This window comes from Candidatus Merdisoma sp. HCP28S3_D10, assembly GCF_052065835.1.
Classification (GTDB): domain Bacteria; phylum Bacillota; class Clostridia; order Lachnospirales; family Lachnospiraceae; genus Laedolimicola.
Map to the genome: position 1 here is coordinate 173,015 of NZ_JBQHTG010000001.1, position 57,671 is coordinate 230,685.

Below are 57,671 nucleotides of genomic sequence, written 5' to 3' on the forward strand. Positions count from 1 at the left end.
CAGCCGCCGGATCTCTTCCTCATAAGGATTCTTCTCCCGCTTCCCCTCCCAGTGGAAAAACGCGCTGTAATCCTTATCACCGTGAAGCAGGGAAATGTTGCCCGGAATCTGCAACATCCGCCAGATCTCTCCGGTAGACGTATCCGCTTCCTCCACATGCTTCCAGATCTCCGAAAGCAGCTCCGGCGTCATGCTGCCCGTTCCTATCATCTTCAGGATCAGAAGCAGCGATCCGGTATCCTTTTTCTCTCTCCGCTCCAGAAGCTTCCGGTATCTCTCATAGCCCTCCAGATTGCCGCCGATACATTCCAGCATGGCTCCCGCCATAATCAGACGCGGATATTCCAACATATCCGGCAAAGGCCCGCTCAGACAGTAGTCCTCCAGAGAAAGGAAGGTCTCATAGCTGATGGGCCGGGACAAAATCCGATCCAGGAGCTCCGCCATCTTATCATAAAGCTTCAGAAGATCGGCGAAGCGCAGGGCCGCCGTATAATCCTGCTTTTCCTCATAAAAATACATTGCCCTCTGATACAGTCTCTCCAGCTGCTCCGGCGTCACGTACTTATACATCATGCGGGCCAGGAACTGACGGAACAGCCCTACAAATCTCCAGCGGCCTCCTCCTAAGTCCTCCAGAATACTTCCTTTCTTCCGGAACCGCTGTACCAGAGCTCTGGCCTCGCTCACCGATATATCCAGAATCGTCCACACCAGCTCCTCCGTCAGCTCTTCAAAGCAGGCCAGGCTTAAAAGGGCGTTCTGTTCCTCCACCTTCAGCGTCCGGAAAAACTTGATATCAATCCACAGGAATACGTCCTCCAGACACTGCTCTCTTTCCTGCCGTCCATAGCCGTGGACACTGTCCCGCAGCGGTTCCTCCAGCATATAGATACACAGGGGCATATTGTCAAAATCCTTTTCTATATGAAGGTAGTCTTCCCGGTAAAGACGGAAGCCCTTTTTCTCCAGATAAGCGCTTACGTCCCGGTTCTCCGGCCGGATATCGGGAACTCCATATATCCGGAGACGTCCGGCCACCCGGAAGGGCATCAGTTCCTCCGGAAGCGGCGCTGTGGAGGTGAAAATCCATCGTTCCTCCCGTCCTCTTTCCCCAACCCTTGCCCAGAGCTTTTCCAATCCGGGCTGCTCCAGCAGACGTTCCAGTCCCGGAACAATCCGTACTCCGCCCTTCGTTTCCGGTATCTGATCCGGATCGGTCACAATGCAGGCGTCAAATTCCGGGTGGTGGGCCGCAAAATCCAGAACCAGCCTGTCCTTTTCCCAGCCTATGGGCGCATGAAAATAAAGAACGCCGTAATTATTTAAATCCTCGCACATTCTCTGCTCCAGTTCCGGGTGTTCGATATGCAGTTCGTCCATTTCGGTTGTCTGCGTCTTTTTCATAGCTATATTATAGCACAAGGATTTTGATTTTAGGGCACGTCGTGCGTATTTCACTTTTTTTTATGAAAATATAACTTGCTTCTTGTAGAATTTTAGGTTTTGGTGTATGATAGGAAACGATTTTATATCCGACTTTGGTATGAGACAAGAGAGGAGTTCTATTATGAAGATTATCAAACAAGTTGGAATTATTTTCTCCATCTGCGCCCTCAGCGTATTGATCGAGCAATTTCTGCCCTTTGCCCTTCCGGCCAGCGTCATCGGTATGATTTTACTCTTTCTGCTTCTGCTGAGCGGCCTTCTGAAAATTGACCATATCCGGGAGAAATCAGACTTTCTGCTGGCCAATATGGCATTTTTCTTTATTCCGGCAGGCGTGAATGTCATCAATTATCTGGACATTCTGAAGGCCAACTGGCTTCCCCTGCTGCTGATTTGTGTACTGACTACCATCATTACTTTTGCGGCCACAACCTACAGCGTGCGCTTCACCATGTATCTGCTTTCCCGCAGGAAAGGAGGCTGCCATGCGTGAATTATGGACTTCCCCTTACTTCGGCATTGCCGTAAGCGTCCTGGCCTTCTGGGCCGGGGAAAAGCTTCAGAAGAAGCTGAAATCGCCCTTCTGCAATCCGCTGCTCTTCGCTATCCTGGCTATCGTGCTTGTCCTGCTGGCCTTCGATATTCCTTATGAGAGCTACAACAACGGCGGCGCGGTCATCAATATGTTTCTGGCCCCGGCTACCGCCTGTCTGGCTGTATCCATCTACACCCGGATTCAGATTCTGAAGGAGAACGCCATTCCGATTCTGGTGGGCTGCACCGTAGGCTCCCTGTCCTCCATGGGCAGCGTCTATGTGCTCTGCCGGCTCTTTGGTCTGGACAAGGCCATGACTGCCTCCCTTCTGCCCAAATCCATCACCACGCCGATTGCGGTGGAGGTCTGCCAGAGCCACGGCGGTATCGTACCGGTGACCGTCATCGCTGTCATCTTCACCGGAATCCTGGGCAGCATCCTGGCTCCCTACCTGATCCGCATTTTCCGGGTGAAGAATCCCATTACCGCAGGTCTGGCCATCGGAGCCTGCAGCCATGCCGTCGGTACCTCCAAGGCCCTTGAGCTTGGAGAAACAGAGGGCGCTATGAGCGGACTGGCCATCGGCGTCTGCGGAATCCTGACCGTTGTCTTTTCTATGGTGCTGTTATAATGTTGGACTAAAAAAAGAATCCCGCCTGGGATTCTTTTTTTACATTATATTCCGGAAATCATTGAGCATTATCACCAGCATCAGGGCCATCAGAAGCATCAGGCCCACAAAATGAACCATGCCTTCCTTCTCTGGATCGATCCGCTTGCCCCGGCGCAGTACTTCCAGCAGGAGAAATACCAGCCGTCCGCCGTCCAGGGCCGGAATCGGCAGCAGATTCATCACACCCAGGTTGGCTGACAGGAGAATCGAAATATTCAGCATATTCAGCCATACGTAAAAGCCGCCGTCCTCCCGGCTGGCCTCATAGGTATTTCCAATGGTATTCACGATACCCACCGGGCCTGAGATATCGTCGGCGCTGACCTGTCCGCCAAACATCATTTCCAGGCTCTTCAGGGTAGTGCCGATCCAGTACTTCACCTCATAGGCGCTGTAATATACAGTCTGGAAAATATTTCCTTTTGTCCGGACGCCGGATCCCTGGAAGCCCAGCAGATAAGTGCCGTTTTCGCTCTGCTTCGGCTCCAGCGTCACCGCATGGCGCTCGCCCTCCCGCTCATAGACAAGGTTCACCGTCTCGCCCTGATGGGTCTGTACATAGAAGCTGACCTCCCGGTATACGTGGATACGCGTCCGGTTCATCTGCACAATCCGATCCCCCGGCTGCATACCGGCTTCCGCCGCCGGATAGCCTTCCATGACCTTCACCACGTCCGGCGCGTCGTAGCCGATACTCCCCACGATAAACAGCGCCATAAAAAAGGCCAGGATAAAATTGAAAATGGGTCCTGCCGCCACCACGGAAATCCGAGTCCAGACGGATTTGCTGCCAAAGGAATTATCTTCGTCACTCTCCCCGTCCTCTCCCACCATCATGCAGGAGCCGCCAAAGGGCAGAAGCTTCACCGAATAACGGGTCTCGCCGATCTGCTTGCTGAATAGCCTGGGGCCCATACCCAGGGAAAATTCCGTAACACCGATCCCGCCCCGCTTGGCCAGCAGGAAATGACCGAACTCATGGAACAGCACGATCAGGCTGAATATCAGAAGCGCAAGTATGATTTTCAACTTACCACCTGCTTTCGATAAATTCGTACACCGCCTGCTCCGTGGCGAGAATTTCCTCCACCGACGGATTGGCCTTTACCTTATGCTGCTCCATACAGGTTCCGATGATCTCCGGAATCTGCAGATACGCGATTTTACGGTCCAGGAATTTGGCTACCGCCCGCTCGTTGGCCGCATTGTATACCGTAGGCATGGAGCCGCCCGCAGCCGCCGCGTCGAAAGCAAGCCGAAGTCCCGCGAAGGTCTCCATATCCGGTTTTTCAAAGGTAATCTCTGTCAATTTCCAGAAATCCAGCCGCTCGCCCGGAAGGCAGCGCCGCTCCGGATAATAGAGCGCGTACTGAATCGGCAGCTTCATATCCGGTGTGCCCAGCTGCGCAATCACCGCGCCGTCCACGAATTCCACCATGGAATGAATGATACTTTTGGGCTGCACCACAATCTGGATATTCTCCGGCTCCACGCCGAACAGCCATTTTGCCTCCATCATCTCCAGTCCCTTGTTGACCAGGGTAGAGGAATCGATGGTGATTTTCCGGCCCATGGCCCAGTTGGGATGCTTCAGGGCGTCTTCCACCTGGATATTCTTCAAATCCTCCAGCTTCCTGCCCCGGAAAGGTCCGCCGGAAGCAGTCAGAAGAATTTTCTTCAGCTGGCTGCGGTTTTCTCCGTTCAGGCACTGGAAAATAGCACTATGCTCGCTATCCACCGGAAGAATTTTCACGCCGGTCTCCTGTGCCAGTGGTATAATAATATGCCCGGCCGTCACCAATGTTTCCTTATTGGCCAGAGCGATGTCTTTTCCTGCTTTCATGGCCGCAATTGTAGGAACAATTCCTATCATTCCCACGATAGCCGTCACCACAATCTCTGCTTCCGGGTGTGTGCAGACCTCAATGAGGCCGTCCATGCCGGATACTACTTTTACGTCCAGATCCTTTACCGCAGCCCGCAGCTCCTTTGCTTTCTCCTCTGTCCAGACTGCCGCCAGCCGGGGACGGAACTCCCGGATCTGCTCCTCCAGCTTCTTTATGTTGCTGCCTGCCGCCAGCGCTACAATCTCCAGATCTCCATTATTTCTCGCTACCTCCAGCGTCTGGGTTCCGATGGAACCTGTGGAGCCGAGAATCGCTATCTTCTTCATTCTTTTCTCCTTACTGCCCGCTCCGCTTCTACCGGCTGAACACCAGAAGGGTCAGCACGTAGATAATCGGCGCGGTAAAAATCACACTGTCAAACCGATCCAGGATCCCGCCATGGCCCGGAATCAGGTGTCCGTAGTCCTTGATCTCATGATTGCGCTTAATGGCTGAGGCCGCCAGATCTCCTATCTGGGAAACCACAGCGCCCGCCGCGCATAAAATCACGCAGCCCTGCCAGTCCAGATGGAACACCAGGCCGTAGGCAGCGCCCAGAAGAGCTGCTCCCACGATACCGCCGATACCGCCCTCCACGGACTTCTTCGGGCTTAACACCGGAGCCATCTTGTGCTTTCCAAACAGAATCCCCACCGCGTAGGCGCAGGTATCACAGCCCCAGGAGCAGATAAAAATCAGGAAATACACAATCGGCGTATTTCTTCCCTCAATGGGAATCATGCGGGTCTGATACAGGAAAGACAGCATTACCGCCACATACACCAGCCCGAAAAAGGGCGCGGTAATCTCATCGGTCCTGAATTTGGGAAACGTAAACACATAGATGGCCATCAGCACCATCAGAAAGCCCACCAGAAGCAGCGGCCCAGCCATGTTGAAGGCGTCCCCCAGATAGACGGTTCCGTAATAAAGCACCGCGAAAACCAGACCGAATACGCCCGGAAGCTTCTTCTCCAGTCCGAACACCTTCAGGAATTCCCAGTATCCAATCAGGGAAATCAAAAAGGTAAAGCCAAACAGCACCGGACCGCCCACGATACCCGTGGATATAATAATTGCAAGCAGCACAATGCCACTTATCAGTCTCGTCAGAAATGACTTCATCTTATTCCTCCCTCACGCCGCCGTAGCGTCTGTCACGTTTATTGTATGCCAGAACAGCCTTTTCCAGCTCTGCCTTTGAAAAATCCGGCCAGTGAATATCTGTAAAATAAAACTCCGAATAAGCAAGCTGCCAGAGAAGATAATTAGACAGCCTCTGCTCGCCGCTGGTCCGGATCAGAAGATCCGGATCCGGGATCCCGGCCGTATCCAGATACTTTTCGAAGGTGGCCTCGCTGATCTCCTCTGCCTTCAGCTTTCCGGCGTCCCGGTCAGCCGCCATCTTCTTCATGGCCCGCACCATCTCGTCCCGGCTGCCGTAGTTGATGGCAATCTGGAAATTCAGGCCGTCATTGTCCTTCGAGGCCTCTTCCAGCTCCGCCACGCTTTTCTGGATATCCTCTGCCAGCGCGGTCTTGTCGCCGATGACCCGGACCCGCATATGATTTTTCTCCGCCGTCTTCAGGCAGTTCTTCATATAATTCCGCAGAAGCTTCATCAGAGCGTCTACTTCCTCCTGGGGCCGCTTCCAGTTTTCTGTGGAAAAGGCGTAAACCGTCAGGTATTTAATGCCCATATTCCAGGCCTCCCGGCAGATGGTTTCCACTGTTTTGGCTCCCTGGGCGTGTCCATAATTCCGGGGCATTCCCTTTGCCTTGGCCCAGCGTCCGTTGCCATCCAGAATGATGGCCACATGCTGTGGGATCTTGATATCTTTTTCCATATTTTTACTTCCTCCATGGTTCTCTCCAGACACTTACGCTTATCTGTCTGAATCGCACAATGGGACGGGCAGCACAAAGATACCACCCGTCCCCTCGTATTTTTCTGCAGACCTTATACGGTCATAATCTCCTTGGACTTCTCGTCCACAGCCTTGTCGATGTCCGCAATGTACTTATCGGTCATCTTCTGGGTCTTGGTTTCCAGATCCTTCATATCGTCCTCGGAAATCTCATTGGCCTTGTTCTGCTTCTTGAAAACCTCGTTGGCGTCACGGCGGATATTGCGGATCGCTACCTTGGCAGCCTCGCCCTTCTTCTTGATATCCTTTACCAGATCCTTTCTGCGCTCCTCGGTCAGCTCCGGGAATACCAGACGGATGACTGTACCGTCGTTGGACGGGGTAATGCCCAGATCCGAAGTCAGAATCGCCTTCTCGATGGCCTTAATCAGGCTCTTCTCCCAGGGCTGAATCTGCAGCATTCTGGGCTCCGGTACGGAAATATTGCCCACCTGCTGAATCGGTGTGGGAGTTCCGTAGTAATCTACCTTCAGCTTGTCCAGCACGTGCGGATTGGCGCGGCCTGCGCGGATCGCTGTAAACTCGCGAATCATTGCGTCATAAGACTTGGTCATTTTTTCCTCATATACTTTCAATCTCTCATCCATATTCAAATCCTCCGATTCATTTATTCCGACTATACGGTAATTCTGGTTCCGTTAAATTTCCCTCTTACGGTATCCACGATGCTGTTCTCGCCCTCCAGGCCGAATACCAGCATGGGCATCTTATTCTCCATGCACATGATGGAAGCGGTCAGATCCATGACAGCCAGACGCTTGTCTACCACCTCGGCAATGGAAATCTCATCGTACTTCTTCGCCTCCGGGTTCACCTTGGGATCGCTGTCATATACGCCGTCGATGGCCTTGGCCAGCAGGATCACGTCTGCCTCAATCTCAATGGCACGAAGGGTGGTACCCGTATCTGTGGAGAAATAGGGGTGTCCGGTTCCGCCTGCGAAGAACGCCACGCCGCCTTCCTCCAGGAAAGCTACTGCCTCGTCCTTGGTAAACAGCTTTGCGAAGCCGCCGCATACGAAGGGTGTAAACACCTGTGTCTTCATTCCGATGGAACGGAAAATGTCTGAAGTATAGATACAGTTCATAACCGTAGCCAGCATACCAATCTGGTCCGCCTTGGTACGCTCCATATTCTCACTGGTGCGGCCTCTCCAGAAGTTTCCGCCGCCAATGACGATACCCACCTGAATGCCGTCGTCCACCAGGGTCTTTACCTGCTTTGCCACGCCCAGAACAGTAGCCTCGTCAAAGCCTGTGTGCTTCTCACCCGCGAGAGCCTCACCGCTTAATTTCAATAATACTCGTTTCATGCTCGAATCTCCTTTTGATCTGCAGTGCGCCCACTGCTCAATACTAGATTCAGTATAGCACACCTGTCCCCTCTATTTCAATCAAAATATCCATTTACCCCTTCGGTCAGTCCGTCTGCCAGCCGGGATAAGGCTTCGTCACTGTGATCCGAGCAGGCATTGCCAAGCTCCATATCCACGGAAGGGATGGTGCTGTAGGAGGTCTGTGTCAGATCAATGCTCATCTGTCCATTCTTGTAAATGGCTGCGCCCTGATTCTGAAGGCCTGCAATCAGAGCCGCGCCCAGGGCGTCGTGCTGCTGCCAGTGAGACGCCACCGGCTCCATTTCCTTCAGGGCGTCCGGCACGGAGATATAAAAGCAGCCCTTATCATAACTAAGGCCGTCCCCGTCCCAGTGGAGAGCGATATGGCAGTCAGCCACGTTATTGCAGATGACCGTCCGGGCCACATTGTCCAGCTGCACATCGTCGCCGTCCCGCAGCATTAGCACATCGTACCCCGCCGCCAGCAGCCTATCCCGGAAAATCTGCGCCATTCTAAGGGTCACGCTCTTCTCCGGCGTGCCGTCCTGAAAGGTCATGCCGCCGGATACCGCCGCTGCCCTGGTGGCTCCCGCCCCTGTGCTTCCTCCCGTGGTCTTGGCCGATCCGTCCGGATGGCAGAGGGTTTTGACACTGCTGCCTCCCGAGGTTCCATGTCCTGCGTTGACGCCAATGATGATGTCTTTCCGGTTCTCTGCCGCCCGGTACAGAACTGCGGCGCCGGTGTGAATGGCGGAGTGATCCGCGTACTGCCAGGTATCGTCCAGGGAAATGAGCTGACCGTTCTCGTAATTTACGACAGGCGTGGAGTTCTCTGATTCGCTGTCGTCCGCCGCAGCTGTCTCTTCTGTATCTGATGCATCCTCTGCGGCTTCGGTAGCTTCTTCCACAGAATCTGTATCTGCCTTCTGAGCGTCAGTTTCGTCAGCATCATCGGCAGTCTCTCTTTCGTTCTCCGGCTCTTCTTCTGATACAGCCGCGCTCTCCTGCTGTACTGCTTCTTCCGCCTTCTCTTTGCCGCAGCCCCACAGACCTGCCGCCAGAAGGCCTGCGCACAGACATACCCTTACTTTTTGCTTCACCTTTTTCCCTCCCCGGCCTTTTCCCGCTATCTGATAACGTCAAAACAGCATCCCATCTATCTTCAGGATGCTGTTTTGACATTTTATATTTTATTATACAGGAGTTCCCACAGAAAGTAAATTTTTATTTCTTTCCATACTTTTTACTGATTCCCGCAACCACGCCGCTTAAGGCAAAGAGCGCCATGGCGTTCGGGATCACCATCAGGCCGTTGAAGAAGTCCGCCAGCTCCCACACCAGATCCACCTTCAGGGTAGAACCTACGATAATAAAGGCTACTACAATCATGGAGTATACCTTTACGGCCTTCTTGCCGAACAGATACTGCACATTGATCTGTCCGAAGAAATGCCAGCTTAAAACCGTGGAAAAGGCAAAGAACAGAAGGCAGATGGCTACAAAGATATCTCCGAAGCTTCCGAAGCCCCGCATAAACGCCTCCTGGGTCAGGGCGATACCGCCCTTGCCGGAATCCATGGCTCCGGTGGTCAGCACAGAAAATACCGTCAGGTTCAGTACGATAAAGGTATCAATGAACACGCTGATCATAGCCGTCAGTCCCTGCTCATGGGGATTCTTCGCTGCAGCTCTCGCATGGGCGTGGGGTGTGGATCCCATACCGGCCTCATTGGAGAACAGGCCCCGGGCCACGCCGTAACGGATAGCTTCCCGGACCGTAATACCGGCAGCGCCGCCGACCACTGCGGTCGGATGAAAGGCTCCTACGAAAATCATCCGGAAAGCCTCCGGAAGCGCCGTGATATTCATGCCAATCAGAACCAGACTTCCCACAATATAGATTCCTGCCATAAACGGCACAATTTTTTCTACCACTGCCGCCAGTCTGGTGGTTCCGCCCACAAAGATAAAGGCTGCGACCACTGCCAGCAGGATTCCCACCGCTACCGGCGGGATATTGATATTCCGGGATTCAAAGACGCCGGAAAATGCGGCGCCGATGGAATTGGACTGCACCATATTTCCCATAAAGCCAAGGGCCAGAACAATAAATACCGCAAAAATCACGGCCAGAACCCGTCCGAAGGTTCCCTGAAAGGCCTGGTGGATATAGTAGACCGGGCCTCCGGTCACTTCCCCCTCCTTCTTTGTCTTATATTCCTGGGCCAGAGTGGCCTCGCCGTAGATCGTTGCCATTCCAAAGAAGGCGCTGACCCACATCCAGAAGATCGCGCCCGGGCCTCCGGCTATCAGCGCCGTAGCCGCGCCGGTCAGGTTGCCGGTACCTACCTGGGCCGCTATGGCCGTAGCCAGAGACTGGAAGGGCGTCATTTCTCCCTCTTTCCGCTCCCCGCCGGCTGCTTTAAAATGTCCGAAAACCAGGCGGCAGCCCTCTCCGAACTTCCGTACCTGAATAAACCGCAGACGAATCGTAAAAAAGATTCCCGTACCGCACAGGATGACGAGCAAAATCAAGCCCCACATCCATTCATTTACTGCTTTCACAAATTCCAACATCGCTTTTTCCCTCTCTTTTATGCGTTTTGGCGCAGCGAGATAAAATACGCTTCGCGAATTTTATCTCGCTATCGCGGCAGTCGTCAAGGTCTCGTGCAAGCACGGACTTTGACTCGTTGCTCGCGAAAAAAATAAGAGCTGATTTTTCAATCAGCCCTCCAAAGAGTAGAACATTCGCTTTTGTAAGCCCTGTCCTTTTGCCTGAGAGATAGGCAGACGGTTTTCCTTTTCCATCTGCGTTACACCTTCGGCGCTCATTTTCTGAGACTCTCCAGAGTTCATCGACTTGTGTTTTTCGATAGTACGTACTATAGCATACTTTTGTCCGTCTGACAAGGACTCTCTGGAAATTTTTATATATTTTTTATATCAGCCACAATTTTTTTGCTGCTGTCTTCGCCTCCAGGCGCCGGCTGACGCCCAGCTTGCCCAGAATATGGCTCACATGGGTTTTCACGGTACTCAGCTTGATGTTCATGATTTCTCCGATTTCCGCATTGCTTTTATCCGCGCAGATCAGGCGCAGAATCTGAAGCTCCGTACCCGTCAGCGCAGCGGAAAGGGAACGTTCCGGCTGCAGAAATAAAGGATAAAGGGAAGCCTGCGCCCTTACATCCCGCAAAAGCTTCTGCCGCCATTTTTCGCTGCCGCCGGTATAGCCAAGCTCCTCCAGGAGCGGCAGCACAGCCGCCCCATATCCGCTGACTGTACGGATAAAGCCGTATTTTGCCGCCGTATCCAGGGCCTTCGTCAGGATCTCCTTCCATACAGCGTCCTTTTTCCGGTAATAGGCCAGCGCCTGCAGGATATGCAGATGAATTCCGTCTATCTGCCGACTGCAGGCCTGACAATAGGTTTCCATCGGGGCAAGCGTCAAAAGGACCGCATCCGGCCGATCCTGGGCCAGCTCTACCATCGCCTGGGTCAGATAGCGATACCGCTTCATCACATGGAAGCACAACGGAGCGCGCGGCGCGCCAATCCGGTACCAGTCGTCTGCCTCGTCCATTGCTCCCCGGTACAGCGCAATCCGGCAAAGCAGTCCATTGATATTGGCACGGAAGCGTGTCTCTCCGTTGTCCAGAAACCGCTTTTTCAGATCCTCTACCGTTCTTTTCGCTTCCTCTGCCTGACCTGCTGCCAGCTGACTGCGGGCCAGCAGCCCGGTAAGGGCAAATTCTATATCCGGCGTACCGTTGCGCTGAATTTCCCCTATCCGGGATATCAGGGACAACAGCCGACGGCTGATATCCTCCCCCTTTTCAAATTTGCTCTCGGCAATGGCGCAGTCTGCCAATCCGACCCCGTCCCGGCCCAGGATCGTTTCCACCGGCAGCCGCATGGTCCGGTACAGCAGATCGTCTTTTTTGCTCCATTCTGAAAAATCCTTACCGCCATTCATGATACTGGGCAACGTACTGGTCACGGAAAAGGGCGTCAGGGTAATCTCTTTTTCCGTAAGCAGACGGAAAACGGCCGGAATCGTCTCCAGCATTCCCTCTGTCCCCCTCTGCGGCAGCGCGATATCCAGCCATGCCATACGGCTTCGCGCCTGACGGCCCGCGCCGTCCCGGCGATCGCAGTTTTCCGCAAACTGTTTCAGCTCCCCATACCAGCGTTCCGATTTCTCGTAATCCCCCTCCAGCGCACAAAGCATACTCATTCCCTGCATGAGAGATGGGGAGGCGAGAATCTCCTTCTCCGGAAGGCTGTGGTAGTATTTTTTCATCTTACTGTAATGTCCCATGCCCGGATGCAGCTCCGCTCCGCGGATCAGAAGCTCCGACACCCTGGAATGATCCCCGCTCCTGGTATAGCATTCCAGTGCGTGGGAATAATCTTCCTTCCATTCGTAATACATTCCGCCCCTGCTGTAGACGGAACGACACTTTTCCTCTGTATATTCCCGCTCCATCTCCCACAACAGAAACTTTCGGAACTGGGGCCAGAAACGGAACCTGGAGATGCCGTCATAGCGCAGCATGGTCGTATGGCTCTGCAGCCAGCCCAGCACCTCTCCCACGTGGGGATCGCCGCTGATCATACGAGCCATCTCTATATCAAAGCGCTCAAAGGGCGCCATTTCCAACAGGAAACGGCGTACAGGCAGATCAAAGGGGCGGTATACAGCCGCTTCGAAATAGCGGAAGACCTCCCGGTAAGCCTGTGTCACCAGGCCGGGACCATAGGGCCGTCCTCCAGCCATCAGCCTAACTGTCAGCTCCACACCCAGAGGATAACCGATGGATTTTTTCAGGATATCGCTGACCTCCGAGTCCGTCGCCTCCACCCTCCGCCTTCGGAACAGCTCCCGGATATCCTCCCGGTCGAACAGAAGAGCGTCTGCATCCACCACGGTCATCAGTCCCGTATAGCCAAAGGCCATCAGACAGTCCGGCGGCACGCCTCTGGATAACAGCACAAAACGCCGTTCCATGTTTTCTCTGATCTTTTCGCACAGCTTTTTCTGATTCTCCTCCAGCATCAGATGAAAATCATCTATCAGAAGAATTTCCCAGTTTTTGTCATTTTCTATTGCTTCAAACTCCGGCTTTTCCGCCTGCATCCGACGGACCTTCCGGTTTTTCAGCAGCTCCTCTGCCACCGCCGTCTTTCCGAAACCACAGGGCGCGCTGAAGAAAAAGATTCTTCCCTGTTTCATGCTGTTTTCAAACTGCAGCGCCACGGTCGGCTTTATGATAATCCGTCCTTCTCCCATCCCAATCACCCTCTCTGTGAATCTCTTCTGTCTAAATAATACCAATTTCCCCGACTTCTGTAAATCATACCGGAGTATGAATTTTAATTTCTCCCGCTTTTGCTTACTTTTTTTCCCTGTACTTGTTTACTTTTCTCCGAAAATATATTAGAATCGTAACGAACTATTATTTTTACCACTATATATAAAGGAGATTTTTGTTATGGAAATTTCAGCTTTACAGAAAGCCAGATATGAGTACGCTCCGAAGCTTCCGGGTATGCTCAGAAACGGCATCGCAGATATTTGCGTAAAAGAAGGCGAAGCTACACAGAGCGTTGCGGATCAGGATAAGATCCAGGCTCTTTTCCCGAACACCTATGGCGAGAAGGAAATCACCTTCGAGAAAGGCCAGAATACCTCTGCTCCCAAGAAGCAGGTAGTAGGCGTTATCCTTTCCGGCGGACAGGCTCCGGGCGGACACAACGTTATCTGCGGTCTCTACGACGCACTGAAGGCTACCAACAAGGAGAACGTACTGTACGGCTTCAAGGGCGGCCCCAGCGGACTGATCAATGACGATTATGTAGAGTTCGATGATGAGTTCATCAATGCATACCGGAATACCGGCGGCTTTGATATCATCGGTTCCGGCCGTACCAAGCTGGAAACTGAGGAGCAGTTCGCTATCGTTTCCGAGGTTTGCAAGAAGCACGGCGTAACCGCAGTGGTTATCATCGGCGGTGACGACTCCAATACCAACGCTGCCGTACTGGCTGAGTACTTCGCGGCACACAACACTGGCGTACAGGTCATCGGCTGCCCGAAGACCATCGACGGAGACCTGAAGAACGAGGACATCGAGTGCTCCTTCGGTTTCGATACTGCTACCAAGACCTACAGCGAGATCATCGGCAACATCGAGCGTGACGCAAATTCCGCTAAGAAGTACTGGCATTTCGTAAAGGTTATGGGAAGAAGCGCTTCTCACGTAGCTCTGGAGTGCGCGCTGCAGACTCAGCCGAACATCTGCCTGATTTCCGAGGAAGTTGCAGAGAAAAAGATGTCCCTGTCCCAGATCGCTGACTACATCGCTGATTCCGTAGCAAATAGAGCTGCCAAGGGCATGAACTTTGGTGTGGCTATCATCCCGGAGGGCGTGGTTGAGTTCGTTCCGGAGTTCTCCGTACTGATTCAGGAGATCAACGAGCTTCTGGCTGGCAGCAAGGCTGACGAGTTCAACGCTCTGGCTACCTGGGCTGACAAGTATGCCTTTATCGAAAAGGGTCTGACCAAGGAGTCCATGGAAGTATTCGCCATCCTTCCGCAGGCTATCCAGCAGCAGCTGTTCATGGAGAGAGATCCCCACGGCAACGTACAGGTATCCCTGATCGAGTCCGAGAAGCTGTTCTCCTCTCTGGTAGCTGCAAAGCTTGCTGAGAGAAAGGCTGCCGGCACCTACAACGGCAAGTTCAGTGCCCTGCATCATTTCCTGGGATACGAAGGAAGATGCGCATTCCCGTCCAACTTCGATTCCGACTACTGCTACTCTCTGGGTTACAACGCATTCATGCTGATCCAGTACGGCTACAACGGATACCTGTCCAAGGTTTCCAACCTGTCCAAGCCGGCAAATGAGTGGGTTGCAGGCGGTATGCCCATCACCAAGATGATGAACATCGAGAGAAGACACGGCGAGGATAAGCCGGTTATCAAGAAGGCTCTGGTTGAGCTTGACGGAGCTCCCTTCAAGTTCTTCGAGGCTCATCGCGCACAGTGGGCAGAGGAAACCTGCTTCGTATATCCGGGCGCTATTCAGTACTACGGACCGACCGAGGTTTGCGACGCTACCACCAAGACACTGGCTCTTGAGCAGGCAAAATAAATCTGAGTATAGGAATGTCCTATTACACCAAAAGGATCGCGCATAAGCGCGATCCTTTTTTTTAGAATAAGATTTCCATATTTTTCCTATACTCTTCCGGTTACTGTCAGCACACTCACACCCGGATTGGACACCCAAGCTCCGGTAGTGCTTTCCTGGGTAAAGGCTGCCGCCGGAACGGTAATCCGTCCGGCCGTGGTGATAAATTCCCCCGTCGTCTCGTTGTAGGTGTAATCTGCCCCTTCCGTCCAGGCGGTTCCGTTCAGGGCCACGGACACCTCTGAGAGAACCGGGTTAAAGATATCTGTCACTACCACATTGTCTCCGGCCTCCGCCGCCGTATTGCCTCCGTTCTGAATCAGGAAGGTATAGGTCAGAATTCCGTTTTCTGCTACCGGTACCGGGCTTACAGACTTGGTAATGCACAGCTCCGGCGCGCTCTGGGCTCCCACTGTCTCGGTGACTGTGATGGGCGTAATTCCGCCTCCTCTCAGAACCGCCTGATTGGAAATGCTGCTTTCCCGGGTCGGCGGCGCGTACTGGTTGGTTCTCGCTTCATAAATCAGCGTGGCGTTCCCGCCGGCCGGTACGGTAATTCCGGATATCACAAGGGGCGGTCCCGCTGTCACCGCAGGCGCTGTCTGCCGGACTCCACCCACGTAATACTGCAGGGTTCCCGGCACATATTCCAGAGGCGTCAGCGTAAGGGTACTTTCCGTGTACGCTCCCAGATTATCCGAGATATTCAGTCCCGTAAACGCCAGAGTTCCGCTGTTTACGATGTTGATCACATAGGTAACCGTATCATTCTGTCCGTACGCATTCTCCACTGCGGTCTTCGTCGCCGAAAGTACCTCCAGAATCTCCCCCACCGCAATATTGGAATTCTTCACTGCATTGTTATATGACAACTGAGCCTGATTCGTAAATTGAGCCATCCTCAAAACCTCTCTTTCCCCTATTACGGCCCGCTTTACTGCTGCAGGCCTGTTATATCTTATGTAACGGGGAAGGAGAGTGTGTTCATTCTTATTCGCCCAGGTACGCTTTCTTAACCTGATCGTTGTCCAGCAGCATCTTTGCGTCGCCCTCCAGCACAATCTTTCCGGTTTCCAGAACATAGCCTCTGTCTGCGATTGACAGAGCCTTCTTTGCGTTCTGCTCTACCAGCAGGACAGTAGTGCCGCTCTTGCTGACCTCCTGAATGATATCAAAAATCTCATTTACAAAAATGGGGGACAGACCCATGGAGGGCTCATCCATCAGAATAATCTTCGGGTGGGACATGAGGGCCCGGCCCATGGCCAGCATCTGCTGCTCGCCTCCGGACAGGGTTCCCGCCATCTGGTTTTTCCGTTCTTCCAGTCTCGGGAACCGCTTGTATACACGAAGCAGCGTCTCCTCGATCTCTGCTTTATCCTTTCTGGTAAAGGCGCCCAGCTTCAGATTGTCCAGCACGCTCAGCTGCGCGAATACACGGCGTCCCTCCGGCACATGGGCCATTCCCATGGACACGATCCGATGGGCCGGAACTTTCGTGATATCCTGTCCCTCAAACAGGATCTCTCCATGTTTCGGGGAAATCAGGCCTGTGATGGTCTGCAGGGTTGTGGTCTTGCCTGCGCCATTGGCACCAATCAGGGCGATAACCTCCCCCTCGTTTACCTCGAAGGAGATTCCCTTGATGGCCTGGATCATGCCATAATAAACCTCTATATCTTTTACTTCCAGCATTGCCATATTTCCGTTCCTCCTATTCTCCCAGGTAAGCTGTGATTACCTTCGGGTCCTTCAGCACATCGGCGGTATCGCCCTCTGCAAGCACCTGACCGAAATTCAGAACGGTCAGCTTTTCGCAGATACCGGATACCAGCTTCATATCATGCTCAATCAGAAGAATCGTCATATGGAACTCATCCCGTACAAATCGGATGGTTTTCATCAGTTCCATGGTCTCGTTGGGGTTCATGCCCGCTGCCGGCTCATCCAGAAGCAGAAGCTTCGGATCGGTAGCCAGGGCTCTTGCAATCTCCAGCTTTCTCTGCTTACCATAGGGCAGGTTGGAGGCCTTATAGTCTGCTTCCTTGTCCAGATCGAAAACCTTCAGAAGCTCCATGGCCCGCTCGTTCATCTCCTTCTCCACCTTATAGTACTTCGGCAGGCGAAGAATGCCGGTCAGGGTAGAATATCTGTGATGATTGTGCAAACCAACCTTTACGTTATCCAGAACCGTCAGGTCGCTGAACAGACGGATATTCTGGAAAGTACGGGCAATGCCGTGTTTATTGATTTCAATCGTTTTCTTACCTGTAATATTTTCACCGTCCAGCATAATATAACCATCATTGGGCTGGTACACACCGGTCAGCAGGTTAAATACCGTGGTTTTTCCTGCGCCGTTTGGCCCAATCAGACCATAAAGCTGTCCCTGTTCTATCTCCATGTGGAAATCGTCTACAGCGCGAAGTCCGCCAAAGGAGATTCCAAGATTCTTTACTTCCAGTAATGCCATCTTATTTTACCTCCTTTGTCTTTTTGCCGCGCTTACACGCGTTCTTGATCCGTTCCTGAATCTCCTGTCCGCCCTGGCTGGAGGTAAAGATCATGGTTGCGATCAGAACCACTGCGTAAATCAGCATACGGTAGTCGTTCAGAGAACGGAGAAGCTCCGGAAGCAGGGTCAGCACCACTGCCGCAATGATGGAGCCGCGGATATTGCCGATACCGCCCAGAACTACAAAGACCAGAATCATAATGGACATGTTATAACCGAAGTTCTTCGGCAGCGCAATCAGGGTAGACAGGTTATGGGCGTACAGCACGCCTGCAGTTCCTGCCAGAGCCGCGGACACGGTAAAGGCCAGCAGCTTATACTTGGTAATATCGATTCCTACAGACTCGGCTGCGATACGGTTATCGCGGATAGCCATGATCGCGCGGCCGGTGCGGGAATGGATCAGGTTGGTAACGATAAACAGCGTCACCAGAATCAGAATAATTCCAATCAGGAAGGTGGAATCATTGGGGGTTCCGGTAATACCCTGGGGTCCCTTGATCAACACCTGTCCGCCGGGCTCCAGTCCCAGGGACATACTGTCCTTAGTGGATACGTGGAAGCCTGCGCTGTCCCGGCCAAGGAAAATAACGTTGATTACATTTTTAATGATCTCACCGAAGGCCAGGGTTACAATCGCCAGGTAATCGCCCTTCAGACGAAGTACCGGGATACCAATCAGGAAGCCGAACAGCGCAGCCGCCGCGGTTCCAATCACCAGTGCCAGGAAAAAGCGCAGCCCGGAAATCTGGATGGTATCTGCCATAATCTTGGAAAACAGCGCGCCCGCAAAGGCTCCTGCGCACATGAAGCCCGCATGGCCCAGACTCAGCTCTCCTAAGATACCTACGGTCAGGTTCAGGGAGATGGCCAGAATCACATAGACACAAAGGGGAACCAGAAGTCCCTGCAGCAGACTGGAAATCATGCCGGCCTGTAAACCAACGGTTACCAGAATATAAGCTACAATCACAATTCCGTATGTAATCAGATTGCTTTGAAGCTGTTTGCTCATTTTCTTCATCTTCCTCACCTACACTTTCTCCTGAATCTGCTTACCCAGAAGTCCGGTAGGCTTCACAAGCAGTACTACAATCAATACGGCGAACACAATCGCGTCTGCCAGCTGAGAGGAAATATAAGCCTTGCTCAGGATCTCAATCACACCCAGAAGGATGCCTCCGATAAAAGCGCCCGGAATGGAACCGATACCGCCGAATACGGCAGCTACAAAGGCCTTGATACCAGGCATGGAGCCTGTATAGGGAGTCAGCGCCGGGTAGGAGGAGCACATCAGCACGCCTGCGATGGCCGCCAGGGCAGAACCGATCGCGAAGGTCAGGGCAATGGTCGCGTTGACATTGACGCCCATCAGCTGCGCGGCGCCGCTGTCCTCGGATACTGCCAGCATGGCGCGTCCGGATTTGGAATACTTCATAAAGGTCATCAGACCGGCCATGATAATCAGGCAGGCCAGAACCGTTACGATGGTTTCTCCGGAGATCACCAGCTTGCCGTCCATCAGCTTCAGCGCCGGAATGGTCACAACGGAAGTGAAGGACTTGGTGTTGGCCCCGTAAATCAGAAGTGCTACGTTCTGCAGGAAATAGCTGACTCCAATGGCGGTAATCAGCACTGCCAGCTTGGAAGCCTTCCGCAAGGGCTTGTAGGCAATCCGCTCAATCAGCACACCCAGAACTGTGCATGCCACAACCGAAAGCAGAACGCCCAGTACCGGCGGCAGTCCCATACCGCTGACGGCGGTAAAAGCCACGTAAGCGCCGATCATAATTACATCTCCATGCGCGAAGTTCAGCATCTTCGCAATACCGTATACCATAGTGTAGCCCAGCGCAATCAGCGCATATACGCTTCCCAGGCTGATTCCGTTCACCAGGTAGGATATGAATCCTATCATACATAACACCTCTTCTTTTTCTCTGTTTACGAGTTTTGCGTATTATTATAGCACACCGCTTTCCCCCGTTCAACACTTTATTGCGTTGATACAGTATATTTCCGAAATCTTTTCTGTATCAAAAGGGGAGGACCCTGTGAAGGATCCTCCCCTCGTTGGGTTGGTTGTTTATCAAAGATTAAAGCTCTGTGTACTCTCCGTCTACAACTTTGACTACCAGCGGAGCCTTGTTGGGCTCACCCTCAGTTCCCCATGTGATGTCCTTTCCGGTAACACCGCTGTAGGTGATAGTGGTCATAGCGCCCTTTATAGCGTCGCACAGATCGGATACGCTCATATCCGGAGTAGCTCCTGCTGCCTCAATGGCTGCCTTTACTACGTATACACAGTCATACGCGTCTGCCGCGAACTGGTTCGGAGTCTCGCCGTATGCTTCCTCATACTTGGATACAAAGTTCTGTACCTGCTCGTCCTCGGACTTTGCTACGAAGGGAGCCAGGAAGGTCAGACCCTCTGCCAGGGAAGTATCGAAGTTCTCTACGCCCAGGATACCGTCCATACCGTCACATCCGAAGAAGGTCGGCTCGTATCCCTGCTTGCTGCACTCTGCCAGTACCAGAGAAGCCTCGGTGTAGTAGAAGGGCATGAACAGCAGATCCGCGCCTGCGTCCTTGGACTTCTGAACCTGTACGGAGAAATCTGTCTTAGCGTCAGCTGTGAAAGCCTCTACAGACACGATCTCGAACGGCTGATTTGCGGCTTCTGCAGCAAACGCCTCATAGATACCGGTAGAATATACGTCAGAGCTGTCGTAGATTACAGCAACCTTCTTTGCCATTCCGTTCTCACCGATATACTTTGCGGACTCGGTACCCTGTGTCGGGTCAGAGAAGCACATACGGAACGCATTGTCATACTGTACGCACTCTACGGCTGTTCCGGACGGTGTAATCTGGAACATGTTGTCTGCGTGAGTCTTCTCAACTACTGCGATACACGGAGCGCTTGTGGTGGTTCCGATAAGAACCTGCATGCCCCAGTCCTTCAGGTTGTTGTATGCATTGACTGCTTTCTCGGCGTCATGCTCGTCATCCTGGAAATTGTAGGCGATCTGGTATCCGCCTATACCGCCTGCCGCGTTGATCTCGTCAACCGCAACCTGGATGCCGTTCTTTACTGCATTTCCATAGATAGCAGCGCCGCCGGTAATCGGGCCTGTCGCGCCAATCTTAAATGTGTCGCTTCCTGCCTCAGAAGAAGCAGAAGCACTGTCTGTGTTGGTTGTGTCTGCTGCGGTATCCTTGGATCCACCGCATGCTGCCAGTGAAAAAACCATGGAACCAGCCAGAAGTAAGCTTAATACCTTTTTCATAATAGTTTCCTCCTTTTGAATTACTTGCCATCTATCTTACTCCCGGCTTTTTCTATTTGTCAAGCACTTTCCCAAAAAGTTTAGGAAGTTTCTATAGAACTTTCAGAAAATTCTTCTGCTACGCTTCCAGTACCAGTACGGACCGGGGACCCAGATACAGAGAATTGCCCCTTGCTTCCTTTCCCCGGGGATAAATGGCCCCTGTGGGACCGTCGCAGGTACAGACCTTCAGGCTCCAGCTTTTTTCCTCCGGCAGTCCCGGCAGTGCCACCCGGATGCCTTCCCACCAGGGATTGATGGCCAGATAAACCAGATCGTCCCGGTTCTTTTCCTCGTCCCGGCCCGCATACAGGACGCCAAAGGCACGGGTATCGGAAGTCAGGGCGCCGTCCCAGGCCCGTTCCGTGTGAAAGCTGATCCCCGGAAATCCGCAGGCGGCCTTGGGAAGCTCCCGCCGGACGGCCGGATGCTTTTTCCGGAATTCTATCATATATTTAAAAAATGAGAATAATTCCTGATTTTTCTCCAGCAGGCTCCAGTCCAGCCAGGATATCTCATTATCCTGGCAGTAGGCGTTATTGTTGCCATACTGGGTATTGCCGAATTCATCGCCTGCCAGAAACATGGGCGTGCCCCGGCTGCACAGCAGCACTGCCGCCGCGTTCTTCATCAGCCGCAGGCGGAGCTTCTGCACTTCCGGATCTTTTGTCTCCCCTTCCGCGCCGCAGTTCCAGCTCCGGTTGTCGTCGGCCCCGTCCGTGTTATTCCAGCCGTTGGCCTCATTGTGCTTGCCATTGTAGCTGTACAGATCCCGCAGGGTAAAGCCGTCATGACAGGTCAGGAAATTCACCGAGGATTTGGATCCGCTGTAGCCGGTCCGGTTCTCCGCGTAGAGATCGCCGGATCCCGTTATCCGGTTGGCCGCCTCCGGCGCAAACCAGTAATCCCCCTTCAAAAAGCTCCTTAAGGTATCCCGGTAGCGCCCGTTCCACTCCGCCCAGCGTTTCCAGGCCGGGAAGCTGCCCACCTGATACAGACCGCCCGCATCCCAGGCCTCGGCTATCAGCTTGGTATTGCCCAGCAGCGGATCAAAGGCCAGCCGTTTCAGAAGGGGCGGATTGCTCATGGGCGATCCGTCCTCGCTGCGTCCCAGAATACTGGCCAGGTCAAAGCGGAAGCCGTCCACCCGGTACTGGCTGACCCAGTAACGCAGAGCTTCCACAATCAGCTCCTGCACCACCGGGTGATTGCAGTTCAGGGTATTGCCGCAGCCGCTGAAATTGTAATACTTTCCGTCCGGGGTCAGCATATAGTAAATCTGGTTATCAAAGCCCTTGAAGGAAATGAAGGGACCGAGCTCATTTCCCTCTGCCGTATGATTGAACACCACATCGAGGATCACCTCGATTCCGGCGCTGTGGAGATCCCGGATCAGCTCCTTTAGCTCCATGCCCTCCCGGTTGTATTCCTCCGCTGCCGTATAGCTGGTGTTGGGCGCAAAGAAGCTGACCGTATTGTAGCCCCAGTAATCCAGCAGAGTCCGGCCGTCTACCTCCCGTTTTCCCATGGTTTCATCAAACTCAAAGATGGGCATCAGCTCCACCGCATTGACGCCCAGCTCCTTCAGATAGGGAATCTTCTCCCGCAGGCCCGCAAAGGTACCCGGATGGGCTACGCCCGAGGAGCTGTCCCGGGTAAAGCCCCGTACGTGGAGCTCATAGATAATCAGATCGCTCATATCGTAGAGGGGATCCGGATCTGCGCCCCAGTCAAAATTATTCCGCACCACCCGGGCGTGGTAGAGCCCCTCCTTCTCCTGGTGCTCTCCCCAGACGCTCTGTCCGGTAACGGCCCTGGCGTAAGGATCCAAAAGCACATGCTTCCGGTCAAAAAGCAGTCCCTTTTCCGGGTTCCAGGGGCCGTCCAGCCGATAGGCATACTCAAACTCCTCGATATCCAGCCCGTAGACGATCATGGAATAGACCTTTCCGATATGGCAGTGCTCCGGAAAGGGCAGCACCGCAAAGGGCTCTGTCTCCTTCCGGTGATACAGAAGCAGCTCACAGGAGGTGGCTCCCTGGGAATGAATCGTAAAATTCACGCCCTCCTCCAGCGCCGTAGCTCCATACAGCTCATACATACCCGGACGCACCGGAAAACCGGCCACCGTGTCCAGGGGCTTCAATGCTTTATACATTTCCATTATTTTTTCTCCCACAGACTCACTGTATTGCCACTGACCGAAAGGGACCGGATGCTCCGAAGGAAGCTGGACAGACGGCTGTAGCCATAATCCTTGATGTCAAAGGAGCTGTGCTTCTTGTGTATTTCCTCATAAATCAGGGACAGGTTATCCACCTGGCCGCCATTCTTCTGGATAAAGACCTGAATCTCCCGCTCCAGCTTCTCTCTGTCCAGCTGCTCATGGAGCCCTACCGCCCAGGCTGAATCCTGCTGGTAGAGACTTAAGCGCGGGCAGGTATCCTGCAGAAATACCATCAGCTTGGTATAGCCGTAATTTCGCACGTCAAAATCCGTAAACCGATCATTCAGGCGACTGCCCAGCTCTCCCAGATAAGTCGCCTTCCCCTTATTTTCATTATCATTGATGATGGAAATGATCGCGTCCTCAATCTGGATAAGAGGCGTTACCGCACTTCCGTGCTCCTCCTCAGCCGATATCTTTCCGCTCTTCTTCTGTCCGCTTGTCGCGGACATTGTCTCCGTGTCACCGACCTGCTTATTGATCAGATTCAGATGGATAAATTTGTTGCAGGCCTTGGTCAGGGCCATAGGGGTCTTGGATTCCCCCATACCGATGACGTACATATTCTCCTCTCTGAGCCGCATGGCCAGTCGGGTGAAATCACTGTCGCTGGTCACCAGGCAGAAGCCGTCCACCTTTCCGGAGTACAGGATATCCATGGCGTCAATGACCATGGCCATATCCGTGGAATTCTTCCCGATTGTATAGGAAAACTGCTGGACCGGCGTGATGGAATTCTCCAGCAGCACCTGCTCCTTCCAGCCGTTGGATTTTCCGGACCAGTTGCCGTAAATTCGTCTAAAGGACGCGTATCCGTAGTTTTCAATCTCATTAAAAATGCTGCCTGCGTACTTTGCGCTGATGTTGTCTGAATCAATCAGCACCGCAAATTGTTTCTTGTCTTCAATCTGTTCCATAGCCTTCTCCCTCTATTTTCCCTTCGGTTCTCCCGGCGTCCAGTTATCGGACGGGGACATATTGAAGGTGATATTTTGTCCGTCTGACACGGCCACGACCGTACCCTGATCATCGGTCCGGAAGATCTGGATTCCCATTTCCCGGAACCGATTCAGCACCTCCGCATGGGGGTGTCCGTAGGTGTTGCCCTCACCGCAGCTGATGACTGCATAGGAAGGCTGCACCGCCTGTAAGAATTCCTCCGTGCTGGCTGTACGGCTGCCATGGTGGGCCGCCTTGTAAACGTCTGCCTGCAGCACTTCGCCGCTCTCCACCATATCCTCTTCGGAATGCTCCTCCGCGTCGCCGGTAAATAAGAAGCTATTCTCACCAAACTGCACCTGCACTCCCACGGAATAATCGTTGGCGTTGCTTCCGTAATCGTCCTTCACCGGACACACAACCGTAACCTGCGCTTCCCCCAGCGCATAGACAGTACCCGCCACCGGATACGTAATGCTGTAATCCTTCTCCCTGACAGCCTGTATCACGTCCTCGTAGGTTCTGGTATCCTTGCTGTAATCCGGCATGAGAATGGTATCACAGTCGAATTTGTAAAGGATCACATCCAGTCCGCCGATGTGATCCGCATCCGGATGGGTGCCAATCACATAATCCAGATGGTCTATCCCCTGGTGCTCCAGATACGCCTGTACCTGGGTTCCCTTGCTGTTATTGCCTGCGTCAATGAGCATGGCGTGCTCGCCGTTTCGTATCAGCGTACAGTCGCCCTGACCGATGTCCAGGTAATGAACCTCCAGCGTGGAACCGTCCGATACCACCGTGCCGCCTGTTTCTTTTGTGAGCTGCTCCTGCACCGGATAAACAGCCGCCAGTACCAGCGCAATTACCGCCAGCAGGAACTTCTTTGCCTGTTTTTTTGTTTTTTTTCTGCCTCGTGCCATAGTGTCTGTCTTACTCCCTGTTTTTAGTCCATATGATTTCAGCTTTTTCTATTATAACACAAAACAGGCGTTCGGACAGCCTTTATTTTCTGTCCGGACGCCTGACGTGTCTCTTCCTATTTATACAGTCCTTGTGATATCCTGTTACTGCCTGTCTGCCACAGTCTCCTCTTTCCGGTTCAGAATCTCCATAAATTCTTCCCCGGTAATCGTCTCCTTCTCGTACAGGAATTTCGCAATCTCATGAAGCTTGGGCATATTCTCGCACAGCAGCTTTCTGGCCTTCTCATGCTCACGCTTAACCACTTCCACTACCTTTTTGTCAATCAGTGCGGCTGTCTCCGCCGAGCAGGCCAGGGAGGTATCGCCGCCCAGATACTGGTTATTGACCGTCTCCATGGCTACCATATCAAACTCCTCTGTCATACCGAAGCGGGTAATCATAGCCCGGGCCAGCTTGGTAGCCTGCTCGATATCATTGGAGGCTCCTGTGGTAATGGAGTGGAATATCAGCTCCTCTGCCACACGGCCGCCGGTAAAGGTGGCAATCTTATTCTCGATCTCCTCCTTGCTCATCAGGTTATGCTCGCCGGACTCCACCTGCATGGTATAGCCCAGCGCCCCGGAGGTACGGGGAATAATGGTAATCTTGTGAACCGGGGCAGAATGGGTCTGCAGAGCCGCCACCAGGGCGTGTCCCACCTCGTGGTAGGCTACAATCAGCTTCTCCTTATCGGAGAGCACCTTATTCTTCTTCTGATAGCCTGCGATTACCACCTCTACGCTCTCCTCCAGATCACTCTGGGTCACGTATTTGCGATTCTGACGCACTGCCCGCAGAGCGCCCTCGTTGATGATATTAGCCAGCTCCGCGCCGGACGCGCCTGCGGCAGCCCGGGCAATGGCGTTGAAATCAATATCGTCGCCCATGTGTACCTTCCGGGCATGAACCTTCAGGATATCCTCCCGTCCCTTCAGGTCCGGCAGCTCTACCGGCACTCTCCGGTCAAAACGACCAGGACGCAGCAAAGCAGGATCCAGGGATTCCGGACGGTTGGTTGCCGCCAGAATCATAACACCCTTACGGCCGTCAAAGCCGTCCATCTCCGTCAGAAGCTGGTTCAGGGTCTGCTCCCGCTCGTCATTTCCGCCCATTCCGCCGCCGTCACGCTTCTTTCCGATGGTATCAATCTCATCGATGAACACGATACAGGGCGCCTTTTCATTGGCTTGCTGAAACAAATCCCGCACCTTGGCCGCACCCATGCCCACGAACATTTCCACAAATTCCGAACCGGAGATGGAGAAGAAGGGTACATTGGCCTCGCCGGCCACTGCCTTGGCAAGCAGGGTTTTACCGGTTCCCGGAGGGCCTACCAGAAGCGCGCCCTTGGGCATGGTGGCTCCGATCTCCGTATACTTGGCCGGATTGTGCAGGAAATCCACAATCTCTGTCAGCACCTCTTTTGCCTCGTCCTCGCCGGCCACATCCGAAAATTTAATGCCGGTGGTGGATTCCACATAGATCTTGGCGTTGCTTTTTCCGAAGGTCATGGCGTTGCCGCCCATCATTCCGCCCATTTTCTTATTCATGTTGCGAATCAGTATCTGACCGAGGACAATCATGATAATGAAGGGCACCAGAGACATCAGCATAGAACTCCAGATAGACGGCTCCTCTACGATCTCCGTACCGAACTCGACCCCCGCGGTCGTCAGACGGTTGACCAGCTCCGGGTCGTTGAAAACGCCGGTTTTATAATATTTGACCGGATCCGACTTATCCGAAAAGATAATCTGGTTGTCCTCCACCTGAACCTGCTTGATCTCCTCCTTGTCCAGCATGGTCAGGAAGGTGTCATAGCCTACCTCCTTCACCGCCGGAGTAAGCACTCTCGGAAAGACGAACATATTCAGCAGAATCATGATGACAATCACGAGAGTATAATAAAATATAAACGGTTTTTTGTTATTCTTGACTTCTTTCATCCTTATCTCCTGTCTTTTCAGCGTTTTCTTAAACAGAAGAATAGCATTTTCTTTTTCAGGAATCAATGAACATTCTATAAATTTTTCTTAAAAAACCTTATATCTGCCCCTTTTTTTCCGGATCCGGCAGCACGCCCTCGCAGTCAAAGGCCGGTATGAAGCTTTCCTTCGCCGTCTCTCCCTCCTGGATAAAGGCATTTTCCACGCCCAGGGAAATGGTATAATCAAGAAGCCGCTCATACTCCCGCCTGGTCACCCTGCGGTTCAGCTCGGGCCACTCTTCCATGCCGGATAAGGGCGTATATTGGTTCATCAGGCTCAGATATACCTGATCCCCATAGGTTTCAAATACATATTCCACCACTGCCTTCGCGTTTTTCAGGTGGTTCGGAAGCAGAAGATGACGGACGATCACGCCTTTTTTCATCATGCCTGCCCGGTCAAAGTCTGCCGCGCCCACCTGGCGCACCATCTCCCCCAGGGCCGCCTTTGCAATCTCGGGATAATCCGGCGCATGGGAATACTTCCCCGCCGCCTCCGGATCCAGATACTTAAAATCCGTCAGATAGATATCCACGACGCCCTCCAGAAGCTTCAGGGTGCTCACCTTTTCATAACCGCTGCAGTTGTATACCATCGGAAGCTTCAGACCCTGCTTCCGGGCCAGCCCCACCGCTTCCACAATTTCCGGCGTGTAGTGGGTAGGCGTCACCAGATTGATATTGGCCGCTCCCTTTGCCTGAAGCTCCAGAAAAATCTCCGCCAGCCGCTCTACGGTGATATTCTCGCCCCGCTCCGCACCGGCGATGTCCCGGTTCTGGCAATAGACGCACCGCAGCGGACAGCCGCTGAAAAAGACGGCTCCGGAACCGCTTCCCCCGGAGATGCAGGGCTCCTCCCACATATGAAGCGCCGCTCGGGCGCATTTGATAGTTTTTCCCGTCACTCCGCAAAAACCGCGCCGACCGTTTTCACGATCGGCGCGGCAGTCGCGGGGACATAACTCACAAACTGACATAGAATCCCTCTTTATTTCTCCTCGGAGTCCTCATCGGTCTCCACATTCGTCTGTTTTACCCGAATCTCGTCTACATGGTGATTATCCACCTTGGTTACCTCGATTTCCAGCCCCTTGTAAGTCAGCTGGTCGCCCTGCTCCGGTACCCGGCCAAACTGCTCCATAACCCAGCCGCTGACAGATACCATCTCAGACTCGTCATTCAGCTTAAAATACTCCGCGAATTCCTCAAAATCCATAGAAGCATCGACCAGATAGGTATCCGGCGCAATCCGGCGCAGCAACACCTCCGCCTCCTCATGCTCGTCCCAGATCTCGCCTACCAGCTCCTCCAGGATATCCTCCATGGTGACAATGCCGCAGGTTCCGCCGTATTCGTCCACGACCACCGCCACATGGGTCTTGGCCTTCTGCTGCTTCTTCAGAATCATCCGGATAGGCTCGCTCTCCAGAACATAGATAGCCGGGGAAATGATATCCTTCACTTCCTTTTCCGTAATTCCACGCCCCACATAGAAATCCTTCCGGTGGATGGTTCCCAGAATATCGTCGATGGTATCCCGGTAAATCAGCAGACGGGAGAACTTGGTCTCGGTGAACATCTCCGCAATTTCGTCCTTGGTGGCTGTGATCGGCAGAGCCGCCAGATCCGTCCGGTGAATCAGAATATCCCGGGCCTCCTGATCGGAAAACTCAATGGCATTTCTCAGAAGTCCGCCCTCGTCCTCATCGATGGTTCCGTCCTCCTGTACCTCATTTACCAGAGTCAGCAGCTCCTCCTGAGACATCTTGGCGCTGGGCTCCAGATGAAAAATCTTCGTCAGCAGCTTCTGCCAGCCGGCAAACAGAACGTTCAGCGGCAGGAACATCCAGATCAGGATCTGCACCACAGGAGCGGCAAACATAGCCAGCTGCTCCGGGCAGTTATTTGCGATACTTTTCGGGGAAATCTCTCCAAATATCAATACTACAATCGTCACCACCAGCGTGGAAATGGTCGCGCCCATATCTCCGTATTTCATGGTAAACAGTACGGTTCCCACAGACGCCATGGCGATATTTACGATATTATTGCCAATCAGAACGGTGGAAATCAGCTTATCATACTGCTCGTCCAGTCTGCAGACCAGCGCCGCGTTCTTGTTGCCCTTCTCTGCCAGCGTCTTCAGCTTCGTGGTATTCATTGCAGAGAACGCCGTCTCTGTGGCGGAAAAAAAGCTTGACAGTACCAGACAGACTACCATGATGGTAAGGTATGTACCCATAGTAAAATATTACTCTCCTTTTTCTATACATATATAAAATGCGCAAAATGCTTAATGATAATATTATATGAAACCCTCGGTGTCTTGTCAACCGGGGCCGCCGGAAATCCGAGATTCTTTACAAAATCTTTATAATTGTGGTATGCTTAAGCTGTTAAAAGGGGAAAAGCCCTTATCAAAATGATATTTCCGGGAGGAATCTTATGGAGTTTTCTACACCTGTTACGATGTATCTGCTTCTTATCAACCTCTTTGCCTTCGCCCTGATGGGCATTGACAAGGAAAAAGCCCGCCGTCACAAATGGCGGATTCCTGAGAAAACCCTGTTTCTCTCTGCTCTTTTGGGTGGCAGCGTCGGCGCCATCGCCGGTATGCAGCTCTTCCGTCACAAAACCAGGCATTGGTATTTTGTAATCGGAATGCCGGCTATCCTGGTTTTGCAGGCGGCAGGATATTTTTTCCTGAGCCATCGGTTTTAAAATTTTAAGGTTTAAAAAAGCAGCGCGCCCATTTCACAGGACGCGCTGCTTTTTTATTTACGCGAGCAACGAGCCAAAGTCCGTGCTTGCACGAGACCTTGGCGACTGCCGCGATAACTTGAGAAACTCGCGGAGCGTGTTTCTCATAGTTGGATTGGATTATTCGTTAAATACGTCTAACGCACTCATCGCCAACAGCTTTACAGCCTGATGTAAGGTACGCTTTCCTTCTTCTCCGCCTGCTGCCTCAGCAAATTCCTTGGTATGTGTTCCCACATTCTCTTTCAGTCTTACATAGAACTGAATGGTCGGAATCTCATGAGATACGTTTCCTACGTCTGTAGAACCGATACCCTGGGTCAAATCACGCTCGATGTAATCCTCGCCGATGAACTCCATGTTCTTACGTACATAGTCAACCATTCTCTTATCGTTGCGGATATCCTTGACAACCTCATCTAACTGCTGTACTTCAACCTCTGTTCTGGTAGCGATTGCAGCACCCCTTGCGCAGTCCTTAATGATGTCAACCAGCTCCATCATATACTCATACTCCAGAGCACGGATGTTAAATACAGCCTTTGCCTCTGCAGTTATGGTATTGTGCGCGGTACCACCCTCGGTGATGATTCCATGTACACGGCTGAAATCCTTGAAATGCAGTCTCATCATATCAACTGCGTGGAACATCAGCTGTACGCCGCTCAGAGCATTTGCTCCCTTCCACGGGAATGCTGCTGCATGTGCAGGACTTCCCTTGAAGGTGAACTCCAGGGTAACGCATGCGAAGGAAATATCATCCGGCATGGACGCCTCGGTCGGATGCATCAGAAGCGCTGTGTCGATTCCCTTAAATACGCCGTGACGAACCATGATAGCTTTTCCGCTTCCCTTTTCCTCAGCCGGTGTGCCTAATACCTTTAACACGCCGCCAATTCCGTGCTTTTCCATAACCTCTTTTAATACGATGCCGGCTCCTGCCGCAGAGGTTCCGATGATGTTATGGCCACAGCCATGTCCGATTTCCGGAAGACAGTCATACTCTCCCATCAGAGCTACGGTCTTGCCCGGTTTTCCGGTATCATATACTGCCTCAAAAGAGGTGGGCAGTTCAGAAATTCCACGTTTTACTTCAAATCCATTGCTTTCCAGAAGCTTACAGAGTGCTTCCTGAGCCTTATATTCCTTGAACGCCAGCTCCGGATTCTCAAAAATATAGCTACATACCTTCTCAAACTCTTCCTGTCTTGCATCTGCAAGTGTACTGATTTCCTGTTTTAATGTCTCTAATGTCTCCATATGCTTCTCTCCATTTCATTTGAATTTTATTATAACAGGAAATCCCCGCAGGATTTCCTGTTACTGTTCAAAATTTCACAAAATGTTATATTAAATCAGTCCCTTTGCAGCCAGAATAATATTGGAAATTGCTGCGGAACCAAAATAGGTAGACGCCATAACTACGAAAGAAATAATTACAATCTTCCAGCTCAGCTTCTTGAATACCTCCAGCTGCTCTCCTACCGCGATTCCCGCGAAGCTCAGCAGCGGGATTCCCACCAGACCGAAGCTGTATGCGCTCATCAACTCAACGATCGTATCGGAAAGCGGGGAGATCGGCAGTGTTAAAACAAATGCCACCAGGGTAGCCCACGCAAATCCCGGAAGATTCGGTTTCTTTACCACGTTCTTCAGAACGATTGCGATTGCAACCATGATAAAGCTTACTACGGTTGACTTCAGCAGACCCGGAAGCGGGGTTCCCATAGAAACCATATGAACCACAATGACGATTCCATAAATAACGACAATAATTTTAATCTGCTCTAAAATAGTTTCAAGCAGTGATTTTTCCTTTGCAGCTTCCATTTTATACCTCTCCCTCCGGTGCTTTCTTAAATACTCTCTGTCTAAAGCGCTCGATACCCGGATTTACGCGCTTATAATACCAGTTAGCCAGCGGTAATGCCACGAACATCTCAACATACACACCCGTTACAGCAGTCAGAAGTCCACTGGTTGCTGAATATGCGAGAATCTGCTCAGAGTACATAGCCGGGGCAGCACTGGTAAGGGCAGCGGTAGCTGCGTTCATCATGGACGCACTTCCCATTCCGGACGCCATAGCCAGTGCGAAGGGGTGGAATCCCAGAAGCAGGCCGACGGGTGCCAGGAAAGAGTAGAATAAGGTTCCGAATACACTTCCGCTGATGTAGGTTCCCAGAGTTCCCATACCTTCTCTGGACTCCAGACCGTACTTATCTCCGATAATTCCCAGCGCGGTATCACGACACAGGGAGAAGGTTCCACCAACCGCACTTCTTCCCAGTCCAATCAGCAGACCTAAGGGCAGCGCAATCAGCATAGTTGCCAGGTTACCCAACTCCTGCAGCAGCAGAGCCGGACCTGCCTGAAGCACGATTCCGACCTTCGGTCCTGCACTGATACCGAACATGATGCCCAGGGGGTATAAGGTCAGGGACAGTAAGTAGGGTGCACGGCTGATCTCAGGTGGCCGATAACTTTCTTAAGCGGCGGGATTACTTTTCCCAGAAGTGATGGGGATAATAAAATTCCCATAATGATAACCCAAATCATGGTCAGGATCTTTACATCGACTCCCATTACCTTGAATTGCAACGGTCCAATCAGCTCCGCAATAATGCAAAGGATAAGCGTTACAATCATACAATTTACAGTACCCGTTCTCTGTTTCACATCTTTTTCCTCCGTTTCAGTAAAATAATCTTCCGAAACCTCCAGTACCATGGGATCCAGATTTCCAAAAGATCATTCAGCTCTTGCTATTTTTCCTTTTCATGTCGACGCTCCCTGCGCACCATAAACCCCCTGTTTTTTATGCACCATGCACAACGGTTCTCACTTGCAAATGATAATCTATACATTTCGACGGAGTTTTTTCATATTGTTACATTTTTAAGTTGTTGTATTTTTACAAAAACAGGCAGACTTCCCTGTCCGGTAAAAGCCTGCCTGTTTTCTTTTTCATCTGCCCTTTATTTCATAAATTTCATAATCCGGAGCGCAAACGCAAGCTCCAGGATGCTGTTGGGATCAGACAAGTCATAGCCTGTCTGATTTTCAATCTTCTTAATCCGGTATATCAGCGTATTCCGATGTAAATGCAGCGCGTTTGCCGTCACATTCCTGGCTCCCAGATTGTTGACCAAAGCCTCCAGCGTCTCCAGAAGTTCTCTCTCATTCTCCTGATCGTATTCAATAAACGCGTTCAGCTTTTCTTCCACAAATTCCCGGCACATATCCTGCTTGCTGATTTTTTTCAAAATTTTCCAGAAACCGGCATCTTCGATACAGAGCACCCTGGACTCCAGGTTCTGACATACGGCGATTTCCACCGCGTCCCTTGCGTCCTGATAGGCCTGTCCGAATCTTTTATAAGTATCCTCCGCCCTCGACACGCCTATGGTCGCCCTGTATCCTGTTTTTTCACAGATCTCACTCTGTATGGCTTCAAAATAATCCGCCCCGATCTCCTTATCCCCGGTCCGCTTCAGGATACATTGAAAGGTTCCGTTGTTGGACAGGACAACCACCTGCTCTCCGGCAAAGGCCTCCCTTATCAGATTTTCTATCTTTTCAATCCGCTCCTGAGCTTCTTCCTCCCGAAGCTCATGCAGCTTCTGCTTGATCCGGTCAACCTCGATATAAATAATCTGATAAGGCGGCAGGGGCCACCTCTGTTCCTTGAGCCTGTAATTTTCTTCCTCGTCGTGGGCGATATTGCCGGTCAGAAGATCCACAAATAACCTCTGATCCATTTCCCGCTGATTATATCGTTTAATCCGGGACTGCATGGAATCCATCAGATTATTCTGCGACTTGATAAGCGCCTCCATTACAAGATAATTCATCTCTATAAAAGGAAGATCCTCCGGCCACAGAATCAGCGGAAACTGCAATTCATCCGCCACCTTAATGGCTGCTTCCAGGGAACAGCCGATGTATTTATATTTTGTCGCCAGGGCTGCCGCCTTGGCGTCGTACAAATCTCGGATTAACTGGATAATTTCTTTCTCTGAATTGCTATAGGTATATCCGGTTGTAATATAGAAGACATTTGGCCGCATCCACGCTTTCATGTCCGGTATTTCCATACAGTCAACAAAACGGACTACACGGTCAAGCCCGCCCTTTCCGGCTGCCAGTGAGCATCCCTTCGCCTCAGCCAGCTCCAATATTTCTCTTACTTTTAAGGACACTTTCTACCTTCCCCCTCCAGATGTCATTTAATGCTATATTATAACACAAATTTTACATTTTGGGTATGGTTTCCATTCTTTTTACCATTTCAGACAGACCGTCCGCCCATTCTTTACCAGCATTCCCTCGTTCTCCAGGCTCTTCATTTCTCTCGTCATGGCGCTTCGGTCCACACTGAGGTACTGGGCCAGCTCTGTATAGGACATGGGAATCCGGATCTTCCGGCTGTGCAGCTCCTCAGAAAGGCTTTCCAGATATGCCAGAAGCTTCTTCCTGGTTGTGGTTCTTGACAGGACAAAAATTCGCTGCACCTGCTGCCGGGACTGCAGGGCAATCATCTGAAGAAGATTGCTGACCATCTGGCTGTGATGCCGGCAGGCATTCTCACACCTTTTGATCACATGCTCGTACTGAATGAACAGTACCCCGGTCTCTTCCTCTGCCCTCACATAATAATTCTGTGAATCCGCCGGAAGCAGAAAGGGCTCTCCGAAAACCGCGTCCTTTTTCAGTTCGTCGATCAGATACTGATTTCCTTCTTCATCGCAATAATATAAAACCGCCCGTCCGTACAGGATCACCCCAATCTGATTCATGGAGCTTGCGTATTCCAGAATGGTCTCGTTATTCTGAAAACACATTTCCTTTGCCCGAAAGCAGATGCGCATTCTTTCCTGCTCTTCGGGAAGAATATCCTTAAAAAGCGTAATCTGTGCCATATCAATTCTCCTTTTTTCTATTATATCGCGCTTTTTGTGACTTTTGCAACAGAATTATTTTCCATTGTATGTTATTATTTTAACAAGTTAAGAACACCGCTTCACCATCAAGTAAAAACCGGAGGTATCAGCTATGAAAATCACAGACACCATCAAATATGTAGGCGTAAACGATCACCAGGTCGACCTTTTCGAAGGCCAGTACCGGGTACCCAACGGAATGTCCTATAATTCCTATGTAATCCTCGATGAAAAAATCGCCGTCATGGACACCGTTGACGCGGGCTTCACCCATCAGTGGCTGGACAATATCCAGCAGGTTCTGGGGGATCGGAAGCCGGATTATCTGATTGTCCAGCATATGGAGCCGGATCATGCCGCAAATATTGCCAACTTTTTGAAGGTTTATCCGGATACTACCGTAGTTGCCACCGCAAAAGCCTTCCAGATGATCACCAACTTCTTCGAGCTTGACCTGGAGGGTCAGAAGATCGAAATGAGCAACGGCGGTACCCTCTCACTGGGATATCATCAGCTTACCTTCGTATTCGCGCCCATGGTGCACTGGCCGGAGGTTATGGTCACCTATGACAGCACGGAAAAGGTTCTTTTCTCCGCTGACGGCTTCGGCAAATTCGGCGCTCTGGACGCAGAAGAGCCCTGGGATGACGAGGCAAGAAGATATTTTATCGGCATTGTGGGAAAATACGGCGCTCAGGTCCAGAAGCTTCTGAAGGTGGCAGCCACCCTCGATATTGAGAAAATCTGTCCGCTTCACGGTCCGGTGCTGACCGAGGATCTGGGACATTATATCAGTCTCTACGATACCTGGTCTTCCTACAAACCGGAGGACGACGGCATTGTGATCGCCTATACGTCCGTATACGGACACACCAAGGCTGCGGTTTCTCTCTTTGCTGACGAACTGAAGTCCAAGGGCTGTCCGAAGGTTGTGGTCTACGATCTCGCCCGGGACGATATGTCCCAGGCCCTCAGCGACGCGTTCCGTTACTCCAAGCTGATTCTGGCAACTACAACCTACAATGCAAGCCTCTATCCGTTTATGAATGATTTTATCACCCGTCTGGTGGAGCACAATTTCCAGAACCGCACGGTAGGTCTCATTGAAAACGGCACCTGGGCTCCTATGGCTGCCAAAATCATGAAAAACATGCTGGCGGAATGCCGCAACATCACCTGGCTGAAAAACTCCGTCCACATCTGGTCCGCAGTAAAGGCGGAAAACCGCAGCCAGATCAACGCCATGACCGACGAGCTTTGCAAGGAATATATCGCAAAAGATAATTCCCTGGCAAATAAAAATGATATGACCGCCCTCTTCCGTATCGGATACGGACTCTATGTGGTAACCTCCCATGACGGGAAGAAGGACAACGGCCTGATTGTAAACACCGTAACCCAGCTGACTGACAACCCCTACCGCGTGGCAGTCAATATCAATAAAGCCAACTATTCCCATCATGTCATCCAGCAGACCGGAATTCTGAACGTAAACTGCCTGTCCGTGGACGCGCCCTTCTCCGTATTCCAGCAGTTCGGCTTCCAGTCCGGACGGACCGTGGATAAGTTCGCAGGCGAGAAAATCAACCGCTCCGGAAATGGACTGGTATTCCTGGATCAGTATATCAACGCATTTATGTCCCTGAAGGTGGAGCAGTATGTAGACCTGGGTACCCATGGTATGTTCATCTGCAGCGTTACCGAAGCCCGCGTCATGAGCGATCGGGAAACCATGAGCTATACCTATTATCAGCAGAACGTAAAACCGAAGCCGGAAACAGAAGGCAAAAAGGGCTTTGTCTGCAAGGTCTGCGGATATATCTACGAAGGTGACGAGCTTCCGGAGGATATCATCTGCCCGCTGTGCAAGCATGGCGCTGTGGATTTCGAACCTATTCAGTAAAAAATTTTCTCTGCAATATTAAACCGGAGCTGCTGCTCCATAGATGATTACTCACCTATGGAGCAGCAGCTCCTTCTTTCTGTTTCCTTCTTATTTTTTTCAGTTACTCCTCATCATCCCACTCATACGGGGTATTCTGGTATACATAGTAATTGATCCAGTTGGTATACAGGGTGTTGGCATGGGCTCTCCACATCAGAAGCGGGCGGTTGTCACTGTCATCGCTCGGGAAATAGTTTTTGGGCAGCTGGATATCCAGGCCCTTGTTCTTATCCCGCATATACTCCTTCTCCAGGGTCAGGCGGTCATACTCCGGGTGTCCGAACACAAAGATCTTGCGGCCTTCCTCTGCCATGGCGATAAAGACGCCGGCCTCATCGGATTCCGCCAGAACGGTCAGCTCTTTGCAGGCGCGGATTTCTTCCGCGTCCACGGTCGTATGTCTGGAATGGGGCGCGTAAAATTCATCGTCAAAGCCGCGCACCAGAGGCTCCTTGCGGTTTTCTACCTGATGACGGTAGAGTCCGAACAGCTTCTGGGGCAGCAGCCGCTTCTTCAGGCCATAGAAATGGTACATGGCTGCCTGGGCTCCCCAGCAGATAAAGAAGGTGGACGTTACGTGGGCATCGGCCCAGTCCATAATCTCTACCAGCTCGTCCCAGTAATCTACTTCTTCGAATTCCATCTGCTCTACCGGCGCTCCGGTGATGATCAGGCCGTCGAAGCGGCGCTTCTTTACCTCGCAGAAGGGCTCGTAAAATTTATTGATGTGGCTCTGTGCCGTATTTTTGGACTCATGGCTGCTGACCGTGATAAAGGTAATATCCAGCTGCAGCGGCGTATTGGACAGGGAACGTAAAATCTGAAGCTCTGTGTCCTCCTTTAAGGGCATCAGGTTCAGAATTCCGATCTTCAACGGACGGATATTCTGGCTCAGCGCCCGGGTTTCATCCATAACAAAAATATTTTCCTGTTCCAAAATTGCCCTTACCGGCAAATCACTCTGTACTTTAATCGGCATAACTTTTTCTCTCCTCTGCCTGCGCAAATTACCGCGCACTGCGGCGCTGTATATAACTATAGCATAAATAATATGCTTTTTAAAGTAATAAATTTCAATCCGCAGGCATATAGAATGACGCAACCAAAAACAACCGCAGCAAAACCGAAATCTCTACAATTTCTTTCTGCTACGGCTATTTTAACAGAGCTATTTTCTATTTAACAGAAATCAAATTTCCCCAAAACCGGAATCAATTAACCCAATCAAATCTCTTACAACAACTTCCTCATCCGGTCCTTCTGCTTCAATTAGAATCTCTACTCCTGCTGAGATTCCGGCAGACATAATTTGAATAATCGATTTTCCATTTATGGTTTTATCATTTTTCTTAATGGTTATCGTACTTTTGTATTTTTTTGCCTCTGTAACAAATTTAGCTGCAGGCCTTGCATGTAATCCCGTAGGATTAACAACAACTACCTTTCCAGAAACCATATTCAGCCTCCTTCAGCTCAGGCTTTACCAATCGGGCCACAAATTTCCATTGCATGTTCTGCAGCTTCCTGCATTCCCTGAGCTAAAAATTTATATAATCCGTAGGCGCCATTACCAGATACATCATGGGATAACAAATTGTCAATACCTCCTCGATATAAATCATATGCGATATTCAATTTGCAAATACCCATTTTACAGGCTTTGGCCAGATTTTCATCTCCTGTTCCTGAACCACCGTGAAGAACCAGCGGAACCGATACTTTTTCTCTCAGCTCCCGCAGTAACTCAAACTGCAGCTGCGGAATACCCTTGTATGCGCCATGAGCTGTTCCGATTGACACAGCAAGGGCATCGACCTCAGTTTCTTTCACATATTTAACAGCCTCCTGCGGATCCGTAAATACGCTGTCTCCTGCACCTTCTCCGTTTAGTTCTGTTCCAGCTGAACCACTCCCCACATGACCAAGCTCAGCTTCTACACCAACTCCAACTGCATGTGCCACTTTCACAACTTCTTTTACCTGAGCCACATTTTCCTCATAAGGCAAAGAAGAACAATCAAGCATCACATCTGTAAAGCCTGCTCGAATTGCCGCCACCGCATGCTCATATTTTGCTCCATGATCCAGAATTATCGATACGGGAACCGTAGCTCTTCTGGCCAGGTCTGTGGCAATCCTTCCAAAATACTCTATATCCGGATTATTTCCATACATTACCAGCAAAATAACCGGTGATCTTTTCGCCTCTGCCGCGCTCAGACACGCTCTTAAATTATGCTCATTTCCGATGCCAAGAGCCGGAACACAATAATGCTTCTCTCTGGCTTCATTCAGAGTATATTTCATTGAAATCAACATCTTTTTTCCTCCTCATCGCAAAAGAACTGCTGTAAAAAATCTTCTATTGCTTTATCAGCTTCTTCTTCACCTATTCCGTCATAATAAAATTCTGCCGTCTCATATGGCTCCAAACCAGCCTGTAACAACTGTAATCCTGACTTAACATTAAACACCCCATGACGTGTCTTTACACTGATTTTACACGGATATTTTTTTGCAAGTTTTGACAGTTCATAGCTCGGCCCAACATGAAGTCCCATTTCCATAACTATCGTCCGTTTCATAATTATGCAAATTTCACAACAATCCGGAATGTATCCGGACGAATCGCTGCTTCAAACGCCTCCGTTCCATCATGATAATCAAATACACCCGATACAAGTCTGCTGGTGTCAATCAAATTTTTAGAAATCAAATTGACAGAACGATCAAAGGAACGAACGCTCGGACTTACAGCGCCTGTAACAATCACTTCTGTTTTATGTAACCAGTTGGGACTTACTTCTACCGGTTTATCCGGGTGCTGCGATGAATACATGACAACTCTTCCCATGGGCGCAACCATCTGAATAGCCTGTGCGGCCACTGCGGAAATAGGAGTTGTGTTAAAGACTGCCTCTGCTCCAATATTTTTAGTAATTTTTTTCACAAACTCTACAGGATCCATTTCCATCGGATTGATTGTATAATCGCATCCCAGCTCTTCTGCAATCTTTCTCCGTTCTGGATCCGGTTCGGAAAGTGTAACACGGGCACCGGAAAGCTTCGCGCACATTATATGCAGCATACCCATAATACCGCCACCAATTACCACTACGTCATCTCCAAGTTGGATTTTTCCTTTCTCAATACTGTTCAAAACACAAGCTAAAGGCTCGGCAAATACCGCTCTTTCTACCGGTAAATCCTGCGGAATATCCCAGATTTTCTGAACAGGAACTGTTACATATTGCCCCAGACCGCCTGAACCAGGGATTTCTGACTGCCTGCTCTTTCCGCCGTTGATATTTGTACACAGATTTTCTTCTCCGTGTCTGCAGTAATAGCACTTTCCGCAGCTGCTGATGAGTCGAACCGCAACCTTTTTCCCAACTTCATATTCGTCCTTATCAACACCGCTTCCAATCCCGGCTATCTCTCCTGCAATCTCATGTCCTCCAACTACAGGAAGAGGAGTAGGGGCCTGACGCGTAAACATTATATTCCCGCATCTCTTCTCCAGAGAATTCAGCACTCCCTCCATAAAATGCATATCCTGCGTCCCGAAAAAAGTTAACAGGCTTTCCACCGTCATCCGCTCAATTTTCTGTGAGTCAAGCTTCTGTAGCTGCATCGTATTTTCAAACCCATTTCCCTCAATAAAATCTACGATGGCCTTTCGTACCTGAGTCTCACCTCCCTCAACTTTCGTACCTGCTGTACCGCGCAATAATTGCAATCCATGATGGTTCAGCCACTTTTCAATATATTTTAAGTCATTTACAATACTTGCAGGGCTGACATAAAATTTTTCCGATAATTTTTGAATGGAAAAAGAACTGTCTGTTTCAGTTAAGAGGTCATATAATATTTCCCTTCTTCTTCCAACGGGCGTCAAACAATTCTTATTCTGCCTGTTCGTAAATATATTTTGCTGAAGCTCTACTCTTTCTTTTGCGTCCTCTTCCAATAAAATCCCCCGGCCACTTTTCCGCTCCAGTCTTATGCCTATCGTTTTAAAACATTCCTCTATATTTTTTAAGTCTGTACGAAGCGTTCGTACTGTAACATTTATCTTTTGCGCATAGAAACTTAACGGTCGATATTGTTTTTCTTCCAACAAATGTTGAATAAAAATAATTTCTCTGGGGTTCAAATCCATTTTCTTTCACCTTCTTAACATGTATCCATTATATCAGTGCAGGATTTGTGCAAGAATACTAAGTTTTGTCATAATTATTGCGGAAATCATTAAATATATACACCTATTCATCCTTTACTCTTTGTTTTTTCTGGCTTTTTGTTTATAAAAAGTCGATTATTTTTCAGTTTTTTCGTCTTTTTTACAGTTTGCAGGCAGAGTGTTTTTTCTAATATAACAAAAATACCAGCACACGCATCCACATAAAAACTGCCAGCAGATAAACACTGCTGGCAGAAAAATTTATTTTACGCTTTTTCAATCTTAATCGCGCAGACCTTGTACTCGGGGATTCTCGCGTATTTATCAAGAGCCGCGTTGGTCAGCCAGTTTGCGTTGCCATCCGGGAAGTGGAAGGGCATCCAGCTCTCGCCCGGAGAGGTCTTGGTTCCCACACGGGCGGTGGATTCGATGCTGCCTCGTCTGGAGGATACGCGAACCCGGTCTCCGTTCTTGATTCCCAGCTTCTCCGCATCCACGATGTTCATCTCGATAAAGGAGTGTCCCTCAATCTCCATGAGCTCCGGCGTCTTGCCGGTCATGGCACGGGTGGTGTAATGATACAGGATACGTCCGGTCATCAGGATAATCGGGTATTCCTCATCCGGAAGCTCTGCGGAAGGCACATATTCAGCCGGGTAGAACCAGCCAAGGCCTCTCGAAAACTTGCCCACATGCATAATCGGGGTGCCCGGGTGATCCTTGGTCGGGCAGGGCCACTGTAAGCCTTTGCCGCCCACCTCTTCGCTGTCCAGGCGGGCATGGCTGATGCCGCCGAAGCTGGGCGTTACAGAAGCAATTTCGTCCATAATCTCAGCAGCGGTCAGGTGGGGCTGCGGATAACCCATACGGTTCATCAGGTCGATGATGATATCGGTATCCAGACGCATCTCACCCGGTACGGTGATCGCCTTGCGGACTCTCTGCACGCGGCGCTCGGTGTTGGTAAAGGTTCCCTCCTTCTCCAGATAGCTGACGCCCGGAAGGATTACATCTGCGTACTGGGCGGTCTCTGTCATAAAGAGCTCCTGAAGCACGAAGAAGTCCAGACTCTTCAGCGCCTTGATAATGTGATTGGTATCCGGATCGGTCACAATCGGATCCTCGCCGTAGATATAGAGACCGCGAATCTCCTTATTGATAGCCTTGGGGAATACGTCGGTTGCGTGGGTTCCCACATTGTGGCTCAGCGGAACGCCCCAGGCCTTTTCAAATTTCTCTACCACGCCCGGTGCGGCAACCTTCTGGTAGCCCGGGAAATCTGTGGGGGAAGCACCCATGTCGCAGGCTCCCTGTACGTTGTTCTGTCCACGGAGCGGGTTCACGCCGCAGCCCGGACGTCCTAGCTTGCCTACCAGCATTGCCATGTTGGACATGGACATAACGCCCTCGGTACCGGTGGAGTGCTCGGTTACACCCAGACAGTAGATAATCGGCGCGCGGTCAGCCTTGGCGTACAGAATCGCTGCTTTTCTCAGCTCTTCCGGATCGATATGACAGATTTCCGCCACCTTTTCCGGCGTATAATCCTTTACAATCTCCCGGATCTTCTCATAACCTTCGGTACGCTCCGCGATGAACTTCTCGTCTTGCAGACCTTCCTCGATAATGACATGCATGATACCGTTTGCAAAGGCTACGTTGGTACCCGGCTTCAGCTTCAGATGAATATCCGCCTTCTTGGCCAGACCGATATCACGGGGATCCACCACGATCAGCTTGCAGCCTCTCTTCACTGCCTGACGAATCTGCATACCGACTACCGGATGCGCCTCCTCCGGGTTGGAGCCTACCAGCATAATCACTTCCGCGTTCTTCGTGATATCCTCGATGGGATTGGTCATGGCGCCGGAGCCCAGGGTCATATACAGACCTGCTACGGACGCGGAATGGCAGACGCGGGCACAATTATCGGTATTGTTGGTACCGAAGCAGGTACGGACCATCTTCTGTACCATGTAAATGTCTTCGTTGGGGGATCGGGAGCAGGCAAATCCAGCCAAGGAATCCGGGCCATACTGCTTCTTGATCTCCATGAATTTGGAAGCCACCAGATCCAGTGCCTCGTCCCAGGTAGCCCGCTCAAATTCTCCGGTTTCCTGATTTTTGATCAACGGGTACTTGATACGCTCCGGAGACTGGGCAAAGTCAAAGCTTCCGCTGCGTCCCTTAACGCAGAGCAGTCCCTTGTTGGAGGGGCCGTTATAGGCCTCTGTATCTACTACCTTGCCATCCTTCACCAGTACATAATACTGGCAGCCGGTCGCGCAGTGGGGACAGGTGGTCAGTACTTTTTTGTCGATCTGGTAGGGGCGGTATTTCTTTCTGCGCTTCATGGTCAGGGCGCCGGTGGGGCAGGCCTGCACACAGTTACCGCAGGACTCACAGATTCCCTCATTCCAGGTATTCTTGTAATGAGCGCCGATGACGGACTGGAATCCACGGTTCATGGTATCGATAGCTCCGCGTCCTACGATTTCCTTACAGGTATTAACACATCTGTGGCATAAAATACACAGGCTGGGATCGTAGGTGAAAAACTTATTGGTATCGTCGATGGGCGCGTTGTTCATCTCGCCCGGGAAGCTGGTCTTCTCTACGCCGTACTCAAAGCAGTAATCCTGCAGCTTACAGTCACCGTTGGCTTCACAGGAGAAGCAGTGTACCCGGTGATCGGACAGCAGAAGATCCAGGGTCTCTTTTCTGTATTTTACAACCTTTTCAGACATGGTCTGTACTTCGTCGCCCTCGGAGCAACGCAGGGTACAGGCCGTATCAAACTTCGTTCTGCCATTGTTGGTTACTTCCACGACACAGAGACGGCAGGAACCATCGGGCAGCACATTTTCCAGATAACAAAGGGTCGGAATCTTCACGCCAATCTGCTTGGCGGCCTGCAGAATCGTGGTACCCTTTTCCACCTCTACAGGGATTCCATCTATCGTCAAATGAATCATATCCATCCTCCTTTTATTACTGTTCACTACGTTCACAGTAATACGCTTCGCGATGCACAGAAATTACTGCGTAATTTCGCGCTTAAATAACTCGGGATTTTGGCATATACATGCCAAAACACCTCGCGGAATAGTATCTGTGAACAGTAATTCTATTTCAAAATGACCGCATCAAAGGCGCAGTTCTCCAGACAGGTTCCGCACTTGATACACTTGGAAGCGTCAATTACATGGGGCTCTTTGCGCTGGCCGCTGATAGCGTCCACCGGACAGTTGCGGGCACACTTGGTACAGCCCTTACACTTGTCGGGGTCGATTTCGTATACGCGCATGGACTTACATACATGAGCCACGCACTTCTTGTCCACGATATGCTCGATGTACTCGTCCCGGAAGTTCTGAATGGTACTTAAGACCGGAAGGGGAGCGCTCTTTCCCAGTCCGCACAGAGAACGGTCCTTTACAAAATGGCCCAGCTCCTCCAGCTTCTCCAGGTCTTCCATCTCTCCCTTGCCGTCCACGATCTTCTCCAGAAGCTCCAGCATACGCTTGGTTCCGATCCGGCAGGGACCACATTTTCCGCAGGATTCCCTCTGGGTAAAGCCCATGAAGAAACGCGCCACCTCTACCATACAGGTATGCTCATCCATGACAACCAGTCCGCCTGAGCCCACGATGGCCCCGTACTTCTTGACGGAATCGAAATCCAGGGGAACGTCCAGATGCTGCTCTGTCAGACAGCCGCCGGAGGGGCCTCCGATCTGAACCGCCTTAAAGGCCGCGCCGGATTTCAGGCCGCCGCCGATATCGAAAATGATTTCGCGTAAGGTGGTTCCCATGGGAACCTCAATCAGGCCTGTATTCTCGATACTTCCGGTCAGGGAGAAGGTCTTGGTTCCCGGTGACCCTTCCGTACCGATACTGCGGTACCACTCATGTCCCTTCATAATAATCTCCGGAACATTGGCGTAGGTTTCCACGTTGTTCAGAACCGTCGGCTTCGCCCACAGTCCCTGCTCTACCGTACGGGGCGGTTTGACACGGGGCATACCCCGGCTTCCCTCGATGGAGGCTGTCAGGGCGCTGCCCTCGCCGCATACAAAGGCTCCCGCTCCCTTATTGATATGCATATGGAAATTGAAATCTGTGCCCAGGATATGATCGCCCAGAAGTCCGGCCTCTTCCAGAACGGCGATGGCATGCTTCAATCTTGCCACAGAATTCGGGTACTCGGCACGTACATAGATGTAACCGTTCTCAGCGCGCACTGCGTAGGCTGCCAGCATCATACCCTCGATCAGACGGTAGGGATCGCCCTCCATAACGGAGCCGTCCATGAAGGCTCCCGGATCGCCTTCGTCGCCGTTGCAGACTACATAGTGTACCGGATCTGCCTGGCGGGCAACCTGAATCCATTTTTTGCCTGCCGGGAAGCCGCCGCCGCCACGTCCGCGCAGTCCGGACTGGTCTACCTCCTCGATGACCTGATCCGGCGTCATCTCAAACATGGCTTTCTGAAGCGCGTCAAAGCCGCCGCTGGCTATGTATTCTTTTAAGGACTCCGCGTCGAACTTACCACAGTTCTTTAACACGATACGGGTCTGCTTCGCGATAAACGGAATATCGTCCGGCCCCTTACAGACCTTGCCGCTCTTCTGATAAAGAAGACGCTCTACGACTTCATTGCCCAGAACGCTCTTTTCGAAAATCTCGGCGCAGTCGTCCAGCTGTACCTTCACATACTGAACCACATCCTGACCTTTCTGGATACGGACCAGGGGACCCAGCTCACAGACGCCCTGACATCCGGTCTTCTTTACGCCCAGGTGCTCCTTCTCGTCGTGGGGAACAAATTCCAGGGTTACGCCCGGCGCGTCCTCGGTAATCTCCAAGAATCTGTCGTAGATCTTATTGGATCCGGTGGCGATACAACCTGTACCGGAACAGACAAGAATACGGCAGTCATAAGAATTCAGTTCCTGTACCGCTTCCTCATGAAGCTCACGCAGCTGTTCTTTATTCTGGATCAATTCCGGCACCTCCTCTTAACTGGTCGATCACTGCCGCCGCCTTCTCCGGCGTCATGCAGGGATACACTTCTTCATTTACCATCATGGTGGGCGCAAGTCCGCAGGCTCCCAGGCAGGATACGGTCTCCACCGTAAACATCATGTCATCTGTGGTCTTCTTGGTCTTGCTTAAGCCCAGCTTTGCGTACAGGGCCTCCAGCACCGGCATGGATTTCCGCACATGACAGGCAGTTCCGTCACATACCTTGATAACATACTTTCCTTTGGCGTCAAAAGAAAAATTCTCATAGAACGTAGCGACGCTGAACGCCTTGGCCTCCGTCACCCCGATTTTATCTGCCACATAGCTTAAAAGCTCCTCCGGGAGATAACGGTACGCTCCCTGAATCTCCTGCATAATCGGAATCAGGGACGCCGGCTTTCTGCCGTACTGATCCATGATCTCATCCGCTTTCGCGTAATAGGACTGATCAAGCATACTATATTTACCCTCCTTACATTAGTTTCACCCAACTACAAAACGGCTGTAACCGTTCTAATAATACACTAACAGTATACAGCCATTTTTGTATAAAATCAACAATTATCTCCGTTACTTTTTTGTCATTTTTGTGCAATCGTCATGTTTTCTAAAACATATCGGTTACTCTTCGCTAACTTTTTTGCATAATCCGCCGGTAATCCTCCGGCCGGTTCATGTTGGCAAAGCATTCCTCCGGCGCGGTGCTGTCACAGATCTCGTAGCCAATCCGGTTCAGAAACGCGAAAACCGAGCCCTTCCGCTCCCGGATCTCTGCCAGCATTTCATCTGCCAGATCCCTATCGTAGACGCCTGCCAGGGGCTCTTCCTTTCCCCTGTGTCTGAGAATCACCGCTTTCTTCTCCTTTTCCAGGCTTCGCTTCATCAGTCTTTCCAGCTCCTCCGCCGGAACCAGCGGTATATCCACGCCCAGCACCAGAACCTGCCTCTCCCGCGCCAGACGGAAGCAGCTTTCCAGTCCTCCCAGCGGTCCCTTCCCCGGAAACCGATCCGGCGTCACCGGCGCACTGCAGCATGCTCCCCGGTAGCCGGACACCTGAATATCTGTGATTCCCAGTTCCCGACCCTTTTGGATCTGCCATTCCAGAAAGGTACTTTCCCCGATGGGCAGATCGCTTTTATCGCTTCCCATACGGCTGCTTTTTCCCCCCGCCAGCACCACCAGAGAAATGCCTTCTCCCGGCCGCTTACTTTCGGGCACAGTTGGCCGCCTCCCCGGTCAGGATATCCAGTCCGTGTCCCAGGGACGGCAGGATATATTCCAGGGATTCCCGGACTGCCTTGGGACTGCCCGGCAGATTGATGATCAGCGTACCCTTCCGAATGCAGGCAGCCGCCCGGCTCAGCATAGCTCTGGGAGTAATGGTCATGCTGTAGGCCCGCATGGCCTCCGGGATTCCCGGAACCATCCGTTCCGCGATATCCATGGTTGCCTCCGGCATACAGTCCCGGGGAGAAAATCCGGTGCCCCCGGTGGTCAGAAGCAGCTCCGCCACCTGCTCATCGGCAATCCGCGCCATCTCCGCCGCCAGCTTTTCCCGGTCGTCCGGCAGAAGCGCCGTATGCACCACCTGATAGCCGCCTGCCTCCAGGATCTCCCGAATAGCGGGACCACTTAAATCCTCCCGCTCCCCTGCGTAGCCGGAATCACTGGCCGTCAGAATTGCCGCCCGTCTGGGACGCTTTATCACCCGGATTTCATCGCCATCGGAAATGACGCCGCCCTTTAATACCCGGGTGAAAATTCCCTCTCTCGGCATAATACAGTCTCCCATAATCTTGAAAATCTCACAGCCGCTGTGACATTTTTTTCCAATCTGTGTTACCTCCAGCAGAACCTCCCCGCACTGAAGCTGCGTCCCTACGGGAAGCTTCCTCAAATCGATTCCCTGGACAATGAGATTTTCCCCAAAAGCGCCCTCGTCCACCGGCGCTCCCTTTGCCTTGAAGTCCTCGATTTTTTCATAGGACAGCAGGCTCACCTGACGGTGCCATTTGCCTGCGTGGGCGTCGTTTTCCAGTCCCCAGTCCTCTATGACCCTTGCGGAATGTACGTTTTTCTTCTGCGTACCCTTTTTCTCACTGATATTTACTGCCATGATCCTGCCCATGCTATCGTTCCTCCCTTATTCTGCCGTCTGCTTTTTCCAACGCGGACAGCTTCCAAATCCTCTGTCTTCTATGGTACCCGATCTCGGCCCGCAAATCAACACTTATTACAAATCAGGCGATTTATTTTTTTGATTTTCTGGTACTTTTTCACAATCACAGATTTGACACGCCCGAAGTACCCATGTATAATGGAGACGGGGCGGGAAGCCCCACATTATTCAGGAGCATAAAATCCCATGTATATCAATGAATTATACGACAAGCTTCCGCTTCTTTCCGCGGAAACCTATACCTATATCGACCGAGACGGCGACTGCCATACCGAGTCCGAACCGGTTCTCACAGAGCATGTCCTGGACGTCTATCTCAATGATCGGCTGACTATGAAGCTGGTCTGTATTCCCCAGTATCTGACCGAGCTGGTGCTGGGCCGCCTTCTGACCGAAGGAATCCTGGAGGACGCTTCTGATGTGGAGCAAATCTATATCTGTGAGCACGGACGGCGCGCCCGGGTGGTGCTGTGTGAAAAAGAGGGGGGAAATGCCAGCACTTCCGCGGAGCCCTTTACAGAGCTTACGCCCTCCTGCTGCACCGGGAATCATATTTTAAATGATTATTTTCTGACCGGGAAGCCGGTAAAGCCGGTGACTCCCATTTCCTGGAAGGCAGAGCAGGTCTTTGATCTGGCCGACCGCTTCCACGCAGGTATGCCTCTCCATGGACAGACCTGGGCCACCCACAGCTGTTTTCTGGCAAAGGACGGCCAGCTTCTCTTCCAATGCGAGGATATCGGCCGGCACAATGCCCTGGATAAAGCCATTGGCTATGCCCTGCGTCACGGGATTCCTCTTTCCCGGTGCATGGTCTATTCCAGCGGCCGGATTCCCACTGATATGGCTATGAAAGCTATCCGGGCCGGAATCCCCATTCTCGCAAGCAAGGCCTCGCCCACAGCGGAAGCCATCGCCCTCGCAAAAGAATACGGCCTCACCCTGGTCTGCGCGGCAAGGCGGGACCGGATGAAGCTGTTCGCCGGGACGAAGCCCGAGGGCTGAAATGTTTTCTCTGACAGGTTTGTATTTTATTATCACACACAGGAAAGGCAGGTTTTTCCATGTCTCCAATCTATGCCGACACTTCCTTTTTAAGATTTAAAAAGGTACACTGTAAGAACTGTTATAAATGCGTCCGGAACTGTCCCGTAAAGGCGATCCGGATCTCCAACCATCAGGCGCAGATTCTGGAGGATCAGTGTATCCTCTGTGAAAAATGTACCCTGGTCTGTCCCCAGAACGCCAAGGAAGAGCTGAACATGATTCCGAAGATCCATGACTTTCTGAAGGCAGGCGGACAGGTCATTGCTTCCATTCACCCGGCCTACGTGGCAGAATTCGGCCCCGACAGTCTTCCGGCCCTGACTGCCGCCCTGAAAAAGCTTGGAATCTCCGACGCTTTTGACGCGGCCGCAGGCGCTTACCTGGTTAAAACCGAATACGAACGGCTGATCAATGAGCGGGCACAGAGGCTGCCCACCATCTCCTCCAACTGTCCGGTTATCGTACAGCTGATCCAGAAACGCTACCCGGATCTGATCCCCTATCTGGCCCCGGTGCTGTCCTCCATGCAGGCCCACGGGAAATATCTGAAGGAGCAGTATCCGAACGCGCGGATCCTCTCCATCTCTCCCTGTATCTCCGGTCTGGCCCAGATGCGGGAGCATGAAAATTATGTGGACTATGTCATCACCTTCAGTGAGCTGCAGCAATGGCTTACGGCCGCCCAGGTGCAGGTAGAGACCCTTACGCCTCCCCTGCCGGGACAGGCCGCCGATATCCGTCTGTCCCGGATAGCCGCCATGTCCGGCGGCTTCACCATGGCCATGCACCCTTCCGCCCACCAGCGCGCTCTGCCTGCCTGCGGGATCGACAGCTGCAAGCAGATTCTAAAGGAGCTGACAGAGAACCCCAAGAGCTATTCCAACTGCTTTCTGGAGCTGAACGCCTGTCCCAATGGCTGTATCGGCGGGCCGTCCTTCCGGCGAACGAAGACCGGCCTCCTTCACGGCATGATCCGTCTCCAGAACGCTTCCTTAAGCAACGGAATTTCCGATTATGAAAAGGACGACTTCTCCGCGGCTGCTCTGACCGATATCAGCCGCCATTACGATACCTTTGTCCTGCGGCGGGAGGATACACCGGCTTCGGAAGAGGAGATCCGCAAGGTACTGGCCCAGATGGGAAAATTCACGCCGGAGGACGAACTGAACTGCGGCGCCTGCGGCTACAATACCTGCCGGGAAAAGGCCCGAGCGGTTCTGTCCGGTAAGGCGGAGATCTCCATGTGCGTCCCCTTCATGCGGGAGCGCCAGGAAAGCTATTCCAATAAAATCATCAATGTAATGCCCGGCATTCTGGTCACGGTTGATTACCAGCTGAAGGTTATCCACATGAATCAGGCCGCCCGGGATCTGTTCGATCCCCTGCATAAGAAGGAGCTGATTGGCGCGCCGGTTTCCGATCTTATGGACGATTATTCCCTGGTCAACCTGATTTCCTTCGACAAAAACCGTTCCGACGATCAGATTTACCTGGAGGATCGGAAGATCTATCTGGAACGGACTCTGGCCAACGATCGGAAAAATCAGCTGATTCTCTGTGTCATGAAGGACATCACCCGGGAAATGGAGGAAAAGCTGCGGATCCGGAAAGCCCGGAACAACGCGGCCGCCATGGCTGACAAGCTGGCCGCCGAGCAGCTGAAGCTGGTTCATCAGATCGCAAGCCTCCTGGGAGAAACCGCCGCCGACACCAAGGTGGCAGTGGAACAGCTGAAGCGCACCATTCTCAGAGAGGATGAGGATTTCGATGAATAAGGACAAAAATTACCGTCTGAACGTCTCCTTCCACGGACTGGTGACGGATTTCGGCTGGATAAGCCTCAATAAAAAACGGGAAAGTATCTGCGGCGATTTCTTTGACATCACCGAAAATGAGGAGGATCATGTGCTGGTGCTGTCCGACGGCCTGGGAAGCGGCGTCAAAGCCAACATTCTCTCCACTCTGACCGCCCGGATGCTCAGCCATATGATTATCAAAAAGCTTCCCATTCACGACGCGGTGGCTGCCGTGGCCGACACGCTTCCGGTCTGCAGCGTCCGGCATCTGGCCTACTCCACCTTCACCGTGCTGGATATCCGGGGACGGCAGGCCCTGCTCTACCAGTTCGACAACCCGGACGCGATCCTGATCCGGGACGGCAAGGTAACGGCCTACCCCTATTCCACCTTCACCCTGAAGGAAAAGGTGATCCACGAAAGCACCTTTGATCTGCGGGAAAATGACATGCTGATTCTCATGTCCGACGGCGTCACCAACGCGGGAATGGGAAAAACCACCGACGGTGGCTGGGGCCGCAATGAGGTCTTACGCTTCTGTCAGAAGAAGTACCGCCCGGGTATGAGCGCCCAGGAAATGGCTGTAGCTATCGCTTATGCGGGACTGGCCCTGAATCTGGAGGAGACCGACGACGACCTGACGGTTCTGGCCTTACGCTTCTGCAAAAAGCAGACGGTCAATCTGATGATTGGCCCGCCCACTACTTCTGAGCAGGATTCCACCTATATGGAAAGCTTCTGGAAGAAGGAAGGAAAGCATGTGATCTGCGGCGGCACCACGGCGAAAATCGCGGCCCGGTATCTGCGTCAGCCTCTGACCACCATCGAAGGATCCGCGGTGGATGACGTGCCCTCCCTGATGCGCCTGCCCGGGGCAGATCTGGTGACGGAAGGCTTGCTGACCCTGGAACGTCTGCTGGAATACTGCGAAGATTTCCGGGAAGACCGCCTGTGTTTCCATGAGATGCTGCAGAAGAAGGACGGAGCTGCCCAGCTTGGCCGCCTGCTCTTTACCTGGGCTACCGACATCAACCTCTTTTTCGGCAACGCCTATAACCCGGCCTATACCGGCTCCGACATTACCGCGGAGACCAAGACGAAAACCGTAGAGGCGCTGATGGAGCACCTGAAGCGGGCGGGAAAGAACGTGACGATTTCGTTCTGGGCCGTATAAATTAAAGGAGAAGAATCATGAGTGAATTTACACATTTTAACCGGCAGGGAGAAGCCATCATGGTGGACGTAAGCGCCAAGGCAGAAACCGCCAGGGAGGCTGTGGCCGAGGGCCGCATTTCCATGAGCCGGGAATGCTTTGAAAAGATAAAAGAAGGGGAAATGGGAAAGGGCGACGTTCTCTGCGTGGCCCGGGTAGCCGGAATCATGGGCGCCAAAAAGACCTCCGAGCTGATTCCCCTCTGCCACCTGCTGAACCTGACCAAGGTAGAAATCCGCTTTGTCTTAGAGGAGGAAACTGCCTCAGTCCGGGCGGTCTGCACCGTCCGCACCACCGGAAAGACCGGCGTGGAAATGGAGGCACTGACCGGCGTCCAGATCACACTCCTGACTATCTACGATATGTGCAAGGCCGTCGATAAGGGTATGGAGATGTCCGATATCCATCTCTGCCGCAAAAGCGGCGGAAAAAGCGGAGAGTTTGTGAGAAAGGCGGAATAACCCTATGAAAGACCAATATGGACGGGATATCGACTATCTGCGCGTCTCCATCACCGACCGCTGCAACCTGCGCTGCCGCTACTGTATGCCCGACGGTATCGAATGGCTTCCCATGGAGGAGATTCTGAGCCTGGAGGAGGTCACCGAAGCCTGCCGCCAGGCCGCAGCTCTGGGTATTCGTAAAATCAAAGTGACCGGCGGCGAGCCTCTGGTCCGCAGAGGCTGCACCGATCTCATCGGTATGCTGAGCGCCCTGCCCGGTATCGAGCAGGTCACCCTAACCACCAACGGAATCCTGCTGGCCTCCTGTGCCGACGAGCTCTGCCGCCAGGGACTTCACGCGGTCAACATCAGCCTGGATACCCTCGACCCGGTAAAATATGCCGAAATCACCGGCTTTGATCGGCTTTCCTCCGTACTGGATGGAATCCGCGCCATGGAGGAACGCCGGATTCCGGTCAAGATCAACGCCGTTCTCCAGCGGGGCGTCAACGATATGGAATGTATCGCCCTGGCGGAGCTTGCGAAAAACCATAAGCTGGACGTACGTTTTATCGAGCTGATGCCCATCGGCTACGGAAAAACCCTGGAGCCTGTGTCCAACCCGGAGATTCTTAGACGCCTGCGCGCCCATTACGGCTCCGAGCGGGTGATCCCGGATTCCCGTACCCACGGCAATGGCCCCGCCCGCTATTACCGGATCGACGGCTTTTCGGGCAGTATCGGTTTTATCAGCGCCATTCATGGGAAATTCTGCAGCTCCTGCAACCGGATCCGCCTGACGGCCACCGGGGATATCAAGCCCTGTCTGTGCTACAGCGACCATATTTCCATAAAAAATGCCCTCCGGAACGGAAGTCCGGAGGACGTAAAAGCCCTGCTGGCCCAGGCTATCAGTCAGAAGCCCGCAGCCCATTGCTTTGAAAATATTCCGACCGTAACGGAACGAAAGGAAATGTCCCGTATCGGAGGCTGACCTATCTTAACACCATCACGTCCGCAGGATTCACATGAAGCCAGAGTGTATCCTGCGGATTTTCTCTGTCCGCAAACTCCCTTTCACAGAATTCCCGCCAGTGTTCCTTGGTGATCTCCACACGGATCCGGTCGAAATGGTTCTTCCGGCTCTCCTGTGAATTCTCCGCATGCTCCGGCGTCACCATCAGCACCGTGGAAAAGACGTCGTCAATAACCCGGTCAATCCGGCACCGGAAGGTATTCTCCGGCTGCGTCGCCGCCTCTTTTTCTCCCATCAGCCCGATATAATGGCTGCGCACGCCCACATAGCGGACGTCCTCTGTGTCCGGTTCGTGTTCTCCGCTGTAGAAAAGCGTCTCGCCCCAGTCCTGCACAGTTACCCGGCCCTTCCCCGTAACCCGGGCCCGCGCGAAGTTTTTACAGCCGGACAGCAGCGCAGCCGCCCTGGACTTTGGCGCTTCGAAGAGCTGCTTTACCGGAATCACCGGACTTGAAGAACCCTGATCCATCACACATACCCGGTCGCAGATCCGGTACACCTCGTCCCGGCTGTGGGACACAAACAGGGTGGGGCCGCCGAACTCCTTCAGCGTCTCCAGAAGCTCCTGCTCCAGATTCCAGCGCAGATAACCGTCCAGCGCAGAAAAAGGCTCGTCCAGCATCAGCACACGGGGGCTGGAGAGGAAGATCCGCGCCAGCGCCACCCTCTGCTGCTGGCCTCCGGAAAGCTCCGCAGGCTTATGCTTCTCCAGACCCTTCAGCTCGAACTTTTCCAGCATTTCCTGAATTCTTATCTCCGCTTCTTTTTTCCCGGTCTTTTCTGCCTTCAGTCCCGTCATCAGATTCTGGCGCACCGTCATATTGGGAAATAGGGCGTAATTCTGGAACAACAGTCCCACATGGCGATCCTGGGGCCGTAGATTGATGTTCTTCTTCGAATCAAAAAGCACCCGGCCGTCCAGCTCTATATATCCTTCGTCCGGCTTCACGATACCCGCAATACAGCGGAGAGTCATGCTCTTGCCGCAGCCGGAGGCTCCCAGAATCCCGGTCACCCCCTCCGCAGCCTTAAACTGCGTTTCCAGCCGGAAATCTCCCAGTTTTTTTCTGATATCCACATACAATGACATCTACGCTACCTCCCGGCCTCTCGTTTTATACCCATGCGGGAAGCCCGCTCGCTTTTTTCCAACAGATTTACCACCAGCAGTACCACTGCCGAGATCGCCACGTTGACCAAAACCCACCGGAAGGCCAGGGCATCGTTGTCCGTCCGCCAGAGCTGATAGACGGTGGTGGAAATGGTCGCGGTCCGGCCCGGCGTATAACCGGCCACCATGCTGGTGGCCCCATACTCGCCCAGGGCTCTGGCAAAGGCCAGGACGGCTCCCGCCAGAATGCCCTGCCTGCAGGCCGGCATCCGGATCCGCCAGAAGATAAAGCTGTTGGACAGGCCCAGGGTCTGTCCGGAATAGGCGTAAGTCTCATCGAAGCTCTCAAAAGCTCCCCGGGCTGTCCGGTACATCAGCGGAAAGGCCACCACAGCCGCCGCGAAAATACCGGAATACCAGGTCATTACCAGCTTGGTTCCAAAATTTTCCATAAACCAGGCGCCCAGCGGTCTTCTGGGTCCCATCACCATCAGCAGAAAATATCCGACTACCGTGGGCGGCAGGACCAGGGGCAGCGTCAGCACCACGTCCAGCACGCCCTTCACCACCGGGTGAAGCTTTGCGATATAGTAAGCCGCAAAAATGCCCGTAAAAAACACGATCACACTGGCAATCAGCGCAATACGCAGGGAATTATACAGGGGAAACCAGTCCATAAAACTCTACTCCGTCCTTTTATTCTGCCGCCGCAAAGCCCACTGCCTCAAATACCTTCATACAGGTATCAGTCTGCAGATAGGCCAGGAATTCCTTTGCCGCCTCCTGATTCTTCGAAACATTCAGGACTGCCGCCGGATAGATAACCTGCTTGCACAGATCGCTTCCCGCCTGATCCACAACGGTCAGCTTGGTGGAAAACGCGTCGGTAGCGTAGATAATGCCTGCGTCCGCAGCTGCCTCGGAAACCTGGGTTGTCACCTCTTTTACGTTAGAACCATAAGTAATCTTGCCCGCTGCCTCCAGGCTGTCCAGAATACCCAGATTGGTCAGGATCTCTGTGGAGTACTGTCCCACCGGAACGTCCTCATTTCCAAGGGCCAGAAGGATAAGCTTATCGGTACCCAGATCCGCAAAGGATTCGATGTTCTTCGGGTTGCCGTCCGGCACTGCCAGAACTACCTTATTCTCCAGCAGGTTGACCCGGGTGCCCTCCAGCACGTAATCCAGACCGTCGGTATTCACCTCCGGATCCGCGTCCTTGTCCAGCTGGTTCATCTGCTTCTGTGCCGCGGAAATAAATACGTCGCAGTCCGCGCCCTCCTGAATCTGAGTCTTCAGGGTTCCTGAGGAATCAAAATTGAATACCAGGGTTACATTCGGGGCAACCTCTTTGTACATCTCCTGAATCTCTGTCAGGGTCTCTGTCATGGATGCCGCCGCAAAGACATTCAAAGTCACCGGATCTGCCTCTGCAGTGTCCTCTGCTGCCGGAATCTCTTCCGCCTGCTTGCTTCCGCAGTTAAGCATAGATACTGCCAGAGCGCCGGCCAATAGACCTGCGATTACCTTCTTCCTCATCATAACTATCCCTCTTTTCTCTTATTTCGCACTGCTTCTTTCCGTTATTTTTTCAGAAGAATAACGATAGGTCTATTATACACATAAAAAAAGGAGGGTGCAAGTGCAACCTCCCTTTCACTCTGTGCTTTTTACTGAAACTCCCCGAAATACACCTCAAAAAATCCCCGGGTAATCCGCTTCATGTCCTCCAGCATGGCGTGATACCGCTCCATGAAGAGGCGGCCCTCGGAGGTGATGGTAGAGCTGCCCCCGTTCTTTCCTCCGTTACAGCGGTTCAGGAACCGGAAGCCCAGCTCCTTCTCCACCTTGTTGATCATTTTCCAGCCCTTGGAATAGGACATATTCATTTTGGCCGCCGCAGCCTGAATAGAACCGGTCTCATCAATGTACTGAAGCAGGTGGTAGACGCCGGGACCGAAGAAATCCTCTTCCTTGGATATCACCAGCTTGGTTTTGAAATGAAGGGTGGCGGCGTCCCACCGGGCTTTCAGGTAAGCAGACACCCGTTCGATCCCGCCTGCGTCCAGAAGCGAATAGCAGACGCCCGGATCCCCCACCAGAATCCTGTCCTGTCTTACTTTGGTATCGCTCTCCCCCGGTACCACACTTCTGGGCCAGCCGGCCTGCCCCCCATATACCGGCACCGAAGCCTCTTCCGCCTTCAAAAGAGCCTCCACGGTCTCCTCCCCAAAGGCCGGATATTCCACCGGCAGCACAAGGGCCCGATCCATCAGAGGCGCAGCCGCCTCCAGGGCCAGCTTCAGGGCTTCCTCAAAGCTATGCTCCCGGTAGGCTTCATCTTCCACGAAGATGACATTATTGTGACTCAGGTGCAGCTTTAGTGTCTCGCTGTGACAGCCTGCCAGCACTACGATGGGAGAAATCCCGGCCTTACGGAACCTGGCGATCTCTCCCTTGATAACCGTTGTCCCATCCAGCGGATACATGGGCAGGAACAGATGAATCCCCTCGTTTTCCCGCTGCTCCTCCCCATAATCGCCGGAGGCTATGATAACCGCTCCTGTTTTCATATGATCTCCTTTGTATTTCTGGATAAAAGAAACAAATCCTTTAAAATGAATTCCGCAATGTTCTCCACATCTTCCAGCCCGAATACCGGCACGCCCTCCGGCAGTCCCTTCACCGCTCCGGGCGCCAGATCTGTCACAATGGCGCGTAAATTACGCCCCCTGCAGACACAGTCCGAGGAATTGGCTCCGCGAATCAGCTCCACTTTTGGATATCCGCTGTCCTTAAAGCCCTCCAGCAGAATCAGATCCGCCTCCGGGAACCAGGACGCCAGCTGCTCCGGCGTCATTTGCCCCGCCCGTGCTTCCTCCGGCTGCTTCTTTACGACCATATATTTGTGGTCCGAAAAAACCACGGTACCGTAGGCTCCCGCCTGAAAATGGGCAAAGGTATCCGTTCCCGGCACATCGGTCTGAAAATCATGGCCGTCATGCTTGATGGTAGCCAC

At 52.2% G+C, this 57,671-nt stretch carries 53 protein-coding genes and 1 riboswitch (2 of these 54 running past the window's edge); of the genes, 10 read left to right on the plus strand and 43 right to left on the minus strand.

Going from position 1 to position 57,671, the window contains the following annotated elements; genetic code table 11:
• Positions 1-1,383, minus strand: the 5' portion of a protein-coding gene (locus ACTNCH_RS00725) for a LuxR C-terminal-related transcriptional regulator (protein ID WP_441015736.1). Its footprint begins 954 nt before the window's first position; the window shows 1,383 of its 2,337 coding nt (coding positions 1-1,383); it begins with the start codon at positions 1,381-1,383; its stop codon lies beyond the left edge, outside the window.
• A 187-nt stretch (positions 1,384-1,570) separates the two neighbouring features.
• Between ACTNCH_RS00725 and ACTNCH_RS00730 the strand changes: the two genes are divergently transcribed.
• Together ACTNCH_RS00730 and ACTNCH_RS00735 are read left to right on the plus strand one after the other, a co-directional pair.
• Positions 1,571-1,942: a CidA/LrgA family protein gene (locus ACTNCH_RS00730; protein WP_441015733.1), complete on the plus strand. Its 372-nt coding sequence runs from the start codon at positions 1,571-1,573 to the stop codon at positions 1,940-1,942.
• Positions 1,935-2,615, plus strand: a complete 681-nt coding sequence (locus ACTNCH_RS00735; RefSeq protein WP_441015730.1) for an LrgB family protein — start codon at positions 1,935-1,937, stop codon at positions 2,613-2,615. Before ACTNCH_RS00730 ends, ACTNCH_RS00735 begins: the two co-directional genes overlap by 8 nt.
• 39 nt (positions 2,616-2,654) lie before the next feature.
• Here ACTNCH_RS00735 and rseP read toward each other — a convergent pair whose 3' ends face one another.
• The 9 genes from rseP to ACTNCH_RS00780 all read right to left on the minus strand — a co-directional run bounded on the left by rseP (position 2,655) and on the right by ACTNCH_RS00780 (position 13,102).
• On the minus strand, positions 2,655-3,686 hold the full coding sequence (rseP, locus tag ACTNCH_RS00740; RefSeq protein WP_441015727.1) for an RIP metalloprotease RseP: 1,032 nt from the start codon (positions 3,684-3,686) through the stop codon (positions 2,655-2,657).
• Between the two features lies 1 nt (position 3,687).
• A complete protein-coding gene (locus ACTNCH_RS00745) occupies positions 3,688-4,830 on the minus strand; it encodes a 1-deoxy-D-xylulose-5-phosphate reductoisomerase (RefSeq protein ID WP_441015724.1) in 1,143 nt (380 codons plus the stop codon).
• 28 nt (positions 4,831-4,858) lie between these two features.
• On the minus strand, positions 4,859-5,668 hold the full coding sequence (locus ACTNCH_RS00750) for a phosphatidate cytidylyltransferase (protein ID WP_441015721.1): 810 nt from the start codon (positions 5,666-5,668) through the stop codon (positions 4,859-4,861).
• A gap of 1 nt (position 5,669) precedes the next feature.
• Entirely contained in the window at positions 5,670-6,389 is a 720-nt protein-coding gene (locus ACTNCH_RS00755) for an isoprenyl transferase (protein ID WP_441015718.1), read from the minus strand.
• A gap of 113 nt (positions 6,390-6,502) precedes the next feature.
• A complete protein-coding gene (gene frr / locus ACTNCH_RS00760) occupies positions 6,503-7,057 on the minus strand; it encodes a ribosome recycling factor (RefSeq protein WP_441015715.1) in 555 nt (184 codons plus the stop codon).
• A 29-nt stretch (positions 7,058-7,086) separates the two neighbouring features.
• Positions 7,087-7,782 (minus strand): UMP kinase, encoded by a 696-nt coding sequence (gene pyrH / locus ACTNCH_RS00765; protein WP_441015708.1) that lies wholly within the window; start codon positions 7,780-7,782, stop codon positions 7,087-7,089.
• Between the two features lie 77 nt (positions 7,783-7,859).
• Positions 7,860-8,906, minus strand: a complete 1,047-nt coding sequence (locus tag ACTNCH_RS00770; RefSeq protein WP_441015705.1) for an N-acetylmuramoyl-L-alanine amidase family protein — start codon at positions 8,904-8,906, stop codon at positions 7,860-7,862.
• 124 nt (positions 8,907-9,030) lie between these two features.
• Positions 9,031-10,383 (minus strand): alanine/glycine:cation symporter family protein, encoded by a 1,353-nt coding sequence (locus ACTNCH_RS00775; protein ID WP_441015702.1) that lies wholly within the window; start codon positions 10,381-10,383, stop codon positions 9,031-9,033.
• Positions 10,384-10,562: 179 nt separating this feature from the next.
• Positions 10,563-10,668: riboswitch (glycine riboswitch) on the minus strand.
• A 79-nt stretch (positions 10,669-10,747) separates the two neighbouring features.
• The gene (locus ACTNCH_RS00780) at positions 10,748-13,102 is read right to left on the minus strand and encodes a LuxR C-terminal-related transcriptional regulator (RefSeq protein ID WP_441015699.1); all 2,355 of its coding nucleotides are present in this window, start codon (positions 13,100-13,102) and stop codon (positions 10,748-10,750) included.
• Positions 13,103-13,304: 202 nt separating this feature from the next.
• Here ACTNCH_RS00780 and ACTNCH_RS00785 point away from each other — a divergent pair, with 202 nt between their 5' ends.
• Entirely contained in the window at positions 13,305-14,966 is a 1,662-nt protein-coding gene (locus ACTNCH_RS00785) for a diphosphate--fructose-6-phosphate 1-phosphotransferase (protein WP_441015696.1), read from the plus strand.
• Between the two features lie 86 nt (positions 14,967-15,052).
• On the opposite strand, the gene ACTNCH_RS00790 is transcribed toward ACTNCH_RS00785, so the two are convergent.
• The 12 genes from ACTNCH_RS00790 to ACTNCH_RS00845 all read right to left on the minus strand — a co-directional run bounded on the left by ACTNCH_RS00790 (position 15,053) and on the right by ACTNCH_RS00845 (position 29,210).
• Complete coding sequence (locus tag ACTNCH_RS00790; protein ID WP_441015693.1) at positions 15,053-15,904, minus strand: hypothetical protein; 852 nt, start codon at positions 15,902-15,904, stop codon at positions 15,053-15,055.
• 91 nt (positions 15,905-15,995) lie between these two features.
• Positions 15,996-16,706: an ABC transporter ATP-binding protein gene (locus ACTNCH_RS00795; RefSeq protein ID WP_441015690.1), complete on the minus strand. Its 711-nt coding sequence runs from the start codon at positions 16,704-16,706 to the stop codon at positions 15,996-15,998.
• Between the two features lie 13 nt (positions 16,707-16,719).
• A complete protein-coding gene (locus tag ACTNCH_RS00800) occupies positions 16,720-17,478 on the minus strand; it encodes an ABC transporter ATP-binding protein (RefSeq protein ID WP_441015687.1) in 759 nt (252 codons plus the stop codon).
• A gap of 1 nt (position 17,479) precedes the next feature.
• Positions 17,480-18,544 carry a branched-chain amino acid ABC transporter permease gene (locus ACTNCH_RS00805; protein ID WP_441016141.1) on the minus strand — a complete coding sequence of 355 codons (1,065 nt, stop codon included), beginning with the start codon at positions 18,542-18,544 and terminating at the stop codon, positions 17,480-17,482.
• A gap of 9 nt (positions 18,545-18,553) precedes the next feature.
• Positions 18,554-19,435: a branched-chain amino acid ABC transporter permease gene (locus ACTNCH_RS00810; protein WP_441016138.1), complete on the minus strand. Its 882-nt coding sequence runs from the start codon at positions 19,433-19,435 to the stop codon at positions 18,554-18,556.
• 181 nt (positions 19,436-19,616) lie between these two features.
• Positions 19,617-20,813, minus strand: coding sequence for an ABC transporter substrate-binding protein (locus tag ACTNCH_RS00815; RefSeq protein WP_441016135.1), 1,197 nt, complete (start codon positions 20,811-20,813; stop codon positions 19,617-19,619).
• 115 nt (positions 20,814-20,928) lie between these two features.
• Positions 20,929-23,013, minus strand: coding sequence for a glycogen debranching protein GlgX (glgX, locus tag ACTNCH_RS00820; RefSeq protein ID WP_441015684.1), 2,085 nt, complete (start codon positions 23,011-23,013; stop codon positions 20,929-20,931).
• Complete coding sequence (locus ACTNCH_RS00825; protein WP_441015681.1) at positions 23,013-23,993, minus strand: NYN domain-containing protein; 981 nt, start codon at positions 23,991-23,993, stop codon at positions 23,013-23,015. Before ACTNCH_RS00825 ends, glgX begins: the two co-directional genes overlap by 1 nt.
• 12 nt (positions 23,994-24,005) lie before the next feature.
• On the minus strand, positions 24,006-24,938 hold the full coding sequence (locus ACTNCH_RS00830) for a ComEC/Rec2 family competence protein (RefSeq protein WP_441015678.1): 933 nt from the start codon (positions 24,936-24,938) through the stop codon (positions 24,006-24,008).
• 144 nt (positions 24,939-25,082) lie between these two features.
• Positions 25,083-26,927, minus strand: a complete 1,845-nt coding sequence (gene ftsH / locus ACTNCH_RS00835; RefSeq protein WP_441015674.1) for an ATP-dependent zinc metalloprotease FtsH — start codon at positions 26,925-26,927, stop codon at positions 25,083-25,085.
• Positions 26,928-27,024: 97 nt separating this feature from the next.
• On the minus strand, positions 27,025-27,945 hold the full coding sequence (locus ACTNCH_RS00840; RefSeq protein ID WP_441015671.1) for a radical SAM protein: 921 nt from the start codon (positions 27,943-27,945) through the stop codon (positions 27,025-27,027).
• A gap of 11 nt (positions 27,946-27,956) precedes the next feature.
• Complete coding sequence (locus ACTNCH_RS00845) at positions 27,957-29,210, minus strand: HlyC/CorC family transporter (RefSeq protein ID WP_441015668.1); 1,254 nt, start codon at positions 29,208-29,210, stop codon at positions 27,957-27,959.
• Between the two features lie 203 nt (positions 29,211-29,413).
• Between ACTNCH_RS00845 and ACTNCH_RS00850 the strand changes: the two genes are divergently transcribed.
• Entirely contained in the window at positions 29,414-29,689 is a 276-nt protein-coding gene (locus ACTNCH_RS00850) for a DUF1294 domain-containing protein (protein ID WP_441015665.1), read from the plus strand.
• Between the two features lie 159 nt (positions 29,690-29,848).
• Here the strand turns inward: ACTNCH_RS00850 and ACTNCH_RS00855 are convergent, their stop codons facing one another.
• From ACTNCH_RS00855 to ACTNCH_RS00880, 6 genes are all read right to left on the minus strand, one after another.
• Entirely contained in the window at positions 29,849-30,988 is a 1,140-nt protein-coding gene (locus ACTNCH_RS00855) for a M20 family metallopeptidase (RefSeq protein ID WP_441015662.1), read from the minus strand.
• Between the two features lie 90 nt (positions 30,989-31,078).
• A complete protein-coding gene (locus ACTNCH_RS00860) occupies positions 31,079-31,558 on the minus strand; it encodes a hypothetical protein (RefSeq protein WP_178039087.1) in 480 nt (159 codons plus the stop codon).
• 1 nt (position 31,559) lies between these two features.
• The gene (locus ACTNCH_RS00865) at positions 31,560-32,144 is read right to left on the minus strand and encodes a DUF3100 domain-containing protein (protein WP_441015657.1); all 585 of its coding nucleotides are present in this window, start codon (positions 32,142-32,144) and stop codon (positions 31,560-31,562) included.
• Positions 32,145-32,164: 20 nt separating this feature from the next.
• Complete coding sequence (locus ACTNCH_RS00870; RefSeq protein ID WP_441015654.1) at positions 32,165-32,407, minus strand: DUF3100 domain-containing protein; 243 nt, start codon at positions 32,405-32,407, stop codon at positions 32,165-32,167.
• A gap of 299 nt (positions 32,408-32,706) precedes the next feature.
• Positions 32,707-33,930, minus strand: coding sequence for a PucR family transcriptional regulator (locus tag ACTNCH_RS00875; RefSeq protein WP_441015651.1), 1,224 nt, complete (start codon positions 33,928-33,930; stop codon positions 32,707-32,709).
• An 81-nt stretch (positions 33,931-34,011) separates the two neighbouring features.
• Positions 34,012-34,650: a Crp/Fnr family transcriptional regulator gene (locus tag ACTNCH_RS00880; protein WP_441015648.1), complete on the minus strand. Its 639-nt coding sequence runs from the start codon at positions 34,648-34,650 to the stop codon at positions 34,012-34,014.
• Positions 34,651-34,783: 133 nt separating this feature from the next.
• Here ACTNCH_RS00880 and ACTNCH_RS00885 point away from each other — a divergent pair, with 133 nt between their 5' ends.
• Positions 34,784-36,574 carry a flavin reductase gene (locus tag ACTNCH_RS00885; RefSeq protein ID WP_441015645.1) on the plus strand — a complete coding sequence of 597 codons (1,791 nt, stop codon included), beginning with the start codon at positions 34,784-34,786 and terminating at the stop codon, positions 36,572-36,574.
• 103 nt (positions 36,575-36,677) lie between these two features.
• Here the strand turns inward: ACTNCH_RS00885 and metA are convergent, their stop codons facing one another.
• The 10 genes from metA to ACTNCH_RS00935 all read right to left on the minus strand — a co-directional run bounded on the left by metA (position 36,678) and on the right by ACTNCH_RS00935 (position 47,955).
• The gene (gene metA / locus ACTNCH_RS00890; protein ID WP_441015642.1) at positions 36,678-37,595 is read right to left on the minus strand and encodes a homoserine O-acetyltransferase MetA; all 918 of its coding nucleotides are present in this window, start codon (positions 37,593-37,595) and stop codon (positions 36,678-36,680) included.
• Between the two features lie 210 nt (positions 37,596-37,805).
• Positions 37,806-38,072: an HPr family phosphocarrier protein gene (locus tag ACTNCH_RS00895; protein WP_441015639.1), complete on the minus strand. Its 267-nt coding sequence runs from the start codon at positions 38,070-38,072 to the stop codon at positions 37,806-37,808.
• A 17-nt stretch (positions 38,073-38,089) separates the two neighbouring features.
• Positions 38,090-38,935: a class II fructose-bisphosphate aldolase gene (locus ACTNCH_RS00900; RefSeq protein WP_441015636.1), complete on the minus strand. Its 846-nt coding sequence runs from the start codon at positions 38,933-38,935 to the stop codon at positions 38,090-38,092.
• Positions 38,929-39,183 carry an HPr family phosphocarrier protein gene (locus ACTNCH_RS00905; protein ID WP_441015633.1) on the minus strand — a complete coding sequence of 85 codons (255 nt, stop codon included), beginning with the start codon at positions 39,181-39,183 and terminating at the stop codon, positions 38,929-38,931. Before ACTNCH_RS00905 ends, ACTNCH_RS00900 begins: the two co-directional genes overlap by 7 nt.
• Before the next feature lie 20 nt (positions 39,184-39,203).
• Positions 39,204-40,778, minus strand: coding sequence for a zinc-binding dehydrogenase (locus ACTNCH_RS00910; RefSeq protein WP_441015630.1), 1,575 nt, complete (start codon positions 40,776-40,778; stop codon positions 39,204-39,206).
• Positions 40,779-41,065: 287 nt separating this feature from the next.
• Positions 41,066-43,774, minus strand: a complete 2,709-nt coding sequence (gene fdhF, locus ACTNCH_RS00915) for a formate dehydrogenase subunit alpha (protein ID WP_441015627.1) — start codon at positions 43,772-43,774, stop codon at positions 41,066-41,068.
• A 152-nt stretch (positions 43,775-43,926) separates the two neighbouring features.
• Positions 43,927-45,804 (minus strand): NADH-ubiquinone oxidoreductase-F iron-sulfur binding region domain-containing protein, encoded by a 1,878-nt coding sequence (locus tag ACTNCH_RS00920; RefSeq protein WP_441015624.1) that lies wholly within the window; start codon positions 45,802-45,804, stop codon positions 43,927-43,929.
• On the minus strand, positions 45,791-46,282 hold the full coding sequence (locus ACTNCH_RS00925; protein WP_441015621.1) for a complex I 24 kDa subunit family protein: 492 nt from the start codon (positions 46,280-46,282) through the stop codon (positions 45,791-45,793). Before ACTNCH_RS00925 ends, ACTNCH_RS00920 begins: the two co-directional genes overlap by 14 nt.
• A 175-nt stretch (positions 46,283-46,457) precedes the next feature.
• Positions 46,458-47,045 carry a molybdenum cofactor guanylyltransferase gene (gene mobA / locus ACTNCH_RS00930; RefSeq protein WP_441015618.1) on the minus strand — a complete coding sequence of 196 codons (588 nt, stop codon included), beginning with the start codon at positions 47,043-47,045 and terminating at the stop codon, positions 46,458-46,460.
• Positions 47,032-47,955, minus strand: a complete 924-nt coding sequence (locus tag ACTNCH_RS00935) for a molybdenum cofactor synthesis domain-containing protein (protein WP_441015615.1) — start codon at positions 47,953-47,955, stop codon at positions 47,032-47,034. Before ACTNCH_RS00935 ends, mobA begins: the two co-directional genes overlap by 14 nt.
• 237 nt (positions 47,956-48,192) lie before the next feature.
• Here ACTNCH_RS00935 and fdhD point away from each other — a divergent pair, with 237 nt between their 5' ends.
• The 5 genes from fdhD to moaA are packed head-to-tail and all read left to right on the plus strand — an operon-like array spanning position 48,193 to position 53,499.
• Positions 48,193-49,011: a formate dehydrogenase accessory sulfurtransferase FdhD gene (gene fdhD / locus ACTNCH_RS00940; protein WP_441015613.1), complete on the plus strand. Its 819-nt coding sequence runs from the start codon at positions 48,193-48,195 to the stop codon at positions 49,009-49,011.
• Between the two features lie 59 nt (positions 49,012-49,070).
• Positions 49,071-50,828: a [Fe-Fe] hydrogenase large subunit C-terminal domain-containing protein gene (locus ACTNCH_RS00945; RefSeq protein WP_441015611.1), complete on the plus strand. Its 1,758-nt coding sequence runs from the start codon at positions 49,071-49,073 to the stop codon at positions 50,826-50,828.
• Positions 50,821-52,023: a SpoIIE family protein phosphatase gene (locus tag ACTNCH_RS00950; protein ID WP_441015609.1), complete on the plus strand. Its 1,203-nt coding sequence runs from the start codon at positions 50,821-50,823 to the stop codon at positions 52,021-52,023. Before ACTNCH_RS00945 ends, ACTNCH_RS00950 begins: the two co-directional genes overlap by 8 nt.
• Before the next feature lie 17 nt (positions 52,024-52,040).
• Positions 52,041-52,523: a cyclic pyranopterin monophosphate synthase MoaC gene (gene moaC, locus ACTNCH_RS00955; RefSeq protein WP_441015607.1), complete on the plus strand. Its 483-nt coding sequence runs from the start codon at positions 52,041-52,043 to the stop codon at positions 52,521-52,523.
• A 4-nt stretch (positions 52,524-52,527) separates the two neighbouring features.
• On the plus strand, positions 52,528-53,499 hold the full coding sequence (gene moaA, locus ACTNCH_RS00960) for a GTP 3',8-cyclase MoaA (protein WP_441015605.1): 972 nt from the start codon (positions 52,528-52,530) through the stop codon (positions 53,497-53,499).
• A gap of 1 nt (position 53,500) precedes the next feature.
• Here moaA and ACTNCH_RS00965 read toward each other — a convergent pair whose 3' ends face one another.
• From ACTNCH_RS00965 to mobB, 5 genes are all read right to left on the minus strand, one after another.
• On the minus strand, positions 53,501-54,631 hold the full coding sequence (locus ACTNCH_RS00965) for a sulfate/molybdate ABC transporter ATP-binding protein (RefSeq protein WP_441015603.1): 1,131 nt from the start codon (positions 54,629-54,631) through the stop codon (positions 53,501-53,503).
• A 5-nt stretch (positions 54,632-54,636) separates the two neighbouring features.
• Entirely contained in the window at positions 54,637-55,329 is a 693-nt protein-coding gene (modB, locus tag ACTNCH_RS00970) for a molybdate ABC transporter permease subunit (RefSeq protein ID WP_441015601.1), read from the minus strand.
• Between the two features lie 19 nt (positions 55,330-55,348).
• Positions 55,349-56,194, minus strand: a complete 846-nt coding sequence (gene modA, locus ACTNCH_RS00975; RefSeq protein WP_441015599.1) for a molybdate ABC transporter substrate-binding protein — start codon at positions 56,192-56,194, stop codon at positions 55,349-55,351.
• Positions 56,195-56,322: 128 nt separating this feature from the next.
• Positions 56,323-57,225, minus strand: a complete 903-nt coding sequence (locus tag ACTNCH_RS00980) for an NTP transferase domain-containing protein (protein WP_441015597.1) — start codon at positions 57,223-57,225, stop codon at positions 56,323-56,325.
• Positions 57,222-57,671, minus strand: the 3' portion of a protein-coding gene (gene mobB, locus ACTNCH_RS00985) for a molybdopterin-guanine dinucleotide biosynthesis protein B (protein ID WP_441015595.1). Its footprint extends 96 nt past the window's final position; 450 of the gene's 546 nt are visible here — the last part of the coding sequence; its start codon lies beyond the right edge, outside the window; the stop codon is at positions 57,222-57,224. Before mobB ends, ACTNCH_RS00980 begins: the two co-directional genes overlap by 4 nt.

Bases quoted from the DNA above. Each gene is read 5' to 3' on its own strand.
- ACTNCH_RS00730 (WP_441015733.1), top strand. From the start codon at position 1,571: ATGAAGATTATCAAACAAGTTGGAATTATTTTCTCCATCTGCGCCCTC.
- ACTNCH_RS00735 (WP_441015730.1), top strand. From the start codon at position 1,935: ATGCGTGAATTATGGACTTCCCCTTACTTCGGCATTGCCGTAAGCGTC.
- ACTNCH_RS00745 (WP_441015724.1), bottom strand. From the start codon at position 4,830: ATGAAGAAGATAGCGATTCTCGGCTCCACAGGTTCCATCGGAACCCAG.
- ACTNCH_RS00750 (WP_441015721.1), bottom strand. From the start codon at position 5,668: ATGAAGTCATTTCTGACGAGACTGATAAGTGGCATTGTGCTGCTTGCA.
- ACTNCH_RS00755 (WP_441015718.1), bottom strand. From the start codon at position 6,389: ATGGAAAAAGATATCAAGATCCCACAGCATGTGGCCATCATTCTGGAT.
- frr (WP_441015715.1), bottom strand. From the start codon at position 7,057: ATGGATGAGAGATTGAAAGTATATGAGGAAAAAATGACCAAGTCTTAT.
- pyrH (WP_441015708.1), bottom strand. From the start codon at position 7,782: ATGAAACGAGTATTATTGAAATTAAGCGGTGAGGCTCTCGCGGGTGAG.
- ACTNCH_RS00775 (WP_441015702.1), bottom strand. From the start codon at position 10,383: ATGTTGGAATTTGTGAAAGCAGTAAATGAATGGATGTGGGGCTTGATT.
- ACTNCH_RS00780 (WP_441015699.1), bottom strand. From the start codon at position 13,102: ATGGGAGAAGGACGGATTATCATAAAGCCGACCGTGGCGCTGCAGTTT.
- ACTNCH_RS00785 (WP_441015696.1), top strand. From the start codon at position 13,305: ATGGAAATTTCAGCTTTACAGAAAGCCAGATATGAGTACGCTCCGAAG.
- ACTNCH_RS00790 (WP_441015693.1), bottom strand. From the start codon at position 15,904: ATGGCTCAATTTACGAATCAGGCTCAGTTGTCATATAACAATGCAGTG.
- ACTNCH_RS00795 (WP_441015690.1), bottom strand. From the start codon at position 16,706: ATGGCAATGCTGGAAGTAAAAGATATAGAGGTTTATTATGGCATGATC.
- ACTNCH_RS00800 (WP_441015687.1), bottom strand. From the start codon at position 17,478: ATGGCATTACTGGAAGTAAAGAATCTTGGAATCTCCTTTGGCGGACTT.
- ACTNCH_RS00805 (WP_441016141.1), bottom strand. From the start codon at position 18,544: ATGAAGAAAATGAGCAAACAGCTTCAAAGCAATCTGATTACATACGGA.
- glgX (WP_441015684.1), bottom strand. From the start codon at position 23,013: ATGGAAATGTATAAAGCATTGAAGCCCCTGGACACGGTGGCCGGTTTT.
- ACTNCH_RS00825 (WP_441015681.1), bottom strand. From the start codon at position 23,993: ATGGAACAGATTGAAGACAAGAAACAATTTGCGGTGCTGATTGATTCA.
- ACTNCH_RS00830 (WP_441015678.1), bottom strand. From the start codon at position 24,938: ATGGCACGAGGCAGAAAAAAAACAAAAAAACAGGCAAAGAAGTTCCTG.
- ftsH (WP_441015674.1), bottom strand. From the start codon at position 26,927: ATGAAAGAAGTCAAGAATAACAAAAAACCGTTTATATTTTATTATACT.
- ACTNCH_RS00840 (WP_441015671.1), bottom strand. From the start codon at position 27,945: ATGTCAGTTTGTGAGTTATGTCCCCGCGACTGCCGCGCCGATCGTGAA.
- ACTNCH_RS00845 (WP_441015668.1), bottom strand. From the start codon at position 29,210: ATGGGTACATACCTTACCATCATGGTAGTCTGTCTGGTACTGTCAAGC.
- ACTNCH_RS00850 (WP_441015665.1), top strand. From the start codon at position 29,414: ATGGAGTTTTCTACACCTGTTACGATGTATCTGCTTCTTATCAACCTC.
- ACTNCH_RS00855 (WP_441015662.1), bottom strand. From the start codon at position 30,988: ATGGAGACATTAGAGACATTAAAACAGGAAATCAGTACACTTGCAGAT.
- ACTNCH_RS00860 (WP_178039087.1), bottom strand. From the start codon at position 31,558: ATGGAAGCTGCAAAGGAAAAATCACTGCTTGAAACTATTTTAGAGCAG.
- ACTNCH_RS00865 (WP_441015657.1), bottom strand. From the start codon at position 32,144: ATGTTCGGTATCAGTGCAGGACCGAAGGTCGGAATCGTGCTTCAGGCA.
- ACTNCH_RS00880 (WP_441015648.1), bottom strand. From the start codon at position 34,650: ATGGCACAGATTACGCTTTTTAAGGATATTCTTCCCGAAGAGCAGGAA.
- ACTNCH_RS00885 (WP_441015645.1), top strand. From the start codon at position 34,784: ATGAAAATCACAGACACCATCAAATATGTAGGCGTAAACGATCACCAG.
- metA (WP_441015642.1), bottom strand. From the start codon at position 37,595: ATGCCGATTAAAGTACAGAGTGATTTGCCGGTAAGGGCAATTTTGGAA.
- ACTNCH_RS00895 (WP_441015639.1), bottom strand. From the start codon at position 38,072: ATGGTTTCTGGAAAGGTAGTTGTTGTTAATCCTACGGGATTACATGCA.
- ACTNCH_RS00900 (WP_441015636.1), bottom strand. From the start codon at position 38,935: ATGTTGATTTCAATGAAATATACTCTGAATGAAGCCAGAGAGAAGCAT.
- ACTNCH_RS00905 (WP_441015633.1), bottom strand. From the start codon at position 39,183: ATGGAAATGGGACTTCATGTTGGGCCGAGCTATGAACTGTCAAAACTT.
- ACTNCH_RS00910 (WP_441015630.1), bottom strand. From the start codon at position 40,778: ATGGATTTGAACCCCAGAGAAATTATTTTTATTCAACATTTGTTGGAA.
- fdhF (WP_441015627.1), bottom strand. From the start codon at position 43,774: ATGATTCATTTGACGATAGATGGAATCCCTGTAGAGGTGGAAAAGGGT.
- ACTNCH_RS00925 (WP_441015621.1), bottom strand. From the start codon at position 46,282: ATGCTTGATCAGTCCTATTACGCGAAAGCGGATGAGATCATGGATCAG.
- ACTNCH_RS00935 (WP_441015615.1), bottom strand. From the start codon at position 47,955: ATGGGCAGGATCATGGCAGTAAATATCAGTGAGAAAAAGGGTACGCAG.
- fdhD (WP_441015613.1), top strand. From the start codon at position 48,193: ATGTATATCAATGAATTATACGACAAGCTTCCGCTTCTTTCCGCGGAA.
- ACTNCH_RS00945 (WP_441015611.1), top strand. From the start codon at position 49,071: ATGTCTCCAATCTATGCCGACACTTCCTTTTTAAGATTTAAAAAGGTA.
- ACTNCH_RS00950 (WP_441015609.1), top strand. From the start codon at position 50,821: ATGAATAAGGACAAAAATTACCGTCTGAACGTCTCCTTCCACGGACTG.
- moaC (WP_441015607.1), top strand. From the start codon at position 52,041: ATGAGTGAATTTACACATTTTAACCGGCAGGGAGAAGCCATCATGGTG.
- moaA (WP_441015605.1), top strand. From the start codon at position 52,528: ATGAAAGACCAATATGGACGGGATATCGACTATCTGCGCGTCTCCATC.
- ACTNCH_RS00965 (WP_441015603.1), bottom strand. From the start codon at position 54,631: ATGTCATTGTATGTGGATATCAGAAAAAAACTGGGAGATTTCCGGCTG.
- modB (WP_441015601.1), bottom strand. From the start codon at position 55,329: ATGGACTGGTTTCCCCTGTATAATTCCCTGCGTATTGCGCTGATTGCC.
- modA (WP_441015599.1), bottom strand. From the start codon at position 56,194: ATGATGAGGAAGAAGGTAATCGCAGGTCTATTGGCCGGCGCTCTGGCA.
- ACTNCH_RS00980 (WP_441015597.1), bottom strand. From the start codon at position 57,225: ATGAAAACAGGAGCGGTTATCATAGCCTCCGGCGATTATGGGGAGGAG.